Source organism: Roseinatronobacter bogoriensis DSM 18756, from assembly GCF_004366635.1.
Lineage (GTDB): Bacteria > Pseudomonadota > Alphaproteobacteria > Rhodobacterales > Rhodobacteraceae > Roseinatronobacter > Roseinatronobacter bogoriensis.
Genome location: NZ_SORN01000011.1, coordinates 1 through 55944 on the forward strand (window position 1 = coordinate 1; position 55944 = coordinate 55944).

Annotated in this window: 58 protein-coding genes and 1 riboswitch (1 of these 59 only partly in view); of the genes, 24 read left to right on the forward strand and 34 right to left on the reverse strand. The window is 60.6% G+C overall.

The window, feature by feature from the left end; all coding sequences use genetic code 11:
• Positions 1 to 103 precede the first annotated feature (103 nt).
• From rfbC to EV660_RS16605, 5 genes are all read left to right on the forward strand, one after another.
• Entirely contained in the window at positions 104 to 658 is a 555-nt protein-coding gene (gene rfbC, locus EV660_RS16585; RefSeq protein ID WP_071480190.1) for a dTDP-4-dehydrorhamnose 3,5-epimerase, read from the forward strand.
• A 3-nt stretch (positions 659 to 661) separates the two neighbouring features.
• Entirely contained in the window at positions 662 to 1705 is a 1044-nt protein-coding gene (rfbB, locus tag EV660_RS16590; RefSeq protein ID WP_071480189.1) for a dTDP-glucose 4,6-dehydratase, read from the forward strand.
• Entirely contained in the window at positions 1702 to 2550 is an 849-nt protein-coding gene (gene rfbD / locus EV660_RS16595) for a dTDP-4-dehydrorhamnose reductase (protein ID WP_071480188.1), read from the forward strand. The genes rfbB and rfbD overlap by 4 nt, the downstream gene beginning before the upstream one ends.
• The gene (gene rfbA, locus EV660_RS16600) at positions 2547 to 3425 is read left to right on the forward strand and encodes a glucose-1-phosphate thymidylyltransferase RfbA (RefSeq protein WP_071480187.1); all 879 of its coding nucleotides are present in this window, start codon (positions 2547 to 2549) and stop codon (positions 3423 to 3425) included. The genes rfbD and rfbA overlap by 4 nt, the downstream gene beginning before the upstream one ends.
• A gap of 323 nt (positions 3426 to 3748) precedes the next feature.
• Positions 3749 to 4024 carry a hypothetical protein gene (locus EV660_RS16605; protein WP_134047599.1) on the forward strand — a complete coding sequence of 92 codons (276 nt, stop codon included), beginning with the start codon at positions 3749 to 3751 and terminating at the stop codon, positions 4022 to 4024.
• 465 nt (positions 4025 to 4489) lie between these two features.
• On the opposite strand, the gene EV660_RS16610 is transcribed toward EV660_RS16605, so the two are convergent.
• Entirely contained in the window at positions 4490 to 5416 is a 927-nt protein-coding gene (locus EV660_RS16610; RefSeq protein WP_084634786.1) for a helix-turn-helix transcriptional regulator, read from the reverse strand.
• A gap of 86 nt (positions 5417 to 5502) precedes the next feature.
• On the opposite strand from EV660_RS16610, the gene EV660_RS16615 reads away from it, so the two are divergent.
• The 3 genes from EV660_RS16615 to EV660_RS16625 are packed head-to-tail and all read left to right on the forward strand — an operon-like array spanning position 5503 to position 7768.
• Positions 5503 to 6198, forward strand: coding sequence for an ABC transporter permease (locus tag EV660_RS16615; protein WP_071480185.1), 696 nt, complete (start codon positions 5503 to 5505; stop codon positions 6196 to 6198).
• Complete coding sequence (locus EV660_RS16620; protein WP_071481979.1) at positions 6195 to 6926, forward strand: ATP-binding cassette domain-containing protein; 732 nt, start codon at positions 6195 to 6197, stop codon at positions 6924 to 6926. The genes EV660_RS16615 and EV660_RS16620 overlap by 4 nt, the downstream gene beginning before the upstream one ends.
• Positions 6927 to 6949: 23 nt before the next feature.
• Entirely contained in the window at positions 6950 to 7768 is an 819-nt protein-coding gene (locus EV660_RS16625; RefSeq protein WP_071481978.1) for an ABC transporter substrate-binding protein, read from the forward strand.
• A 176-nt stretch (positions 7769 to 7944) separates the two neighbouring features.
• On the opposite strand, the gene tolA is transcribed toward EV660_RS16625, so the two are convergent.
• The 14 genes from tolA to EV660_RS16695 all read right to left on the reverse strand — a co-directional run bounded on the left by tolA (position 7945) and on the right by EV660_RS16695 (position 18935).
• Entirely contained in the window at positions 7945 to 8763 is an 819-nt protein-coding gene (gene tolA, locus EV660_RS16630) for a cell envelope integrity protein TolA (protein WP_071480183.1), read from the reverse strand.
• A complete protein-coding gene (locus EV660_RS16635) occupies positions 8760 to 9149 on the reverse strand; it encodes an ExbD/TolR family protein (protein ID WP_071480182.1) in 390 nt (129 codons plus the stop codon). Before EV660_RS16635 ends, tolA begins: the two co-directional genes overlap by 4 nt.
• Positions 9150 to 9153: 4 nt before the next feature.
• Positions 9154 to 9540: an ExbD/TolR family protein gene (locus tag EV660_RS16640; RefSeq protein WP_071480181.1), complete on the reverse strand. Its 387-nt coding sequence runs from the start codon at positions 9538 to 9540 to the stop codon at positions 9154 to 9156.
• Entirely contained in the window at positions 9537 to 10166 is a 630-nt protein-coding gene (locus tag EV660_RS16645) for a MotA/TolQ/ExbB proton channel family protein (RefSeq protein WP_071480180.1), read from the reverse strand. Before EV660_RS16645 ends, EV660_RS16640 begins: the two co-directional genes overlap by 4 nt.
• A gap of 4 nt (positions 10167 to 10170) precedes the next feature.
• Positions 10171 to 10869, reverse strand: a complete 699-nt coding sequence (locus EV660_RS16650) for an adenosylcobinamide amidohydrolase (protein ID WP_071480179.1) — start codon at positions 10867 to 10869, stop codon at positions 10171 to 10173.
• Positions 10866 to 11624: an ABC transporter ATP-binding protein gene (locus EV660_RS16655; protein ID WP_071480178.1), complete on the reverse strand. Its 759-nt coding sequence runs from the start codon at positions 11622 to 11624 to the stop codon at positions 10866 to 10868. Before EV660_RS16655 ends, EV660_RS16650 begins: the two co-directional genes overlap by 4 nt.
• Positions 11621 to 12610 (reverse strand): FecCD family ABC transporter permease, encoded by a 990-nt coding sequence (locus EV660_RS16660; protein WP_071480177.1) that lies wholly within the window; start codon positions 12608 to 12610, stop codon positions 11621 to 11623. Before EV660_RS16660 ends, EV660_RS16655 begins: the two co-directional genes overlap by 4 nt.
• Before the next feature lie 4 nt (positions 12611 to 12614).
• Positions 12615 to 13382, reverse strand: a complete 768-nt coding sequence (locus tag EV660_RS16665; RefSeq protein WP_232727384.1) for an ABC transporter substrate-binding protein — start codon at positions 13380 to 13382, stop codon at positions 12615 to 12617.
• Positions 13383 to 13419: 37 nt separating this feature from the next.
• Positions 13420 to 15345, reverse strand: coding sequence for a TonB-dependent receptor plug domain-containing protein (locus EV660_RS16670; protein WP_071480175.1), 1926 nt, complete (start codon positions 15343 to 15345; stop codon positions 13420 to 13422).
• Between the two features lie 131 nt (positions 15346 to 15476).
• Positions 15477 to 15687: riboswitch (cobalamin riboswitch) on the reverse strand.
• 403 nt (positions 15688 to 16090) lie between these two features.
• Entirely contained in the window at positions 16091 to 17092 is a 1002-nt protein-coding gene (locus EV660_RS16675; RefSeq protein WP_084634782.1) for a TonB family protein, read from the reverse strand.
• Positions 17089 to 17475 (reverse strand): ExbD/TolR family protein, encoded by a 387-nt coding sequence (locus EV660_RS16680; protein ID WP_311638491.1) that lies wholly within the window; start codon positions 17473 to 17475, stop codon positions 17089 to 17091. The genes EV660_RS16675 and EV660_RS16680 overlap by 4 nt, the downstream gene beginning before the upstream one ends.
• The gene (locus EV660_RS16685; protein ID WP_071481975.1) at positions 17472 to 17813 is read right to left on the reverse strand and encodes a biopolymer transporter ExbD; all 342 of its coding nucleotides are present in this window, start codon (positions 17811 to 17813) and stop codon (positions 17472 to 17474) included. Before EV660_RS16685 ends, EV660_RS16680 begins: the two co-directional genes overlap by 4 nt.
• 37 nt (positions 17814 to 17850) lie before the next feature.
• A complete protein-coding gene (locus EV660_RS16690) occupies positions 17851 to 18522 on the reverse strand; it encodes a MotA/TolQ/ExbB proton channel family protein (RefSeq protein ID WP_071480174.1) in 672 nt (223 codons plus the stop codon).
• The gene (locus EV660_RS16695) at positions 18519 to 18935 is read right to left on the reverse strand and encodes a hypothetical protein (protein WP_071480173.1); all 417 of its coding nucleotides are present in this window, start codon (positions 18933 to 18935) and stop codon (positions 18519 to 18521) included. Before EV660_RS16695 ends, EV660_RS16690 begins: the two co-directional genes overlap by 4 nt.
• Before the next feature lie 167 nt (positions 18936 to 19102).
• Between EV660_RS16695 and EV660_RS16700 the strand changes: the two genes are divergently transcribed.
• The 5 genes from EV660_RS16700 to EV660_RS16720 all read left to right on the forward strand — a co-directional run bounded on the left by EV660_RS16700 (position 19103) and on the right by EV660_RS16720 (position 25044).
• Positions 19103 to 20137, forward strand: a complete 1035-nt coding sequence (locus tag EV660_RS16700) for a hemin-degrading factor (protein ID WP_071480172.1) — start codon at positions 19103 to 19105, stop codon at positions 20135 to 20137.
• A 3-nt stretch (positions 20138 to 20140) separates the two neighbouring features.
• Positions 20141 to 20980, forward strand: coding sequence for a heme/hemin ABC transporter substrate-binding protein (locus EV660_RS16705; protein WP_071480171.1), 840 nt, complete (start codon positions 20141 to 20143; stop codon positions 20978 to 20980).
• 4 nt (positions 20981 to 20984) lie between these two features.
• A complete protein-coding gene (locus EV660_RS16710) occupies positions 20985 to 22079 on the forward strand; it encodes a FecCD family ABC transporter permease (RefSeq protein ID WP_071480170.1) in 1095 nt (364 codons plus the stop codon).
• A 6-nt stretch (positions 22080 to 22085) separates the two neighbouring features.
• Positions 22086 to 22874, forward strand: coding sequence for a heme ABC transporter ATP-binding protein (locus tag EV660_RS16715; protein WP_071480169.1), 789 nt, complete (start codon positions 22086 to 22088; stop codon positions 22872 to 22874).
• A gap of 133 nt (positions 22875 to 23007) precedes the next feature.
• Positions 23008 to 25044, forward strand: coding sequence for a TonB-dependent receptor domain-containing protein (locus EV660_RS16720; protein ID WP_168800677.1), 2037 nt, complete (start codon positions 23008 to 23010; stop codon positions 25042 to 25044).
• Between the two features lie 73 nt (positions 25045 to 25117).
• Here EV660_RS16720 and hmuQ read toward each other — a convergent pair whose 3' ends face one another.
• The 3 genes from hmuQ to EV660_RS16735 form a co-directional block, all read right to left on the reverse strand.
• Positions 25118 to 25450 carry a heme-degrading protein HmuQ gene (hmuQ, locus tag EV660_RS16725; protein ID WP_375781722.1) on the reverse strand — a complete coding sequence of 111 codons (333 nt, stop codon included), beginning with the start codon at positions 25448 to 25450 and terminating at the stop codon, positions 25118 to 25120.
• Between the two features lie 249 nt (positions 25451 to 25699).
• A complete protein-coding gene (locus EV660_RS16730; RefSeq protein ID WP_100319121.1) occupies positions 25700 to 26284 on the reverse strand; it encodes a hypothetical protein in 585 nt (194 codons plus the stop codon).
• Positions 26271 to 26519, reverse strand: a complete 249-nt coding sequence (locus EV660_RS16735) for a hypothetical protein (RefSeq protein WP_071480166.1) — start codon at positions 26517 to 26519, stop codon at positions 26271 to 26273. The genes EV660_RS16730 and EV660_RS16735 overlap by 14 nt, the downstream gene beginning before the upstream one ends.
• 201 nt (positions 26520 to 26720) lie before the next feature.
• Between EV660_RS16735 and EV660_RS16740 the strand changes: the two genes are divergently transcribed.
• A complete protein-coding gene (locus EV660_RS16740) occupies positions 26721 to 27701 on the forward strand; it encodes a hypothetical protein (protein ID WP_071480165.1) in 981 nt (326 codons plus the stop codon).
• Positions 27702 to 28126: 425 nt separating this feature from the next.
• Here the strand turns inward: EV660_RS16740 and EV660_RS16745 are convergent, their stop codons facing one another.
• From EV660_RS16745 to EV660_RS16755, 3 genes are all read right to left on the reverse strand, one after another.
• A complete protein-coding gene (locus EV660_RS16745; RefSeq protein ID WP_232727383.1) occupies positions 28127 to 28345 on the reverse strand; it encodes an MbnP family protein in 219 nt (72 codons plus the stop codon).
• Entirely contained in the window at positions 28285 to 28581 is a 297-nt protein-coding gene (locus EV660_RS16750) for a hypothetical protein (RefSeq protein WP_071480164.1), read from the reverse strand. The genes EV660_RS16745 and EV660_RS16750 overlap by 61 nt, the downstream gene beginning before the upstream one ends.
• Positions 28582 to 28668: 87 nt before the next feature.
• Positions 28669 to 28923, reverse strand: coding sequence for a hypothetical protein (locus tag EV660_RS16755; RefSeq protein ID WP_071480163.1), 255 nt, complete (start codon positions 28921 to 28923; stop codon positions 28669 to 28671).
• 529 nt (positions 28924 to 29452) lie between these two features.
• Here EV660_RS16755 and EV660_RS16760 point away from each other — a divergent pair.
• Positions 29453 to 30400: a glycosyltransferase gene (locus EV660_RS16760; RefSeq protein WP_071480162.1), complete on the forward strand. Its 948-nt coding sequence runs from the start codon at positions 29453 to 29455 to the stop codon at positions 30398 to 30400.
• Between the two features lie 91 nt (positions 30401 to 30491).
• On the opposite strand, the gene EV660_RS18715 is transcribed toward EV660_RS16760, so the two are convergent.
• Together EV660_RS18715 and EV660_RS16765 are read right to left on the reverse strand one after the other, a co-directional pair.
• A complete protein-coding gene (locus EV660_RS18715) occupies positions 30492 to 30638 on the reverse strand; it encodes a hypothetical protein (RefSeq protein WP_168800308.1) in 147 nt (48 codons plus the stop codon).
• 226 nt (positions 30639 to 30864) lie between these two features.
• On the reverse strand, positions 30865 to 31224 hold the full coding sequence (locus EV660_RS16765; protein ID WP_071480161.1) for an ABC transporter permease: 360 nt from the start codon (positions 31222 to 31224) through the stop codon (positions 30865 to 30867).
• Positions 31225 to 31350: 126 nt separating this feature from the next.
• Here EV660_RS16765 and EV660_RS16770 point away from each other — a divergent pair, with 126 nt between their 5' ends.
• Genes EV660_RS16770 through EV660_RS19035 form a run of 3 tightly spaced genes read left to right on the forward strand, consistent with a single transcriptional unit; the run spans position 31351 to position 33403 of the window.
• Positions 31351 to 32565: a KpsE/RkpR family capsule polysaccharide export protein gene (locus EV660_RS16770; RefSeq protein ID WP_071480160.1), complete on the forward strand. Its 1215-nt coding sequence runs from the start codon at positions 31351 to 31353 to the stop codon at positions 32563 to 32565.
• A gap of 19 nt (positions 32566 to 32584) precedes the next feature.
• Entirely contained in the window at positions 32585 to 33238 is a 654-nt protein-coding gene (locus tag EV660_RS16775) for an ABC transporter ATP-binding protein (RefSeq protein WP_071480159.1), read from the forward strand.
• 33 nt (positions 33239 to 33271) lie between these two features.
• Positions 33272 to 33403 carry a hypothetical protein gene (locus EV660_RS19035; RefSeq protein WP_260162169.1) on the forward strand — a complete coding sequence of 44 codons (132 nt, stop codon included), beginning with the start codon at positions 33272 to 33274 and terminating at the stop codon, positions 33401 to 33403.
• 185 nt (positions 33404 to 33588) lie between these two features.
• Here the strand turns inward: EV660_RS19035 and EV660_RS16780 are convergent, their stop codons facing one another.
• The 3 genes from EV660_RS16780 to EV660_RS16790 all read right to left on the reverse strand — a co-directional run bounded on the left by EV660_RS16780 (position 33589) and on the right by EV660_RS16790 (position 36120).
• Positions 33589 to 34308: a glycosyltransferase family protein gene (locus EV660_RS16780; RefSeq protein WP_134013952.1), complete on the reverse strand. Its 720-nt coding sequence runs from the start codon at positions 34306 to 34308 to the stop codon at positions 33589 to 33591.
• Positions 34309 to 34591: 283 nt separating this feature from the next.
• Positions 34592 to 35809: a chromate efflux transporter gene (gene chrA / locus EV660_RS16785; RefSeq protein WP_071480157.1), complete on the reverse strand. Its 1218-nt coding sequence runs from the start codon at positions 35807 to 35809 to the stop codon at positions 34592 to 34594.
• Positions 35806 to 36120, reverse strand: coding sequence for a PadR family transcriptional regulator (locus tag EV660_RS16790; RefSeq protein WP_232727382.1), 315 nt, complete (start codon positions 36118 to 36120; stop codon positions 35806 to 35808). The genes chrA and EV660_RS16790 overlap by 4 nt, the downstream gene beginning before the upstream one ends.
• 86 nt (positions 36121 to 36206) lie before the next feature.
• Between EV660_RS16790 and EV660_RS16795 the strand changes: the two genes are divergently transcribed.
• From EV660_RS16795 to EV660_RS16805, 3 genes are all read left to right on the forward strand, one after another.
• On the forward strand, positions 36207 to 36989 hold the full coding sequence (locus EV660_RS16795) for a sulfurtransferase (RefSeq protein ID WP_071480156.1): 783 nt from the start codon (positions 36207 to 36209) through the stop codon (positions 36987 to 36989).
• A 70-nt stretch (positions 36990 to 37059) separates the two neighbouring features.
• The gene (locus EV660_RS16800; protein WP_071480155.1) at positions 37060 to 39228 is read left to right on the forward strand and encodes a NosR/NirI family protein; all 2169 of its coding nucleotides are present in this window, start codon (positions 37060 to 37062) and stop codon (positions 39226 to 39228) included.
• A complete protein-coding gene (locus EV660_RS16805; protein ID WP_071480154.1) occupies positions 39228 to 40139 on the forward strand; it encodes an FAD:protein FMN transferase in 912 nt (303 codons plus the stop codon). Before EV660_RS16800 ends, EV660_RS16805 begins: the two co-directional genes overlap by 1 nt.
• A 94-nt stretch (positions 40140 to 40233) precedes the next feature.
• On the opposite strand, the gene EV660_RS16810 is transcribed toward EV660_RS16805, so the two are convergent.
• The 7 genes from EV660_RS16810 to EV660_RS16840 form a co-directional block, all read right to left on the reverse strand.
• Positions 40234 to 41265, reverse strand: a complete 1032-nt coding sequence (locus EV660_RS16810; RefSeq protein ID WP_198510665.1) for a cytochrome-c peroxidase — start codon at positions 41263 to 41265, stop codon at positions 40234 to 40236.
• Between the two features lie 350 nt (positions 41266 to 41615).
• The gene (locus EV660_RS16815) at positions 41616 to 43778 is read right to left on the reverse strand and encodes a TRAP transporter permease (protein WP_071480152.1); all 2163 of its coding nucleotides are present in this window, start codon (positions 43776 to 43778) and stop codon (positions 41616 to 41618) included.
• A gap of 141 nt (positions 43779 to 43919) precedes the next feature.
• On the reverse strand, positions 43920 to 44951 hold the full coding sequence (locus EV660_RS16820) for a TAXI family TRAP transporter solute-binding subunit (RefSeq protein ID WP_084634777.1): 1032 nt from the start codon (positions 44949 to 44951) through the stop codon (positions 43920 to 43922).
• Positions 44952 to 45529: 578 nt separating this feature from the next.
• Positions 45530 to 46309: an IclR family transcriptional regulator gene (locus EV660_RS16825; protein ID WP_071480150.1), complete on the reverse strand. Its 780-nt coding sequence runs from the start codon at positions 46307 to 46309 to the stop codon at positions 45530 to 45532.
• Between the two features lie 35 nt (positions 46310 to 46344).
• Positions 46345 to 47703 (reverse strand): TRAP transporter large permease, encoded by a 1359-nt coding sequence (locus EV660_RS16830; protein WP_071480149.1) that lies wholly within the window; start codon positions 47701 to 47703, stop codon positions 46345 to 46347.
• 10 nt (positions 47704 to 47713) lie between these two features.
• Positions 47714 to 48382: a TRAP transporter small permease gene (locus EV660_RS16835; protein ID WP_071480148.1), complete on the reverse strand. Its 669-nt coding sequence runs from the start codon at positions 48380 to 48382 to the stop codon at positions 47714 to 47716.
• 149 nt (positions 48383 to 48531) lie between these two features.
• Positions 48532 to 49761 carry a TRAP transporter substrate-binding protein gene (locus EV660_RS16840; RefSeq protein WP_071480147.1) on the reverse strand — a complete coding sequence of 410 codons (1230 nt, stop codon included), beginning with the start codon at positions 49759 to 49761 and terminating at the stop codon, positions 48532 to 48534.
• Positions 49762 to 49894: 133 nt separating this feature from the next.
• On the opposite strand from EV660_RS16840, the gene EV660_RS16845 reads away from it, so the two are divergent.
• Complete coding sequence (locus tag EV660_RS16845) at positions 49895 to 51523, forward strand: GMC family oxidoreductase (RefSeq protein ID WP_071480146.1); 1629 nt, start codon at positions 49895 to 49897, stop codon at positions 51521 to 51523.
• A gap of 23 nt (positions 51524 to 51546) precedes the next feature.
• Here the strand turns inward: EV660_RS16845 and EV660_RS16850 are convergent, their stop codons facing one another.
• The gene (locus tag EV660_RS16850) at positions 51547 to 52938 is read right to left on the reverse strand and encodes an aminotransferase family protein (RefSeq protein WP_071481972.1); all 1392 of its coding nucleotides are present in this window, start codon (positions 52936 to 52938) and stop codon (positions 51547 to 51549) included.
• Between the two features lie 136 nt (positions 52939 to 53074).
• On the opposite strand from EV660_RS16850, the gene pdxR reads away from it, so the two are divergent.
• A complete protein-coding gene (gene pdxR, locus EV660_RS16855; RefSeq protein WP_071480145.1) occupies positions 53075 to 54547 on the forward strand; it encodes a MocR-like pyridoxine biosynthesis transcription factor PdxR in 1473 nt (490 codons plus the stop codon).
• A gap of 129 nt (positions 54548 to 54676) precedes the next feature.
• On the forward strand, positions 54677 to 55944 hold the 5' portion of the coding sequence (gene xsc, locus EV660_RS16860) for a sulfoacetaldehyde acetyltransferase (protein ID WP_071480144.1). Its footprint extends 508 nt past the window's final position; 1268 of the gene's 1776 nt are visible here — the first part of the coding sequence; its start codon is at positions 54677 to 54679; its stop codon lies beyond the right edge, outside the window.

The following is a 55944-nucleotide window of genomic DNA, read 5'->3' on the forward strand; positions in this document are numbered from 1 at the left end:
AAGGTCGGGTCAGGCAACTTGAAAGGGTTCTTGTCATCGCTTTCCTTAGGTTATACGGTTTCCGCTACGGAACCATTTTTATGAAAGTTTTCCTAAATCAAGAATGCGTATTCAAACTTTTGAAATATCCGGGCCTGTCTTGGTCAACCCTCGTCGCTTTGGAGATACACGCGGTTGGTTCAGCGAAACTTGGAATAAGCAGGCCCTTGCGAGCGCGGGGCTGAACTGGCCCGATTTCGTTCAGGACAATCACAGCTTCTCAGCCCCACGTCACACATTGCGGGGTTTGCACTACCAACGCCCGCCGCACGCGCAGGACAAGTTGGTGCGCTGTTCGCGCGGCGTAATTCTGGATGTAGCGGTAGATGCGCGCAAAGGCTCGCCGACATATGGCCAGCACGTCGCTGTGGAGTTATCGGCCGAGACAGGCGCGCAGCTTTATGTGCCCAAAGGGTTCCTGCATGCTTTCCTGACCCTGACCGAGGATTGCGAAGTACAGTATAAATGCACTGATATCTATGCACCTGATTGCGATGGCGGGCTGGCATGGAATTCATGCGGCATTGATTGGGGCACGGATGCCCCCGTCTTGTCTGACAAGGATGCACAAGCCCCTTCATTTGCAGATTTCGAGACACCGTTTCAGTTTGAAGGATAGTGCATGAAACTTCTGGTGACAGGCGGGGCCGGGTTTATCGGCTCGGCAGTGGTGCGGCTGGCTGTGGCGCGCGGGCATAGCGTGGTCAATCTGGATGCGCTGACCTATGCGGCCTGTCTGGAGAATGTGGCCTCTGTGGCCGATCACCCGCTATACGCCTTCGAGCAGGCCGATATCCGTGATCGCGCAGCCCTGACGCGCATCTTTGACAGGCATCAACCTGACGCGGTGATGCATCTGGCCGCCGAAAGCCATGTTGATCGCTCCATCGACGGGCCTGGGGATTTCATCTCGACCAATGTGGCCGGCACCTATGAGCTGCTCGAAGCCGCACGCGCCTATTGGCAGGCCAAGGGCCGCCCAGAGAGTTTCCGCTTTCATCATATCAGCACCGATGAGGTATTCGGTTCGCTGGGCGCAACAGGGCAGTTCACGGAAGAAACGCCTTATGATCCGCGCTCACCCTATTCGGCCAGCAAGGCAGCCAGTGACCATCTGGTTCAAGCCTGGCACCACACTTATGGCCTGCCAGTGGTGATGACGAATTGTTCCAACAATTACGGGCCATACCACTTTCCTGAAAAGCTGATCCCGGTAGTGATCCTGAACGCGCTGGCCGGAAAACCGCTGCCAATCTATGGCGATGGGTCCAATGTGCGCGACTGGCTTTATGTCGAAGATCACGCGGATGCGCTGCTTTTGGTGCTGGAAAAAGGCACGCTTGGGCGCAGCTACAATATCGGCGGCGAGAATGAGCGCAGCAATCTGGATCTGGTGCGCACGCTTTGCGCCATTCTGGATGATCTGCGCCCCAAGGATCAGGGCAGCTATGCCGATCAGATCACGTTCGTGACCGACCGACCGGGCCATGATGCACGCTATGCGATCGACCCGACCCGCATCCGTGACGAGTTGGGCTGGCGTCCGTCGGTCACTGTTGAAGAAGGCTTGCGGCGCACAGTCGAATGGTATCTGGCCAATGAGGGCTGGTGGCGCGCGTTGCAATCGCGTGACGGCGTTGGTGAAAGATTGGGGGTGCGCGCGTGATTTTGGTGTTCGGCCAAAGCGGTCAGGTCGCGCAGGAATTGGCACGGCTTAGCCCCGATGCAATGTTCCTTGGCCGCGATCAGGCCGACTTGTCAGACCCTGATGCCTGTATGGACGCGATCCGCGCCCATGCACCCCGCGCGGTGATCAATGCGGCCGCTTATACAGCGGTAGACAAGGCCGAAGACGAAGAAGCACTTGCCACCACGATCAACGGCACAGCCCCTGCGAGTATGGCGCAAGCCTGCACGGAACTGGGCGTTCCTTTGGTTCATATCTCGACCGATTATGTATTTGACGGGTCTGGCGAACAGCCCTTTACCCCTGACCAGCCGACTGCTCCGCTTGGGGCCTATGGTCGCTCGAAGCTGGCGGGGGAAATGGGAGTGCGGGCCGCGGGCGGTGCGCATGCGATCTTGCGTACATCCTGGGTGTTTTCCGCACATGGCAATAATTTTGTCAAAACCATGCTGCGGCTTGGGACCGACCGCGATACCTTGCGCGTGGTGGCCGACCAGATTGGCGGGCCAACCTCGGCCCGGGCGATTGCGCACGCCTGCCTGACGATAGCCGAAAAATTGCAGGAACATCCTGACCTTTCAGGGATCTATCATTTTTCGGGGGCACCTGCGACCAGCTGGGCAGGGTTCGCCCGCGCGATCATGGCCATAGCGGGGCTTGATTGCCAGATTGAAGATATTCCAAGCACTGAGTTTCCAACACCTGCGCAACGACCGCTGAATTCACGAATGGATTGCGCGACATTGGCGCGGTTCGGACTGGCGCAGCCAGACTGGCATGCCGATTTGAGAGACGTCATTGCGGAATTGAAAGGCAAAGCATGACACAGCGCAAAGGCATTATTCTGGCAGGCGGGTCAGGCACGCGGCTTTGGCCGATCACGATGGGGGTCAGCAAGCAGCTTTTGCCAGTCTATGACAAGCCGATGATCTATTATCCACTTTCTGCGCTGATGCTGGCAGGTATACGTGAGATTGCAATCATCACCACGCCCGAAGATCAAGTGCAGTTCCAGCGTCTTATGGGCGATGGCAGCCAATGGGGCCTGAGCTTTACCTGGATCATCCAGCCAAAGCCCGAGGGGCTGGCACAGGCTTATGTACTGGCGGAAGATTTCCTTGCGGGCAGCCCGTCATTGATGGTTCTGGGCGATAATATCTTCTTCGGCCATGGCCTGCCCCAGATGCTCGCACGCGCCGATGCGAAACCCAATGGAGGCACAGTCTTTGGCTACCGCGTGGCAGATCCGGAACGCTACGGTGTGGTGGATTTTGACAATCAAGGCAATGTGCGCGCGATCATCGAAAAGCCTGTCGTTGCACCATCGCATTACGCTGTCACGGGACTGTATTGCCTGGACGCCACAGCCCCCCAGAAAGCGCGCGAGATCAGCCCCTCTGCGCGGGGAGAGTTGGAGATCGTCAGCCTGTTAGAGATGTATCTGGCCGAGGGCACGCTTTCAGTGGAAACAATGGGCCGCGGTTATGCCTGGCTAGATACAGGTACGCATGAAAGCTTGCTAGACGCTGGCAACTTCGTACGCACGCTTGAGTTGCGACAGGGCTTGCTGATTGGTTCCCCGGACGAGATCGCGTTCAAAACAGGTTGGATCACAGCGGCACAGTTAACAGCCCGCGCTAAACAGTTCGGCAAGAACGCTTATGGGCACAGTCTCGCGGCCCTTTATAAAACCCCATGACAGCGGTGCGCGGGGCGGTCTGTGCTGTGTTGTTAGAAATGACAAAGCTGGCGCAGCCGAGATCGGACAATGCCTGACGACTGAGGCAGAAAGAGCTATCATGCACCAGCCAAGTGTTGCGCCAGAACAACCCTGCTTATACCGGAAACTCTGATCAAGAGCGGAAGACACCTGTTTTTCTAGGCTCAGGACCCATTGATTTCAATCTTGCGGCGTGATCCACGCTCTGTAAGGACACCGATCAATGAGCAATCTTTTCTTGCTGACTGAGTGAAGCGGATCAGAAAACAGTCCGGGGGGCTGATCGCCACCTGCTACAACAGATGCTGATTGCTGCTCCCCGCCGGTTGCAGGTCACAGGGCGCATTCTCGTTGCCCATGACTGGTGCGCCGATCAGTTTATCACAGGCGCCGGGGACAGAGTGTTGAAGCTGCCCGATGCGCATATGCTGTATCGCCAGCATGACCGCAACCTGATCGGCGCCAATGACACGCTGCGCGCCCAGATGCGACGGCTCTCGCGGGAGGCAAAGGGGGGGGGGCAACGGTCCTGGTTAAGCACCAATCTGGCGGTCTGCGCGATTGCGCCGATCTGCTGACCCCAAAGGCGCGGGTCGCGTTCAATGACTGCGCCAGACCGCACGAAGCCCGCAATCCCGCAATAAGGCAACGTGCCCTTTTCCGGTTGTGCCCGTTCTGGCAAGCGCATCGTGGCACATTGGCTCTTTGGGTGGCCGGGATCATGGGGGTTATGACAGTATCGAAGCGCGTGACGCGCCGCATGACAGACTGTGAGCAGACACTCAGCTTTGCCACGCAGAATTGACCCCGGCATTATTACCGAGATCTAATCCACCCGGTTATATTGTTTCGCGTATCATGTGGGCATCAATTCTGTTGCCATCTTTCGCTTCTTTTTCTCCGTCTCGGAACTGTCCCGGAAGGCACCGGCCCGATTGTCACCGCCTGCCACAGGGCGGGTCTGGGCTTGTGCAGGCAGGCAAAGGCAAAGGGCGGCAAGTGAAGCAAGGGCAATCGGATCATACGCGGTCTTCTGCTATGCCTCAGCCGTTCCAGAGAACGCAGCCGAGGTCGGTGAGATCATACCCCCCCAGATGCGCGGCGCGGCGGGTGAAGCTGTCAGAGCGGGCGAAGGTCAGCAAGGTCTGGACGGGCTGTTCAAAATAGTCGCGCCGGGTCATGGCCAGATCGAAGCTTTCATCAGTCACAAGCGGGATGAAGCCGAGATGACCCGCGACAGCTTGCAGGCCAAGGCCGCAATCCGCCTCACCGGTCTCGATCAATGTGGCGAGGTCGGCATGGGTTTCTGCCGGACGGTCGACTGTGGTCAGATCGACAAGGCTCAGCCCCTCGCGCGCGAGCAGCGCCTCGAACAGCCGGGTCGAGCCGGCGCCTCCCGCGCGCGTGGCAAAGCGCAGGCCGCGCTGCGCTGCGTCCTTCAGATCGGCAATGCCCTGCGGATTGCCTGCCGCCGTGATCAGCCCCTGCGTCCGGCGCGCCCAGTGGATCAGGACATGGCTGGTGCCGGGCAGATGCGAGCGCACTGCGGTGCGGTTCCAGTCGCCCGTCTTGGGGTCAAGCAAGTGGCACCCGGCCAGCACCGCGCGCCCGGCGGCCAGATCCTCCAGCCCCTGCACCGACCCGCGCGCCAGCACGGCCAGCCCGCTGCCCGACTGGCGCAGCGCCCATTCCAGAAGCGGATCATTCGAGCCTGCATAGATCGGCGGGGCGGGCGCGATGCCTGCCTCGGGCAGTTCGGTCTGCGCTTCCAGCCAGGCATCGACCAGTCTGCGCGGGAACAACAGTTTGCCCGTGGCGCGGCTGAACGGGATCGTCTGGCGCGCAACCATCTCATAGATCGTGCGCTCCTTGACGCGCAGGTAATCGGCGACCTCTCCCGTGGTCATCAGGGGCGAGTTGACAGCCGATTCAGCGGCATCAGAAGTCAATTCCGTCTGAGATTGCTGCATTTTTATGCATTCCTATGCGAGATTTACATGTTTGAATTCTACTTTGTTTTCTGATTTTTTTCTATAGCTTTATGTAAGGATTCTCGATGGACGGACCATTCGTAATCGCCTTCCGCCTGATCGCCAGCGGCGATCCCGCCCTGATGCAGATCATCGGGCTGTCATTGCGCGTCACGCTCACCGCCGTTCTGATCGCCTGTGCGGTTGGCCTGCCCCTGGGCGCGGCACTGGCGCTCGCGCGGTTTGCGGGGCGCGGGGCGGTGATCGTAGTGTTCAACGCATTGATGGGCTTGCCGCCCGTGGTCGCAGGGCTGATCGTCTACCTGATGCTGTCGCGTTCGGGGCCATTCGGATCGCTCGCGCTCTTGTTCACACCCACGGCCATGATCATCGCGCAGACGCTGCTGATCCTGCCCATCGTCATCTCGCTGACCCGGTCCGTGGTTGAGGATCTTTGGGCCGAGTATCGTGAACAGCTTTTGTCGCTCGGTGCGGGCCGCCTGCGCGCGGTGCCGACGCTTCTCTGGGACGGGCGCGTCTCGCTGCTGACCGGTGTGCTGGCAGGTTTTGGCCGTGCCAGTGCCGAGGTGGGCGCTGTCCTGATCGTGGGCGGCAATATCGCAGGCCACACCCGCACCATGACCACCGCGATCACGCTGGAAACCGCGCGCGGCCAGTTGGGTCTGGCTGTGGCGCTGGGGATCATCCTGCTGACGCTGACCCTGACGCTGAACGCCGCTGCATGGGGCGCGGGACAATGGGCGCGGGGGCGGCTGGGATGAAACCCGTGCGCGATTCCCCGGCCTCGATCCTGCCGCTCGCGCTCGATGGCATGGGCTATGCAGTCGCGGGCAAGCCGCTGCTGTCGGATATCACCCTGCGGATAGAAACCGGGCGGCGGCTGATCGTGATGGGGGCGAATGGCGCAGGCAAAAGCCTGTTCCTGCGCCTATGCCACGGGCTGATCGACCCTACAACGGGCCGCCGCCTCTGGGCCAGTGGCGAAGGCCGGGCCGAAGCGCAGGCAATGGTGTTCCAGCGCCCGGTCCTGCTGCGCCGCTCGGTCGCGGCCAATCTCGACTATCCGCTGGCGCTGGAAGGTCTGCCCCGCGCCGTGCGCCGCGAGACTGTCGCCCGCACGCTCGACCGTTTCGGGCTGAACGCCCTGGCCGAACGCCCTGCACGCCTGCTGTCGGGCGGCGAGCAACAGCGCCTTGCGCTGGCCCGCGCCTGGGCGATGCGCCCGCAAGTGCTGTTTCTCGACGAGCCATCCTCCGCGCTCGACCCATCGGCCACGAAAATCATCGAAGAGATGGTCGCGCAATTCTCCAGCGAAGGCATCACCATCGTGATGACCACCCATAATCTGGGGCAAGCCCGGCGTCTGGGCGAACAAGTGGCCTTCCTCCATCGCGGCAGGCTGATCGAACACCGACCCGCCGCCGAGTTCTTCGCGGGGCCCCAAACCCCCGAAGCCCGCGCATTCCTCGCGGGCGATCTGATCTGGTAATGACAACAGGGAGTGACCAAACCATGATCCACACGCGCCGTATTATCCCCTCCGCCGCATCCGGGCTTGCGCTGATTGCAGCTTTACCCGCGAGTGCGCAGGAGTTTATCACGGTGGCCTCGACCACCTCGACCGAAAATTCGGGCCTGTTCGGGCATATCCTGCCAATGTTTCAGGAAGAAACCGGCATTGAAGTGCGCGTCGTCTCGCAGGGCACGGGCCAGGCGCTGGAGACAGGTCGGCGCGGCGATGCCGATGTAGTCTGCGTCCATGCCCGCGCGCAGGAAGAGGCCTTCGTGTCCGATGGCTACGGCGTGCAGCGCTTCAACGTGATGTATAATGATTTCGTCATCGTCGGCCCGAATGATGATCCGGCAGGGTTGCGGGATGCTTCGGACGCCGCGAGCGCCATGGCCGCCATTGCCGGTGCAGAAGCCTCTTTCGCCTCGCGTGGCGATGACAGCGGCACGCATGTGGCCGAAATGAACCTCTGGACCGCCGCCGGGGTGGAACCTTCGGGCACCTGGTATCTGTCCACCGGTTCGGGCATGGGGGCAACGCTGAACACCGCCGCACAAGTGCCCGCATATGCGCTGACCGATCGCGGCACATGGCTGAGCTTCGAGAACCGTGGCGATCTGGAGATTGTCTTTGAGGGTGATGAAGTGCTGTTCAACACCTATGGCATCATTCTTGTGAACCCCGAACGCCACAGCCATGTGAAGGCCGAACAAGGGCAGGCTTTCATCGACTGGATCATCTCGGACGACGGGCAGGCCGCGATTTCCAGCTTCACTGTGGGTGGTGAACAGCTCTTCTTCCCCAGCGCGGCCAGCCAATGATGTGGGCTACAGCCATCGCGCAGGACGTGATGCTGTTTTCGTGCGGCTGGCAGATGCAGGCTTGAGCGCGCGCGTGTGGCGACAGGCAATGCCAAGCGTTGGCGTGTGTTTGCAACGTTTCGGAACATTGGGTCAGAACAAATCTGAAACGCGCGATACAATTGCTTCGGGCACCTCTATCGATAGCTGAGCGGCAGGTTGAAATGATGAGTGCCATTCACACCCTCTGGGGCGCGCGGGAACCGCGCGCGTTGCACAGCCTGAAGGGCCACGCGATCCAGCGCGGCATTGCCGGAACCCTGTGCGAGGCTGACACTCAAAAGCTGCCCATCAGCGCGCAGTTGCAGATGCAGAAGCACCGTTCCGGTCGCCCGGCTTCCGGGGCTGCGTTGCTGGCGCTGGATGGCCGAGCGGATTTGGCCGCCCCATTCAGCAAGCAGGCTGGCGCTGTTTGTACTGCCGCTCTGCGCCTGCGCCTGACCTGCACCGCGTTGTCCCTGATTGCCTTGTCCGGCTGCTTGCTGTCCGCGCGGGGCCGCTGCCTGAGGTGCTTGCCGCGTCTGGGCAGCATGTGCGCGGTCGGGCCTTTGGCGGGGGCGCGTGGTGGGGCTGCCTTCAGGCCTGGCAAAAAGCGGGGGAACATCACGCGCGACCTCTGGAATAGTCGGGGGCGCAGAGGGGCTTTCGCGTGGCGAGGACAGGTGCGGTAATTGCTGCTCTGACGGCGTGGCGGCTGGCAATTCAGGTGGCGGATCGCCCAGTTGTGGCGCAGTCATCGGCGGCGTGGGCTCGGACAGGGTCACAGGCCGCTCCCATGCGCGCACCATCGCCGTCAGTTCCGCATTTGCGGCCCCAAGGGGGGCGGGTATGCTGACCTCATTGCTGCCCCCATCCCCGCCTGACGCGACCCCATCAGGCGCTGTTGCTGCGAATACGGCCAGATGAGCCATCAGCGCGACCGAGGAGAAACCCAGAAATTCCAGCGCGGGCTTCATGGCGCGCCTGCAACGGCAACAAGTGTCACATCTTCCAGCCCCGCAGCGCCCAGATCCTGCAACACGCGGGCAAAGAGGGCAGCAGGCATGGCCGCATCGGCGCGCAGGATCAGCGGGCCGGGATCGGCAGACAGGAGGGACAGCGCCTCGGCCCCTGTTACGCCTTGGGCATAAAGCACGCCTTGCGCATCCAGCCATGCCACCCTTTCGCCAGCGGCAAGCGGCTGGTCGGCATGTTGCGCCATCGGTGGGGTGATCGTAACCGGATCAGGTGGGGCGATCTGTGCGCTCATCAGGAAAAAGATCAGCAGTAGAAAGACCACATTGATCATGGGAACCACACTTTCGCGGATCGGCTTGCGGGGAGGAAGGGGCGCAAAATTCATCACCTTACGGCTCCATCACTACAAGCTGCGCGATCCCTGCGTCCTGCAAGGTTTCACTGATACGTGTCAGATCCTGCACGCTGGCCCCTTCGCGCGGGCGCAGGATGACGATGGCATCCGCTTCTGGCATAAGTGGACGAAGTGCATCCGGGACAGCTTCCAGCCCAGTCTCCACCCCGTTCAACCAGACGCTGCGGGCGTCGAATTCGACCAGCCGCGGCGGGCCTTCATAGGGGGCAGTCCCACCCATAGCAGGCGCGAGGGCCAAGCCTATATCCTGTCCGAACCGCGCGGCCAGCATGAAGAAGACGAGCAGTAGAAAGACCACATCAATCATCGGGGTCAGGCTTGGGCGGCGCGCAGGCCGTGGGGCAGCGAAATGAAACATCATCCCCCCCTCGGCGTTATAAAGATGCGCGTTGCAAGGTCTTCCATATCAGCCTGCACCCGATCGCAGATGCTTTCGAACCAACTAAGCGCCATGGCCGCTGGAATGGCTACAGCCATACCCGCTGCGGTCGTCAGAAGGGCCTGCCATATACCGCCTGCCAGTGCCGCAGGATCAGCGCGGTTGCCTGCAGCCTGAAGTGCCTGAAACGCCTCGATCATGCCCAGAACCGTGCCAAGCAGCCCGATCAGCGGGGCAATCGTGGCAATCAGTTCCAGCGCGCGCAAGCCGCGCCGGGCCTGCATCAGCGCCATCTTGCCCACGCGCTGGGTTTCCTCGCGGGCGGCAGTGTCCGGCATCGCGGCGTCATGCCGGGTTTCCATGGCGCGGCGCGTGACGCGGGCGCGCAGCCCGTTGCGTGCGGCCAGCCGCGCTTGTGCGGCTGCGGGTTGCCCCGCGATCCAATCCGCGACAGCATGTTCAGAGGGACCGCGCGACCATGCCCCCAGCCGCACCAGATCCCAGAACTTCCACAGGATCAAGGCAGTGGTCAGCACCGACAGGGCGGCAATGACCCAAAGCGCTGGCCCGCCGCGCGTTAGAAAATCCAGAATGGCTGTCATATCCATATCTCTACCCTCCGCTCAGCCGTCCGATACTGGCCTGCCAGTCGCGTGCGCCATCACTAACAGATTGCAGGACCGCCTCGCCTACTGCATGCCCAAGCGCCGTATGCAGCCCGGCATAGGCAACCTCACCCTCGGGTGCGGCGACGGCAATGCAATCCGTTCCTGTCCCTGTCGCGTGCCCTGAGCTATCCGGCAGCCAATGCTCCGCCTCCAGAATGGCGGTGGTGCGGGCCTCTGTCGCTATGCTCAGCGCCTCCAGAAGCCCAATTTGCGACAGGGGCATATCTATGCACAACGCGATGTTGATCGTCCCATAGCCCGGTGCGCGCAACGCTTCGGCCAGATCCCTGTTCCAGTCACGGTCAGATCGGTCAACACGGTGTCCGACGCGTTCAGCATTTGACAAGCCGACAGTGGCGACTGCCTGCACGTGAACCCCTTCGACCTGTGCTTGCGCAATGTGGTGGTGGGTCACATCGCGCGAGGTCAGCATACACACGGTATCGAGCGCGTGGCGCGCGCGTAGTTCTTTCGTCAACCATTCGGTGACATCCAGATCAGGCGGCAAGTCGGAATTGCGCACCTGCCGCCACAGAATATGGCGCGCGCGGGTATATCCTGCGCCATGGGGGGCCCAGCTCAAAACCTGCATGACCTGCCCAAGATCAAACTCCAGCCAGGGTTGCTGCAAACTGACCCTCATGACACCAGCCCCAAAGGCTGCACGATCACGCCATCCTCGGTCTGCGCGATATGCGCGCGGATATGAAAGACTTCGGCCAGCAGGTCAGGTGTCAGGACGGACAGGGGCGGACCATCTGCGACAATGCCACCACGCCAGAGCACCACAAGCCGCGTGCAGAATCGCGCCGCAAGCCCAAGATCATGTATCGAGGCGATGATCGCACGCCCCCGGTCCGCCTCACGCGCGAGTGTCTGCATCAAGGTGATCTGATGCGCCGGATCCAGCCCTGCCGCAGGTTCATCGACCATCAGAACAGGTGTCGCCTGTGCCAATGCGCGCGCAATCAACACCCGCGCCTGTTCCCCGCCAGAAAGTTGGGTGGCAATGCGGGTGCGGAACCCCTCCAGCCCCATGCGGGCAATGGCGCTGTCAATCGCCGCTTTGTCCGCGTCCCCCGGTGTCCCGCCCGGTGCCAGATGTGGCAGGCGCCCCAGCGCGATCAGGTTTTCGACAGTGACGGGCCAGGCAATCTCTCGTGTTTGCGGCAGCCATGCGACAGTTTTTGCGCGTAATGACAGCGGCATGGCAGATATCGAGGACTGCCCGCGATGCGCCATCAGGCCAAGTGCGGCGCGCATCAAGGTCGTCTTGCCTGCACCATTCGGGCCAAGCAACCCCACACATTCCCCCGGCCCCACCGACAACGAAATGTCGCGCAGCACATCACAGGGGCCGTGCGCCACGCTGAAATCTGTCAACACCAACCCGCTCATAACTGTCCCTGTCTGCGTGTCTTGTAGATCAGATGCAGGAACAAAGGCGCGCCGACAATGGCGGTCAGCACACCCAGTTTCAGATCACGCGTGGGCAGGATGACCCGCACTGCAATATCTGCCATCAGCACCAGCACGGCCCCGCCCAGCGCCGAGGCAGGCAACAGCGCCGAGGGGCGCGCGCCCACAAGCGGGCGCAAGAGATGCGGCACCACCAGCCCGACAAAACCGATCGCCCCGGCCACGGCGGTTGCGGCACCAACCATGGAAGCCACGCCCATCACAAGTGCCAAACGCAAACGCCCCAGATGAACGCCCATGCTGGCAGCCGTATCCTCGCCCAATGTCAGCGCATCGAACTTGCGACCCTGCGCCAGCAACACCACGGCCCCAAGCGCAATGAAAGGGGCAGACAGCCAGACATGCGTCATCGAACGGTCTTGCAGCGATCCCATCATCCAGAACACGATTTCGGACGCCGCAAAAGGGTTGGGCGACAGGTTCAGCACCAGCGAGGTCAGCGCCCCCGCCAGCGCCGAGACAGCGATACCCGCAAGGATCAGTGTGATCGACCCGCCGCGCGGTCCTGCCAGCGCCAGAATCACAAGCACTGCAATCACGGCCCCGCCCAAGGCCGCAAACGGCAGCGCCAGAACATGCGCTGCGGCAAGCCCTGTCTGGAGCGCCAGCACCGCGCCCAGGGCCGCTGAACCCGATACCCCGATCAGGCCCGGTTCGGCCAGCGGATTGCGCAGATAGCCCTGCATCGCCGCCCCTGCCAACCCCAGCGCCGCGCCGACCAGCATCGCAAGGATCGCGCGCGGCAAGCGGATTTCGCGCATCACCAATGTCTCGGCCAAAGCATCACCCCAGACCAGCGCTGAAAGCGCCTGCACCGGCGCCAGCCCCGCCGGGCCGATTAGTAAGGATGCGGCGAAAAGAACCGCGACCAATGCCCCCAAGCCGACCCAAAGCGCGCGCGACATTTTTCTAGCCCCCCTCATGCAAGGCCGCGAGCCGCGCAATGGCGCGCAGTACCGCAGGTGTGCCGCAGACCCATTCGGCATCGGCCAGCGCATGGCTTGCGTGCCGGGTGCGCAGCGCTTCCATTGCCGGATGGCGCAGCACCTCCTCCGAGCGCGAGGCCCCCGGATAGGACTGGCCCGAAATTACAAGATCAGGCATCAGCATAATCAGCCGCTCCATCGCCAGCGTGCCGCCACCTGACAGACCGGCCTCTGCGGCGATATTGGTGAAGCCCGCGGCGGTCAGGATTTCATGCGCCAGCGAATTTTCGCCCGAGGTGTAATTATTCGCGTAATGCAGCGCTGCACGCGGAACATGGTCGCGCAAGACACGCAGCGCCGCCAGATCCGCTTCGAATTGCGCGATCACAGCTTCTGCGGCCGCCTCACGACCCAGCAGGCGACCTACTTCGCGAAGGTTCTCGGGGATGGCGTCCAGCGTGTTGACGATGGGCAGTTGCGCGACCTCAACCCCCAGGCGGCGCAGCAACCCGACTGTATAGGGCGAGGTGAACGCGCCGGCCAGCACAAGATCAGGAGCGAGCCGAAAGACTTCCTCACCCTGCCCGTGATTGATCGGATACTCCAGCGCTTGTTCCAGCATGACCGACACATTCGGATCATGCGAAATCCGCGAGATCGAGATGAGCTGGCCGGGGGCTGCCAGCATCATTGCCAGTTGATCGGTGCACAGATTGATCGAGACCACCCTTTCAGGTGGTCCCGCAGCCACGGCCCCTGCCCAGAGGACAAGGGCTGTGGCCAGGGCATTAGAAGCGCGACGCAACGCCAATGTAAAAGGCCCGGCCGGAGGTCTTGTAACCCGGATTTACTTGGTAATTGCGGTCGAACAGGTTGTCGACGCGCAGATAGAGGTCAGTGGCATCTGTCACACGATATCTGACTGCTGCATTGGCCACTGTGTAATCTTCCCAAACCGTCTCTCTTTCCGTAGGTCTGCCCGCAACATGCTGCAGGGAAAGCGTATAGCGCCAATCATCTTGGATCTGACCGTTGACGGCCAGATTGGCGGTATGGCGCGCGACCCCGGATATCCGGCTCTCATCAGGATTGCGCGCATTGGTATAGGTGTAATTCGCTGACAGGGAAAGCAGCTCCGTCACAGGCACATCAGCCGACAGCTCCACACCGCGCCGCCGCGATGTGCCAGAGAAATTGTTTAGCGTGTTAAGGGTGTCTCCAAAACAACTGAAGTCTCCATTTTCTGGATCAGTAAGCTCACAACCATCATAACCGATACGGTTTTGGGTGTTCAGCCAGAACACGGTCGCCGAGAGCGCAAGGCCCGAGGCCGCCCGATAATCGGCACCAATCTCGGCACTGTTGCTGCGCTCGGGCGTCAGCTCAGGATTGCCGATAAATTCAGAATCTGGATAATCGCCGAAGAGTTCGTCAAGCGCTGGCGCGCGAAAGCCACGCGCCACAGCGCCACGCAGCGTAACCGCGTCCGAAGCCTGATAGGCCATGCTCAGCCGCCCTGTCACGAAATTGCCGAAACTTGAATGCCGGTCGATCCTTGCATTTGCTGAAATATCAAGCGCATCGGTTGGCGACCACAAAACCTGCCCATAAGCGCCCAGCGTAGACGTGGCGCGCCCGTCGGGGATGGAGTCGGATTTCGCAGTCTCGCGCGAGAAATCCGTGCCCCAGCCCAAGGCCAGATCAGGGCTGAGTTGCGTGAGCCCGGTATAGTCCAGACTGTATCTGCGCCCGTCAAAACGGTTGACCCTTTCGCCAAGTTGGGTGACCGTACGTTGGATATCGAACACCCCCGCGCCAAGCGTGTGCTCAACATCTCCAAGATCGAATGCCCCTGTGACGCGTAGCCCGCCTTGCTGCCAGCGGGCCGCGGCATCGCCATCGGAAAGGAAAGTAAATGTATTCAGGTCGAAGGGATCATATTCACTTCGAGAATGCTGGAAAAAGCCCGACCACCCCAATGTAAACACATCATTCACCTGATATTTCCCAGAAAAGGACAGTCTCGTGGCCTCATACCCATCCGGCGCAGCGTCTGGTGAGAATGCCTCTGTGCCTCTGATCCCCTCGTATGCGGTGAACCCGCGCGTTCTGAAATGCGAGAACGACAGGGCTGCTTCGAGCCGGTCGTCGCGATAGGTCAAGCCATATCCCGCAGCGCGCGTGTTGAAGCTGCCCCCTTCAATGAAAGCGCTTTGCCGCAGCCCGTCTTCCTGAGCGCGGCGCGTAGAGATATTGATCACCCCCGCAACGGCGGACCCGCCATACAGTGCGGATTGCGATCCGCGCAGCAATTCCAACCGATCGACATCTTGCAGCGAAATCTGCCCGAGGTCAGTGCTGACAGATGTGCCGGTCGGATCATCTATCCTGATCCCGTCGACATAGACCGCTACATATTGGCCACCCGCACCACGCAGTCGAATACTGGCAGGCGCGCCGACCCCACCGGCAGTAACAATGCTCACACCGGGCAAGGTGGCGAGAAGATCGCTCAGACGGCTTGTGCCGCTTTGTTCAATCTGGTCTCGGTCCAGCACGGTGACGGACGCGCCCGCGCGCCGAATTTCGGTTTCCGTCAGATTCGCCGAAAACGTGATCTCTTCCAGATTGATGATCTGCTGCGCTGTGGCGGGAAGAGCCAATACGCCCACCAGCGCGGTCGAGGCGCATAGCCTCAGAATTGTGTCTTGCATCTGCAACACCCTTTTGCGGCCATCTACAGGCCGGGATCAGAAGTCTTGTCTGACGGATGCAAACGCACCGCAGACGGCGAGGGATGTCACCGCTACGGACGAACCGTTACCCGCAACGCCACCCGCGCCGGGATAGGGTGAACGCCTTGGCAGGTCTCCTGACTTGCGGGTCATTGCTCTGCCGGGCCTTCCCATGACGTAAGTCACAGTGGCATATGCCGACATCGCTCGCCGCCTACAGTTGCGGGGGCAGTCAAGGATTTGCTGCCCTTTTACAGGCGGCGCACCTCGTTCCCTATTACCAGATGCAAACGCATCCAGACCAAAGCACCACCCTGCTAACCAGATGAAACAGATTCTGCAATACGGCAAATCTTCAGGGTTTATTCGCAAGACATGCTCCTTGTCATATACGCTCTCAGAACGCCTGCTGCGACAGATCGGAGTGGGGGCGCCGTAATTCGGCGGGATTGTTCGTTGCATGTGACAACATGCCATAGCCACCTTTCGGGGGATGCCGATGAGAGTGCATGCTGGGCTTTGTTCTAAGCATCTGTTCTGGGCGCGGCGAAATGCTCGGGTCGCCCGTGCGTCGCAGTTGGAAAACGACATGCAAGCGGCAGGCTGGGCGATTTGGAAAGGACCGCTTCTCATCACAAGTGATCCGTCAGGTGCAAACTGACCATCCGGATCAATAGGGTCTTTACGCAACAGAATGGACGGATCAAGATATGCTCGATCCGTCTCACCGCCCGACGAATTCGAAACTGAATTGACGTTGTGCGCCTGTCGGTGGCGGCGGGAATGGTGCCGCGCGGCGGATGTGGTCAAGTGCGGCTTGATCCAGCCCGGAATGCCCGGAAGTGCGCGCGACAGAGGCTGATGCAAGGTTACCATTATTCCCGACGGTGAAGACGACGAGCACCTGCCCGCGCGCCGGGCTGCGGGCCTGACGCGTGCGCTGGATACGGCGCAAGACCTCGCCGGGATAGTTGGATGCAGCCGCGTTGCCCTGCGCGCTGGCTTGCGCGCGTGCCGGGGCCTGACTGGTGGACTGTCCATCGCTGCCTTGCTGACTGCCGCGCGCGGCAGTCTGTGCCGCATTGCCCTGCGGGGCGCGGGCTTGCCGCGTCGGTTGCGGCGGGGCTGCACGATCCGGTCGCGCGGGCGGGGTACGGCTGGTGGCGGGGGCCAGCTCGGACGGGCTTGTGTCCGGGCTGATGGTCTGTGACGGAGCTGCCGCGATGATCTCGGGCGGCGCTGTCCGGGCCGTTGGTTCCGAGGCTGTTCTCGGGGCGCGTTCCGGGGGGCTGCTGGTCTCCGGCGACTCTGGCATTGCAGGCAGAAGGGCCGCGCTTTGATCCGGGGCCATGGGCGCGACCAGCGCCGCTTGTTCCGGCTGCGGGGGGTGGGGTGTCAGCGCTTGTGCTGGTGGGACAGGAGGGGTTGTCGCGGCCTGCTCCATATCCAGCGGCTCTGCCTCTGACGGGGACAGCACGCCTTCGGCGAAATCCGCGAAGCTGGTGCCAAGCGCTGCGGGGGCATCTTCGCCGCCGCCTGCGATCAACGCTGCCTCGCGCGGGGCGAGGGCCGCCATCGCGCCCAGATGCAACAGCACGGACGCGCCCGCCGCCAGCGCAAGGGTTTTCACGCGCGGCGCAAGGTCCAGCCGCCGCAGGTCGCGCGGGCTGACCAGCGGGCAGCCATTGCGTTGCGGACAGGCGCGCAAAAGCGCAGTTGCGGTCATTCCAGCCCCCTTTCGGTCACGATCACCAGCTCCGCCACACCCGCCGCGCGCAGGGCTTGCGCCAGCGCGACGAGTTCGCCCGCAGGCGCGTCGCGGTCGGGCAACAGGCGCAGGCGCGGGGCATCCCCGAAGCGCGCCAGCGCGTCCTCGCGCGAAAGCCCGGCGCCCGCATGGCGCAGGCCGCCATCGGCCAGCATCACCAGCGCGTCCGAGGGCGGTTCGGTCGTGATCCCGGCCAACGAGACCAGCGCCACATCGGTCTCCGGGCGCGGCGCGAGGCTGCCTGCGATCAGAAAGAAGATCAGCATCAGGAAGACGATATTGATCAGCGCAATCGTCGGCTCGCCGCGCGGGCGGGGGGCTTGGGTCAGCGCGCGCATCATGGGGCAGGCCCCAGCACGGCCAGCCGCCAGCCGCGTAAGCCTTGCAGCAGATGCAGGACTTCGGCGAAAGCCTGCGCGCTAACATCTTCGCCCAGTGCAAGCAACACCAGCCCTTCGCCCCGTGCAGCAAGGCTCGCGCGCAGCTCATCCGCCGTGGTGGGCACCGCATCCAGCCGCAACCCGTCCTCGCGCAGTTGCACGAAGGCGGGCGGTGTTTCCGGCGCGCTGGCGGCCCCGCCCATCGCCAGATCGAGCGGCAATTCGCCCTGCCGCGCGAAGGTCGAGGACAGCATGAAGAACAGCAAAAGAAGGAAGATCACATCGATGAGCGAGGTCATCGACAGCCGCCTGCGCCTGATGGAAAGCGCCAGTCGCTCAGGCATGAGCCAGCGTCGCGCCCGTGCGCGCCTCCATCGGGCAGGTATCCTGCGCCAGCCCCCGGCAGAGCGCCACATCGACGATCTGCATCGCCAGCCGGGCCTCTCGCGCGACGCGGGATTCGAACCATGTCAGCACCAGTGCAGCAGGCATGGCGACCCCCAGTCCAACCGCAGTTGTCAGAAGTGCGACCCAGATGCCGCCCGCCAGCGCCGAAGGGTCAACATTCGCGCCGGCCTCTTGCAGGGCCTGAAAGGCCGTGATCATGCCCAGGACCGTGCCGAACAGCCCCAGAAGCGGGGCCACCTGCGCGATGGAATCGAGCAGGCGAAAGCCTGATTGCAGCCGCGCGATGGCCTCTTCCGCCAGCCCCGTCAGCCGCGCGCGCAGGGCATCTGTGTCGCCGGTGGCATTCAGTGCCAGCACGGCCAGCGGGGCCAGATGGCTGCGCGCCTGCCCGACCTGGCGCAGCGCCGCTTGCGTCGCGCCGCGATCGGCCTGATCGAGCGCTGCGATCAACCCGCCATGATCGCCCACGCCTGCGCGCTGGAATTGCCAGAGTTTGACCAGCACCAGCGCCAGCGCGAGCACGGACATGGCCAGCAAGATAGCGACGACTGGGCCGCCCAGCGCAAGAAAATCCCGCACGGCATCTAGAAGATCGGTCATTTCAGTACCTCGATATCGGTTGCGCTGCCCACCTCCAGCGCGGCCGTGCAGGCGCGGGCCTCAAGGGGCGTGCATGGACCCATCGCGTTGAACAAGACACGCCCGATATCGGCGCAGTCCAGCCCCGCCAGATTGAAACTGCGCACGCGCATGCCATTTGCAGGGAGCGACTGGAAATCCAGCAGGCTCAAGCGCAGCACGCGCGACTCGGGGCTCAGAAGCACGACTTCGGCCTGCAGGCTTTCGAATTCCGTCGAAAACCCGTTTTCCAGCACAAAGACCAACTGGCATTGATCCGCGCCCGGATTGGCCTGATCCAGCCGGATCGAAAGCGTCTCGGACAATGCAGGCGACAGGCCCAATCCAAGACAAAATGCAAACACGCGCATGAAGAAGCTGCCTTTCAGGTTCATATTTTTGGGAAAGGCTGGCGCATTGGCTGGCAGGGCAGAATTTCTGCTTGCAGTTGCGTTAACATTGTCTTAGTAAATCTGTCAAGAATGAAGCGCGACCCGCTTCACGCGCCATCCAGCCAAAGCCAGATACGCGCCTGACCCTCAACAGTTTCAGGAGCCCACTGATGTCTCTGGATACCCTCGTCCCCCTGTCCCCCGCTGATCTGCGCAATGCCCGCGCCGAAAACCCCAAGACCCGCGCCCGTGATCTGGCCGAGAGCCTTGGCGTGACCGAGGCCGCGCTGATCGCCGCCCATGTCGATGGCGCGCAGGTTTTGCGCATTGATGCCGGGCTGGACCGGCTGTTCCCCGCGATACAGACCTTGGGCGAGGTGATGGCGCTGACACGCAATGCATCCTGCGTGCATGAGCGCACAGGCACATACGAGGACTACCACTCAGGCAACCATGCCGCGATGGTGCTGGGGGCGGAGATTGATCTGCGCATGTTCCCCAAACATTGGGTGCATGGTTTCGCGCTTGTGGACGGCCCGCGCCCCTCGGTGCAGGTCTTCGATGCGGCGGGCGATGCAGTCCATAAGGTGTTTCTGACCGATGCCTCGGATCGTGCTGCGTTTGAAACCCTCGTCCGCGATCTGCGCCTGCTTGAGCAATCCGACACGATCACATTGACGCCCCGCGCGCCTGTCGAGGCCGCGAAACTGCGCGCCGACAATGCCGAGGCGCTGCGCCGCGAATGGGGCGAGATGACCGACACGCATCAGTTCCTGCGCATGGTCTCGAAGCTGAAGATGAACCGGCTGGGCGCATACCGTGTGGCGGGCGCGCCCTGGGCGTTCGAGTTACCGGCCGATACCGTCACGAAACTCCTGCATGCCAGCGCCGATCAGCAAATCCCGCTAATGATTTTTGTAGGCAATCAGGGCTGCATCCAGATCCATGGCGGCCCTGTCACGCGCATTGCACCGATGGGCCCATGGATCAATGTGCTGGACCCACGTTTCAACCTGCATCTGCGCGCCGACCATATTGCCGAAGTCTGGCATGTGGTCAAACCGATCCGCGACGGCATGGCCCATTCGATCGAGGCCTTCGATGCGCAAGGCGCGCTGATCGTGCAGATTTTCGGCAAACGTGACCCCGACACATCGGCTTTCCGCGCCCTGATTGAGCGCCTTCCCCGCAAGGCAGGAGCGTAAGCCATGCTGCGTGCAACACTTGCGCTCGCGCTGCTCGCATCCCCGCTCGCTGCGCAGGACCGCGTTGTCGTTGTGGGCGGGGGCCTGGCCGAAATCATCTATGCGCTGGGGCAGGAACACCGCCTTGTCGGACGCGACACGACGGCCAGTTTCCCGCCTGAAGTCGAGGAGTTGCCCGATGTCGGCTATATGCGCGCGCTTTCGCCCGAGGGGCTTCTGGCGCTCGACCCTGATCTGATCCTTGCATCAGAGGGGGCGGGGCCTGCGGAAACCGTGCAGATCATGCAGGCGGCGTCCGTGCCCTTCGTGCAGATCACGGATGATCCGAGCCCTGCGGCTGTGCTGGAGCGGGTGATGACCATCGCAGGGCATCTTGACGCAGGCGCACAGGGCGAAGCGCTTGTCGCGCAGCTGGAGGGCGAATTCGCAGCTCTTCGCACCGAGGCCGAGGCAGTAAGCGCCCCCAAACGCGTGATGTTCGTCCTCTCGGCGCAGGGCGGGCGGATCAATGCGGCCGGACGCGACACAGGGGCTAGCACCATGATCGAACTGGCGGGCGGCGCCAATGCCTTTGACGATTTCGCGGGCTATCGGCTGCTGAGTGACGAGGCGATCACCGCTGCCGCGCCCGATGTGATTCTGATGATGGATCGCGGCGGGGATCATGCAATCTCGGACGCGGAAATTCTGGCGCATCCGGCGCTGGGGCTAACCCCTGCGGCGGAAACCGGGGCGGTTATCCGCATGAATGGGATTTACCTTCTGGGGTTTGGCCCGCGTACAGCGCAAGCCGCGCAAGATTTGCACCGCGCGCTTTACCCTGATCAGCACAAAGGGGGCTGAGGTTATGGTGGCCTTGCCCTGGGGGCGCAGCGCGGGACGGGGCGCGACGGCTGACCGCGTGACAGGCGACCGCTCAGGCCGCGCCCGCCTGACTATTCTCGCGCTGGTGGTTTTCGTGATGCTGGCGGCCATCGCCTCGCTTGGCACGGGCGCTGCAGGCGTGTCGCTGGGTGATGTGCTGGTGAAATGGTTATCGGGTGAGGTGCTGAGTGTGCGCGACCGCGTTGTGCTTTTTGACATCCGCCTGCCGCGCTTGCTGACCGGGATGCTGGTCGGCGCGTCGCTCGCAGTCTCGGGCGCGGTGATGCAGGGGTTGTTTCGCAACCCGCTGGCCGATCCGGGCATCGTCGGCGTCGGTGCGGGTGCGGGCCTTGGCGCGGTCCTTGCAATCGTGCTGGGCGCGTTCCTGCCGCCTGCGATTCTGGCGGTCGCGGGGATGCATCTGGTCCCTCTGGCTGCATTCTTCGGCGGCTGGGCGACAACGCTGATCCTCTATCGCGTGTCAACCCGTGCGGGGCGCACATCGGTGGCGACGATGCTGCTTGCAGGCATTGCGCTGGGGGCGTTGTCGGGCGCGCTGACGGGGATTCTGGTCTATATCGCGGACGATCAGCAATTGCGCGATCTGACCTTCTGGGGGTTGGGCTCTCTGGCCGGGGCAAGCTGGGCGAAACTGGCCGCTGCGGCCCCCATCATGGTGCTGGCGCTGCTAGTCGCGCCGATGCTTGCGCGGGCGCTCAATGGTCTGGCCCTGGGCGAAGGCGCTGCTGCGCATCTGGGCATTGCCGTGCAGCGGATGAAGAATCTGGCTATTCTGACGGTCGCAGCCGCCACCGGCGCGGCAGTGGCTGTGTCGGGGGGGATCGGGTTTATTGGCATTGTCGTGCCGCATCTGTTGCGGCTGGTCATGGGGCCGGATCATCGCTTTCTGCTGCCTGCGGCGGCGCTGCTGGGCGCGGGGCTTCTGCTGCTCGCCGACATCATCTCGCGGCTGATCATCGCCCCTGCGGAATTGCCCATCGGGATCGTGACGGCTGTGCTGGGCGGGCCGGTCTTTCTGTGGATTTTGCTGCGCCGTCGCGGCATCGTGGATATGTGAGGATTGATGCTGGAGGCATGCGATATTTCCGTCACCTTGGGGCGCAAACAGGTGCTGCATGGGGCGGGGCTAAAGGCAGAACCCGGTGCGATGACAGTCATCGTCGGGCCGAACGGGTCAGGCAAGACCACGCTTTTGCGCGCGATCACCGGCGATCTGGCCTGTCGTGGGTCGGTGACACTGGACAGGCAGGATATGCACGCCCTGCCCCCCCATGCGCTGGCCGAACGCCGCGCGGTTCTGCCGCAAGCAAGTGTGCTCGCCTTTCCCTTCACGGTGCTTGAGGTGGTGCGGCTTGGCCTGACCGGGCGCATCGCGCTGCGGCCCGATGCAGCACAACTGCCGACCCGCGCGCTGGAGCGCGTGGGGCTGGCGGGCTATGGCGGGCGGTTCTTCCAGGAGCTTTCGGGCGGCGAACAGGCCCGCGCGCAGCTTGCCCGCGTGTTGTTGCAGGTCTGGGAGCCGGTGCAGGACGGCACGCCCCGCTGGCTGTTTCTGGATGAGCCGGTCGCGGCGCTCGATATCGGTCATCAGTTGCAGGTCATGCAACTGGCGCGGCGTTTCGCGCAGGACGGCGGCGGAGTTATCGCCGTCATGCATGATCTGAACCTGACAGCGATGTTTGCCGACCGTGTGGTGCTGATGCTGGACGGGCGCGTGTTGGCGCAGGGCACGGTGCAGGAGGTGCTGACCGACCAGAACCTGTCGCGCGCCTATGGCTGCCGGTTGCGCGTCTCCAGCCCGCCCGCGCAAGGCGCGACCTATATTCTGCCACAGGCGGCAGAAATGGCCTGATGTATACTTGACTCTTTTACTACGCTTTAGTAGCGCAGTCACCATTACGCCAGCGGTATCGCCAGCCAGAGACCACTCAAAGGGGATACCGATGACACGACCGAACAGGCGCCGCGCGCGCCTTCTTGCCGCTATGTCTACAACTGCGCTCCTGCTGGCGCCCTTACCCACATTCGCGCAACCAGCCGAAAACCTGCAGGCCACGTCTTTTCTTGGCCGGATTGTCCTAGGCTTTGGCCGTGCACGGGTTGCGATTGACACGCCGCAGGCGGTCAGCACACTGGAGCAGGAAGATATCGACCGCGAACAGGCCGCCAAGCCCGGCGATCTGTTGCGCACCGTTCCCGGCGCTACAGCCTTTGGTGGCGACCGCATGACGGGACAGAGCTTCAACATTCGCGGGATCGGCTCGGCGGATGCGTCGGATCAGAACCGGGTGATTGTCTCGGTCGATGGGGTGCAGAAATTTTCGCAGCAATACCGGATGGGCCAGTTCTTCGGCGAGCCGGAACTTTATCGCCGCGTCGAGGTGCTGCGTGGCCCGGCATCGTCGGCACTTTACGGATCGGGCGCACTTGGCGGGGTCGTGGCGTTCGAGACCAAGGACGCCGCCGACTTCCTGCACGACGGCAGCAATACGGCCCTGCGCCTGAAAGCGGGTGGCAATACCAATGGCGCGGGCGCGCTCGGATCGGTCATTCTGGCGCAGCGTTTTGGCGAGGGGTTCGAAATCCTCGCCGCGCTAAGCCACCGTAAGGAAGGAGATTACCGTTCAGGGGACGGCACGCGGGTCACAGGGTCGGGCATGTCTTCGACCTCGGGTCTGGTGAAAGGCACATTCCGCTTTGGCGAGGGCCGCGAACAGACCCTCAGTTTCTCGCTGACGCGCTGGCACAGCGACGAGGATGACGCCAATTACTCTGCCGACATCGGTGCGGATGTCTTTGGACTGATCGACCGCAAGGTGCGCGATGAGACGGCGCAGATCACCTGGGCCAATCCGGCCGGTGCTAACCCGCTACTGGACGCAAAGGTGCAACTGACCTTCTCGCGCACGCGGGTCGAGCAGAAAAACGCAACAGCGCCCATCCCGGACTCGCTGTTTCAGGACTCTGTCTATGGTTACCGTACCTTGGGCTTGCGCGCGCAAAACCGCGCACTGATTCAAGGCGATGGCTGGGAAAACTACCTGACACTGGGCATCGAGGGATCACGACAGGAACGCACCCACCAGACCGCAGTGAGCGGCCCGCGCCTGACCCATCCGGAAGGCACGGATCGCCGTATCGGCGCATTCCTGCAAAACGAATTCATCTGGGATGACCGCCTGACAGCCGTTCTGGGTCTGCGCGCAGACCGTGTGTCGCTTACCCCTTCTTCAGAAGTAACCGCGCTGACAGGTGCTGCCGCGCGTAGCAATACGGTGCGAGCAGCCTCTCTGGCGCTGCACTACAGGCTGAATGAAAACTGGGCCGTGTTCGGATCGCTCGCGCAGACTGAACGTGCCCCATCGCTGGACGAGCTTTTCAATCAAGGCTTCCAAGGTGGTCTGATCTCGCCAGATCTGCGCGCTGAACGCGCCCGCACGGTCGAGGCCGGGGTGTCGTATAGTGATCGAGATCTGTTCACTTCAGGGGACAGCCTGGACCTGAAACTCACGGCCTTCTCTAACCGGATCACTGACAAGATTGAGCGCTCGCTCGGCGCGGGTGTGCCGTCTTATGTCAATGTCGCGCGTGCACATATTCGCGGGATCGAGCTGGAAGGCGGATATGATGCAGAGCAGGCCTTCGGCAAAATCGCCTATTCGCGCATCCTCGGGACGGATACCTCAAGCGGCGACCGGCTGAACTCGACCCCGGCGGATGAACTGGTGCTGGAGCTTGGCGGACGGGCATTCGATCAGACGCTGGATTATGGCTGGCGCGGGACATTCGTGCGCAATGCCACACGCGCCAATGGCGATGATTTCCCCGGTTACGGTGTCAATGACCTGTTCCTGACCTGGCGACCGGATCAGGGCGCGATGGCGGGGCTGGAGGTGCAGCTTGCCGTCAACAACGTTCTGGACAAGCAATATCGCAACATCCTGAACGGCGGACTTGCCAATAACGAACCCCGTCGGGGGCGCGATGTCCGGTTGACTGTGGGCAGGCAGTTCAACTGGTAAACTTCCCTCCAAGGGAGGCAGGACAGCAGGCAGGAAAATGGCAGCGCGGGAGTGCTTCCCGCGCTACCTTTCTTTATGCGGCGACTTTTGCGCCAAGGTGCTGGATGGCTGTGAAGCCCTCGAATTGCGGCGCGCCTGCATGCAGCTTGTGGGTGCCGCCTGCACGGGCATGGGCGGCGCGGAACGCGTCGCTGCGCGTCCATGCAAGGAAGTGCTCTTCAGACGCCCAGACCGTATGCGAGGCATAGAGCCGCATCCCCTCCGCCTCAGGGCCTTTGAGCATGTGAAATTCGACAAAGCCCTGCATCTGGTCCAGATGGGACTCGCGGCCAAGCCATAGGGCTTCGAAAGCCTCGGCATTCTCCAGCGGTACGGTAAAGCGGTTCATGGCGATGAACATCGGCATGGTCTCCTTGTTATGTGGGACAAAGCACCGCGCAGGCCATGCCATTGCAGCAGATCTGCGCCAGTGATGCCGGGCTGTGCACAAGGCGCTCGCTGGGTAGCTTTGTATCCCAACTTCGCCTGCAAAGGTAAAGTGTTTTTCTGATCTGGGCCGTCTGCCGTTCGGAACTGCGCCGCTGATGCGTGCTGATGTCAACACTACCGACAACCGGCAGCACCTGCAGATCACGGCCATGACGGGTCCGATGTTTCAGACCGGCTTACTCGCGAATTCTGGGGCATGCTGGCGCAGATAGTGCTCAACGGACGCGATCAGCTTCTCGCCCTGCGCGCCTTCGCATAGCATCTGCCCAACTGTTTGCGCCCGGCCTGTGCGGCGCTGCCGCAAGGCTTGCACAAGCTCCATCATCTGCCGCTCTTCCGGGGTCAGCCAGACCCGGCAGCACGCGCAGCCCTCGGAATTGAACCGGAAGGCCGTGCTTCGACTTGAGCGCAGGGTCTGCACCAAGGTCACAATGTCGTAGCAGAGCGGCCCAGCCGCGCGGGGCCCAACATGGGCGGTGGCGCAGCGTAGCGCCAACAACCAGCCATGTGTCTCAGGCGCGGCGAAGGTCTGGAAATGAAACCGCATCAGCGCGAGCGTCAGGCGGCCAAACGGGTCAAGATTCAGGCTGTCCAGATGCACCTCGTCGGGTTGGCCTTCGCGGGTCGCGCCGCCGTGATGGTGCGGCACCCCGCGCGCGTCAGGCCAGTGCGGTGCTGCACTGCCCTGCACGCCGCGCCGCTTGGCATTCTTATGTCGCAATGACGGACGCTGCGGGTTAACGCCGGACATTTGCGCGGCCTTCGGTTGTGCCTTTGGGCGCGCCGATCCGCGGCCAATCTTTGGGAACGGATTGCACAGGCCCGTCCGACCGTATCCTTTGGTCAAGACCAACCGCACCAACCGGAACCGAGTGACGATCCAGCAGCATTTCCAGAAGCTGCGGCTCCAACCCACAACCATGGGCGGCAGCACTCTCATGTGCAGATAGAAGATTGATCAGAAAAGCATGGGACGGCTCTCGCATCGGCAACTCCGGGACAAAGGGTGGTTGCCGGGCCGTCTGGGTTGAATGCAACGCAGCTTGACTGGGTGACTTAAACCTGACAAAATTACTTGGAAATGTAAACCCTACATTTGAACAAGGGGCGACACGGCTTTTCAGAGCAGCCTCACAAACCGCCAGCTTCGTGCCAGCCAAGTCATTTGCAACGCACGGAGCAAACATATGCGGAACTCAACTCTTCTCGTCGCCACGCTTGGCCTGTCGCTGATGGGCCTGTCCACCCCCGCCGCCGCTGACGGTCTAGAGGCGTGGCAATTGTCGTATGGCGGCTTTGTCACAGCCTCTGACGTGCGGCCGCATAACGGCCTGCCGCAGGATCGCGGCGATATGCTGGCGGCACTCAATGCCGACAGCCCCGACTGGGCCGAAGCGCTGAGCGTCTATACTTGGGGGCGGCATTTCCCTTGGCGCGACATGACCCATTCACTGGGCCGCTTCGCCGACAATTACAACGGCGCAATGCCTGCCGTCGTGCCGCTTTCGGTCGCGCATTGGGATGATCCCAGCTTTGCGGTGGGGCCGGTCTACTCGGCACTGGCTGGGACCGGCCCGTTCTACCAGCTTGCCGATGAGGCGCGCATCGCCTTTGTCGAGACCGCGACACTGGCCACGATCATCAACTGGACGCGGTTCGAACTGGCGATGTCAGAGCGCAAGGCATTGGCAGCAGAGCCGAACTGGGCGCTCACCAATGGCAGCCCCAAGAATTGGAACGAGATATTTGCTTTCCACTGGGGGCCAGAGGGGCAGCATTCGGTCCATGCAGCACTCGAGGCCATCCCTGAGGGCGCGCAGGTGAATGCCGCGCTCTACATGGCGCTGGCCGAGGGACAACCGCATCTGCTGGAAGAACGCTGGGCCGAAGACGAGGCGGCTGTGGTCGACCGGCTTTTGCATGAAGGATCGTTGCGCCTGTTCCATGCGGCGTTGCAAGACGCAGAGGGAGCCAGTGACGACGCGGAGCGTCTGGTCGCCGTCATGCAGGCGCGCGGGCTGTGGCTGGCTGCGGCGGAAGCGGTGCTGACATTGGCCCCCGGTGAAGCGCAAGGCATCGAGGCCGCGCTCGCAGGAGCAGGCGATCCCGATCTGCTACCTTTCGCAGTCGAAGCGGTCGAGGATAACTTGATCCTGCTGTCAAACTGAACACAAGGCCGGTGTTCCTCACATCCGGCGATCAGGAACCGATCCAGCCTGTATTCTGATGCATGTCGGCCCCTGCGCAGGTTCTGGCAGACTCGCAGGCGGCCTTAACGCGGACAGGCATGGCCAGAAGTTGATTGAGAAGACGCTGCGCGCAGAAGTTAGTTCGTCGCATCCCCGAAAGCCATGCCGCCGGTTGCGACCTGTCCGGTGGGGCTGTCGGGGTTGCGGGCATGGGGCGGGGGTCAGGGCGATGAAATTCTGCCATACTGCACGCGCGCGCAGGTCATCGCGGCGGGGCGCGGTGGGTGCGCGGGGCCAGATACTCGATCCAGGGGTAGTCGTCGGCATTGACGGGCGCATCCGCGAACAGGCCGGACGCGGCATTGCCTGCGTAGAATTTCAAGGCGCGATCGGTCAGTACCGCGTCAGGCGTAGGCGCCCTGCCAGTTCCAGAACATCGCTGTCAGGTTCAGGGGCGACGCGGCCAGCGTCGGGTCGCCGTGGTTCAAGTCGAACGGCACGCCGATATCGAAGTCCAGACCAGTATACTCCCCCGCGGGGACTGTGCCGCGCAAGCTGTTATTCATGTCGGGCGTGCCGTTGACGCAGGTGCCAGTTGCATCCTCGAAATCCAGCTGCGCCACATCGGCGACCTGCCAAACCCCGTCCTGATCCAGCGCGATGGGGCCTCGGTCCCGTCTGTGCCGATCAGCCGTGCATTGGTGACGAAGACGCGGAAACCGGCGACCTCGACGGTCGAGGCGGTCACACCGATGCCGTCATAGGCCTGCGCGCAGGTGAAGGGGGTGCCGGCCATCTCGGCGGCGCAATTGATGGTGACGGGTTGGTCGGCCAGCGCCGGCGTGGCGAGTGCGGTCACAGCCGCCAGTGCAAGGAAACGTATGTTTTATCTTTCGTGAATGATGTGGGTGTCACCGGCAGCGCTTGCGCCACCGGGTTTCAGCGATCAGACAAGAAATAGCGGCGGGCCGCGTGCAGGCGGTGTGCGTGGGCTGTGCGCGTGCACCAGCAAATGGCCTGCCGCGGGCACGTCCAGCATTGCGATGCGCAGGGCAACGCCTGCGCCAGGGGCATCTGCTCCCAGAGCCATGATCTTTGCCAGGGTGCAGACAGGGCAATCCTCGGCCATGCCCTGCGGGCCGTCTTGCGTGACGCAAGGATCATCCAGTTCGCCGCCGATCTGAACATAGGCCGCCAGCATCGGATTGGCAGGTAAGCAGGAGCATGCTGATGACCAAAGCCAAGAACCATCAGCGCCAGCACAAGAAGCGCAGCACTCAGGCGGTTGGAAAAGGTAATTAACATACTCATGTTATCTTGCTTCCTGCCAGTCTTAGTTTCAGCTATCATCACGCGGTACGCCCCTGCAGGTGAAAAATGGGATGAGGCATTGATGGAGTGGATGGCGCCCGCTTCCGGCATGACGATGTCCATGTTGGGTGCTGAGAACACCACCAACAAATGAAGCCGTCCATGGCAAAAAACTCCATGCTCCGGATCGATCTGGCGGAGTATGTTTTCAGGCAGCACGGCGTTGACGCCGATGGCCGAGTTGCCTTGCGCCGTCAGCTACGGTTGATGCAGCCGGGCCAACTGAAGGGTAAGGACAATCGAGTTACCAATGGCCGAAGCCCAAAAACCGCAGGCTGATAATCTGCAGGGCCGGCTTATGCCAACATATCCAGCATTCGTGATTGACTGCATTTTTGCTGCCTGCCATAGCATGACCCATGTCTGACCCTGCCCCCAGCATTGTTGCGCGCCGAGATAGTGGCCCGAAAGTGCATATTCTTCTGTGTACTTACAATGGTGCAGCTTGGTTGGAGGCGCAGTTGGAAAGCCTTGTTGCCCAGACACATCGCGACTGGCTGCTATGGGTCAGTGATGATAACTCCAGCGATGATACGCGCGCCATTCTGGCGCGTTTCGCCGCGCGCTATCCGGGCCGGGTGGCCGCCGTGCTGGACGGGCCACGCAAGGGCGGTGCGGCCAATTTCCTCTCGCTTTTGTGCCATGCGGATATACCAGAGGGCTATGTCGCGCTCTGCGATCAGGATGATGTCTGGATGCCGCACAAGCTGGCACATGCCCTGGCCCAACTGCGCCCCTGGGCAGGCACGCCTTGCGCATGGGCAGGGCGCTATATGTTCACGGATCAGTATCTGAACCCTTTGGGCTTGTCTCCGCACTGGGCGCGCGGGCCTTCATTGGAAAACGCACTGGTCCAGAATATCATGTCGGGGCATACGTTGACGCTGAACCCCGAGGCCCTGGCGCTGGTGCGGCGCGCAGGTCCGATGCCGGTCGCGCATCATGATTGGTGGATCTATCTGCTGCTGATGGCTTGCAATGGACATGCGTTGATCGATACTGAGGTTGTGCTTCAGTATCGACAGCATCGCGACAACACAATAGGACGGCGGGCGGGCCTTCGCGCCCGTGCCGGGCGCGCGATAGCCATGGTGAATGGGACGCTGAATAGCTGGATAATGGGCAACCTTGCGGCGCTTGCGGCCGCGGATGCGCCCTTATCGCCACAAGCCCGCCACCTTGTGGATGGTTCGAGGCAAAGATCGGCGAAAATAGCGAGCGCGGCTTTGGGAAACTTTTCGACGCATCGTCAACACCGAGCAGAAACCTTGGCGTTTGCTTTTGCAAAATGCCTGCGCCGTCTTTAGAATAGCGTGTCATTCTTGCCATTCGCGCACCCTGTCGCGCTTAGCGATAGGCTTTCGGGCCGTGTGCTCGGCTTTCAAACCCCTAGCGGATTTACACCACTTCTTGATCGGTGACCTCCTTCAGAAGGCGCGCGGCTGGAATAACCACATCACCAGATGCCCCCTCAAGTACCCATGGTCCGTCCTGAACCGATGCTGCCGTATCGCCAAGCCGGGCAATGACGCTGACATGCAGCACAACGGCCTGAGATGTAATCGGCGCGATGAAAGGGGTTCCGCTCTCTCGCCATTCTTCGCCGCCCGCTTGGACTGCACTCAGGTTTTAGGGCGTCCCGTCGATCGAGAAAATGTCGCCTGCAACTTGGATGGTGATCCCGGGCAGGTCCTGTTGTGGGGTCAATGTCAGGTGCATTTTTCTGTTCCTTAAAACCAGCGGCCAATGGCGAGCAGCTGGGTGGATGCGGTCATTCGCGCGCCATGACAGCGTCTATCCATGCGACACGCGGATAGCGGAGCAAGGGTCTGGAAAATGTCAGGGCATTTCCGACCTGCCCGCACAAAACCATGAAAGCGTGCAAGATCATGAGCCCTGTGGCCTTGAAAAGCAGAAAACTGGTTCCCAAAGCGGGCGGCCTAGCCAGAAGAGAAAAAGCCAGGCTAAGAATGACAATCAAGCCCAGCGGCTCTGGGATCGCCCAGAGGTAGCCGCCCGGCGTGCGCCCATAACGCGTGGACATTTCACGCAGCACCAGCGCCGCAACAGCGCGAAGGCTGGCTTGCACAGCCGAGGGCGCCCTGCCCGCAGCAAGCGCATTTTCTGGCATCAAGACCACCGTCCACTAAAGCAGATCCGATGAATCGCTGCTTGGGTTTCCCCTGCTCTTTTGGTATGCGAATTTGCAGGCCAGTTCCACAGCCGCTTAGCGTAATCACCAAAGGTATGATAGTTCATGGCTGACATTGCAAAGCCTGCCCCCGAGAAACCGAAGACATCGCCTCCGGGAGATGGCCGCACTGGCGCGCCCGTTTCGGTCCGCCCGACAGCTCGTCGTGCATGGCTTAAGTCACGACATAGAGGGCTGATCCTGAGTCTGCTCTTGGTTGTTGGCCTGCCGGTGATGATGACAACGGCTTATCTGGTAGTGTTTGCCAAGGATCAGTATGCGTCAAAAGTGGGTTTTACGATCCGACAGGAAGAAACCAGCACCGCCAGCGAATTGATGGGTGGGCTTAGCTCGATCCTTGGGGCAAGCGCACAGGGCCATGCCGATTTGCTGTTCGAGTTTGTCCAGAGCCAGGAAATTGTTGAACAGATCATGGACGAATTTGACCTTGTCGCCAATTACAGCGCAAACTGGCCGTTGGATCCGATTTTCTCGCTGTGGCCCACAGCCACGATTGAAGATGTCGTCTGGTTCTGGGGGCGGATGGTTCGGGTGACATTTGACAGGTCTTCAGGGATGATGCTGGTTCAGGTACGTGCCCATGATCCTGAGACAGCGCAGATGCTGGCCCAGCTTATCGTGCGCAAGAGTGAGGAAATGATCAACCGGCTGAATGCCACCGCACGCATTGATGCGATGCGCAACGCGGAAGCCGATCTTGAGGCTGCATTGGCGCGGTTGCGTGCAGCGCGCGAAGCCTTGGCCGAATTCCGGGCGCGCACTCAGATTGTTGATCCGCAAGCCGATATTCAGGCCCGCATGGGCGTGATGAGCAACTTTCAGCAGCAGCTTGCCGAAACCCTGGTTGAGTATGACCTGCTGTCTCAAACGGCAGATGCAAATGACCCCCGCGTGCGTCAACTCGCGCGACGTATAGATGCCATCCGTAACCGCATCCGCGACGAGCGGCAGAATTTCACCCAGCTTGATGTGACCATAGACGACACGGATTATCCGCGATTGATCGCCCAGTTTGAGAGCTTGCAAGTCGATCAGGCTTTTGCCGAGGCGACCTATCAAGCCGCGCTGACCGCGATGGATTCTGCGCGCTCCAATGCCTCGCGCCAGAACCTGTTTCTGGCCAATTTCATTCAACCCACCCGCGCAGAGCGCGCGCAATATCCGCAGACAACACTTCTGATCGGGCTGAGTTTCTTCTTTTCATTGATGGCGTGGTCCGTGATGGCACTGGTCTATTACAGCCTGCGCGATCGCGGGTGACCAGCACCGCGGAGGGCGCGTGATAGAATTTCGTGACATCACCAAAGGGTTCTGGGTGCGCGGCGAATATCGCCCTGTGATCCGCGCGCTGAACCTGACCCTTCCAACTGGCCGTTCGTTGGCCCTGCTGGGGCGCAATGGTGCAGGAAAGTCAACGCTCCTGAACATGGTCTCAGGCACGATGCGCCCCGACACGGGCGACATTATCAGCGATGGCAGTATCTCCTTCACAGTCGGTTATGCTGGGAGTTTTCATGGCGATATGACCGGCGCGCAGAACACCCGCTTTCTGGCGCGGGTTTACGGTGTGGATACGGATGAGTTATGTGATTTCGTGGAAGACTTCGCAGAAATTGGTTCGCATTTCCATATGCCTGTGCGCACCTATTCCTCAGGCATGAAATCGCGCCTCGCCTTTGGTGTGTCGATGGGGATCAGATTTGACACCTATCTGATTGACGAAGCCACGGCGACTGGGGATGCCCGTTTCCGGCACAAAAGCAAAGAAGTGTTCCGCGCGCGCATGGCTGAGGCCAGCGCTGTCATGGTCAGCCATTCGATGGGCGACATCCGCGCCTTTTGCGATGCTGGACTGGTCCTGAATGACGGGCAGATCGAAGTCTTTGAGGATGTCGAAGACGCGATCAAACGGCATCAGGAATTGCTGGCGTGATCGAGGGAGCAGCAATTCCGTCGCTGACACGATATGACCGATTTGGCAACTGATCTGACCGGCCCGCACCGCCGCAGCATAAGCTTCAAGCAGTGCTTCCAGATCGGATCGTCGCGGCCCGGCACCGCGCCCGGGGACGTGGTCGGGCAGGATGCAGTCGCATGAAATGGCCAAACTTCGCAACGCGCGAAACCCCGCCATGGCCAATGTGATGATCGACCAACGCCTGCGCCGCCGCCTCCCCCCAAGGCAGGGCGGCACTGCGAATCGCCTCAGTCTTGATCCGGTTCGAGTCGAGCCCCCCCCGTCGCAGTCGAAGACAAGGGTGGCATAGTCTATGGGCCTGGGGATCATGTCAGTGCCAGCCCGCGCAAGAATAGCTGTTCGGCGACAACGAAATCTGCTTTCCAAGTGATGTCCTGTGCAGTCAGTTTGTCCAGCGGGAAGAGGTAAGGGTTATCGCCTATGCGATCATTCAATCGGGAATAGATTTCGATGGGGGCAAAGAACACGGCGCTGTTAATTTCATGCGCCGGTGTCAATGTCTGGGTCCGGGACCATTTCTCGACCTGGCGGTCATGGTTCAGCGGGCCTTTTTCATTCCACAGGAAAGCGTGAAGTAATGTCGTGGTCATGAGTGAATCATGACCCTGTGTCAGGGCCTGTCGATAGCAGGCGATGACGTTGGCATAAGTTTCTGCAGTGACAAAGGGTGAGGTGACGTGAGTCCACAGGATATGCCCCGCGGGAATCAGGTCGTGGGCATGGCCAACAAGCGCATCGGTACTGGTGGCGCTGCTGGACAGGTGTTCGGCGCGGCGATGAAGCACCAGATGCGCAGCGCCCAGATTACGCGCATAGGCGCTGGAACAGGCAGATGCCGCGGCCAGACACATTCCGGACGTGGCGCTTTGCATCACCAGGCATATCCCGCGCAGTATATAGCGCAAAAGCTGCACCTGGCTGGAGCGCACAAGACACACCTCTCGCACGCCCCTGCCGGTGTGAAACAGGCCCTGACCTTTCTCCAAACGCTGCAACCGGGCACCGGAGAAAAGGGGTTCAAGCAAGATTGACATGATCACTCTCAAATGACGCCGACCTGTCGCATGCGCTACGGCGGAAAGACCCAGACCAAGGGTTTCGCCGATGAAACGGATCACATTGACGAAAGCGCTGCTCTGACCAGTTGCCCTATCGGCACAGGATCATGTGGCGCAGGCGCAATAGCTGTGACGACGGCGCAAGGTCGGTGTCGCCATTGCCGTTGCCGCGCGCCGCATTGTTACAAATCGGGATGGCGTTTGGGGGTGCGCCGGGACACTATTTGTCTAGTGGGCGACCTGCCGTTGCTCAGGCGGACAGGGCGAGAGCAGCCCCCCCGGCGGCCGCCACGACAACGACGACCCAAGGCGGCGCCTTCCATGCCATCAGCGCCACGAAGCAGACCAGCGCAAGGGTAAAATCGCGCATGTCGCCGATGGCGCTGGTGAAGACGGGCGAGTATAGCGCCGCGCCGAGTATCCCCACAACAGCCGCATTCGCGCCCTGCATCAGCGATTGCGCCCGCGCCATGGCGCGGAACCTGTCCCAGAAGGGCATCACGCCGACCAGCAACAAGAAACCCGGCAGGAAGATCGCCCCCAGCGCCAATGTGGCGCCCGCAATGCCATTCGGCGCTGGCCCCAGTACGCCCCCCAGATAGGCCGCGAAGGTAAACAGCGGCCCCGGCACTGCCTGCGCCGCGCCATACCCCGCCAAAAACTGGTCCGGTGTTACCCAGCCGGTCTGTACAACCTCGGCCTCCAGCAGTGGCAGCACCACATGCCCGCCCCCAAAAACCAGCGCGCCTGCGCGGTAGAAGCTGTCGATCACTGCCAGCGACTGGCTCTGACCCGCAAGCAGCGGCAGGAGCAGAAGCGCAGCAAAGAAAGTGGCCAGCGCGCCTATTGCCACCCCGCGCGATACGGGCATCATGACATGCCCGCTGACAGGCGTGCCAGCACCGCGCCCGAGCGCAAGGCCAGCCAGCCCGCCCAGCACGATCGCCCCCACCATTCCGAAGGCACCGGGCACAAAGGCCAGCGCCGCCACAGCCCCTACGGCAATGGCCGCGCGTTCGCGGTCAGGGCACAGGTTTTTCGCCATGCCCCAGACGGCTTGGGCAATGATCGCCACGGCCACGATCTTCAGCCCATTCAACGCCCCGGTTCCCACTGGCCCGGCAATGCTGGCCGCGCTGAGTGCAAAGACCAGAAGGATCAGGGCCGATGGCAGCGTAAAGGCGACAAAAGCCGCAAGCGCCCCCAGCCAGCCCGCGCGCATCATCCCCAGCGCAAACCCGACCTGAGACGAGGCCGGACCGGGCAGAAACTGGCACAATGCGACCAGATCAGCATAGGCGCGGTCATCCAGCCAGCGCCGCCGTATAACCAGTTCGTCGCGGAAGTAACCCAGATGCGCGATTGGCCCCCCGAAACTGGTCAGGCCCAGCTTGAAGAAGGTCGCAAAGACCTCGCCCGCTGTGCCTTGCGCGGCTTCGGTTTTGCCCGCATCTATTTTGTTTGTCATTCTGTCCCCGCCTCGCCCTTGAGTTCGCGCAATCGCACCCGAGCCACAGCCAACCCGTCACGCCCTTTTTGCGTAATCGTGTAAAATTTCCGCGACGTGCGCCCCGCGCGTTCGGTCTGGCTGGTCAGGTATCCGTCCCGTTCCATATTTGCCAACATCGGATAGAGCGTGCCGGGCGACAGCCGGTAGCCGTGCCGCGCCAGTTCATCAATCATCCACTGGCCATAGATCGGGTGTTCTGCGGCATGGTGCAGGATATGCAAGCGGACCAACCCCGACAACAGATCATGATGCTCCATGCGCTCGACCATGTTACACCTATGCTTTCCGATATCGACATTCGATAAATCATGCTTTACGCAGGGCGTCAACCTTGCCGCTCTCATTGGTCAGACATATGCACATTCATCCGCCACACTCCCCTGTCATTTCCGTTACAGATCTGGACCAGCTTGGCGCTGTCAGAATGCTGTATGTGGCTGACGGAGATGAAGCCCCGCATGGGCTGACCCGTGTGCCCGTTGCAGACTGGATCGCGCATGCCAAGCAAACCCCCTCAGGGCTGGATGATCTGGCTTTCTGGCATGACCAGATCACGCGCTTGGGGATCGGGCCGGATGCGCTGACAGTCATTGCAGATAACGGTAGCATGCTGGAGGCCGCGCGCGTCTGGTTCATCTTGCAGTATTTCGGTCTGCCAGTGGTGGTACTTAATGGTGGGCTGCCCGCCCTGAACGAATTGCCCCAACAGGCCGCGCTCTATGCTGGCCCTATCACCCTGACGCCCGGTTCTGGCGCTGTTGCGCTGATGGACCGTGACGGCCTGAAAGGGGCCCTGCCTGAGATTCAGGTTTTTGATGCGCGCACGGCAGCGGAGTTCAGCGGGTTTGACCTGAAAGGCAATGCGCGCGGTGGGCACCTGCCAGGGGCATCGCTTCTGTCACATAGTGACCTGCTTGGGGAAGCGGGCCTAAAGCCTGTGCCGCAACTCGTAGCCCTGATGGACCAGGCCGGGATCACCGACGGCAAGCCCATCGTGACCCATTGTAACGGAGGTGGGCGCGCGGCGCTGGCAGCCCTTGCGGCAGTGATGGCGGGCAAACGTGATGTGCGGGTCTATTATCTCAGCTTCGCGGATTGGGCAGCGGATGAAAGCTGCCCTGTCAACGTGCCGGAATAAGTCCCCTGTTTCCAAGGCGCGTTTGACTTTGATCAAGGCTGCGGAGTTCTTGGCCTGCCAATGAGGCGAGATGATGCGTTCTCTCAACGGCCTGCAATCTCTCTTCGCCAGCGCGCTTATGCTGGTGCTGTGGCTTGTACCCGCAATTACCAGCGCGCAAACTCCGCATTTGCAGCAGTTTATGTCAGAAATAGCCCCCCATTCGATTGTCGAGACTGCGACGGATTACGGTGCAATCCGCGATGATCTGCCGGTGGCCCCCATCCTTGGGCCGGATGGGCCTATGGGTTGGGTGTTCATCACCTCGGATTTCGTCGGCACAACGGGCTATGGTGGTAAGCCGATCCATGTGATGGTCGCACTCGATGACGCGGCGCGCATCATCGGGGCGAGGTTGGTCGAGCATTCCGAGCCGATTGTCATAATCGGCATCCCGGAATCGCGGATACACGCGGTCATGCAGGGGATCGTCGGGCTGGATGTTGCGGAACTGTCGCAGCAAGAGCGTCGTGCACCGCAATTGGAGATCGTCTCGGGCGTCACCGTCACCGTGATGGTGATTGACGATTCCATCCAGCGATCTGCCCTGCACGTGGCGCGCAGGTTGGGTCTGGGCGGGCTGTCGGTCGAGGGCGCGCAGACTGGCCCGCGCTTCGCCCTGAACCCCGATGCCCGCGCAGCAGAGGATTGGCCCACGCTGTCAGCGGATGGAACAGTCCAGCGGCTGACACTGGATGTCGGGCAAGTCAATGCGGCCTTTGGCGCCCATCCCGACCCGCGCGCCGCTGAGCGCCCTCTGACCGACCCACCAGACACATTGTTCATTGACCTGTTCGCAGCACAGATCAGCCATGACAGCCTTGGCGCGCGGCTTCTGCCCCCGGAGGCGCAAGCGCAGCTTCAGGAGTGGCTGACCGAGGGCGCGCATCCGCTCTGGCTGGGTGCGCGCGGGATGCAGTCGTTCAAGGGCACAAATTACCGGCGCGGCGGTGTGTTTGACCGTATCGTGCTGGTGCAGGGGGAAAACTCGATCCGCTTCCGCGAAGAAGATCATCTGCCGCTTGATGCCCTTGATCTGCCCGGCGCACCACATCTGAAGGAGATTGACCTGTTTCGCATTCCGGCCGATGCAGGTTTTGCCCCCACAGCGCCGTGGCGGCTGCAACTGGTGGCGCAGCGCAATGTGTCGGGTGTGGATCGCGCCTTCACCTTTTTCGAGCTGCCCTATCAGCTTGCCCCGCATTTCCTGCGCGAATTGCCCCGCCCTGCCCCGCAAGGCAGCCTGTCTGATGCCGAGGCAGAGCGCGCCGCGCAGATGGCCCTGATCGAACGGATCTGGCAAGATCGACAGGTGGAGATTGCAGGCCTTGCCGCCATGCTACTCGTGCTGACAGGGGTGTTCTTCTTTCAGGGGCTGTTGACGCGCTCGGCGCGGGCAACCTACTGGTTCCGCATCGGTTTTTTGTCGCTGACGCTGTTTTTCCTTGGCTGGTATGCCAATGCGCAGCTTTCTGTCGTCAATATACTGGCGCTGACGCAATCGCTGATGAGCGGGTTTTCATGGCAGGCCTTCCTGCTTGACCCCTTGACCTTCATCCTGTGGTTCTCGGTCGCGGCGGCGCTGATATTCTGGGGGCGCGGGGCCTATTGTGGCTGGCTGTGCCCCTTTGGCGCACTTCAGGAATTGACCAACCAGATTGCGCGGCGGTTGCGCGTGCCGCAACTGACCTTGCCTTGGGGGCTGCATGAACGCCTCTGGCCGGTCAAATACATGATCTTTCTGGCACTTTTCGGGGCTTCTCTGGCCTCGCTCAGCTGGGGCGAAACCCTGGCAGAGGTTGAGCCGTTCAAAACCGCCATCGTGCTGAAATTCGACCGCGCCTGGCCCTTTGTGACCTTCGCGCTGGTGCTATTGGGCATCGGGCTGTTTATCGAGCGCTTTTACTGTCGCTATCTCTGTCCACTTGGGGCTGCACTCGCGATTCCCGCGCGCATCCGCATGTTTGATTGGCTAAAGCGCTATAAAGAGTGCGGCAGCCCGTGCCAGACCTGCCGCAACGACTGCTTTGTGCAGGCCATTCACCCGACAGGTGAGATCAACCCGAATGAATGCCTGAACTGCCTGAATTGTCAGGTACTCTACCAGTCGCAAAGCAAATGCCCTGTGGTGATCCGGCAGATCAAGCGCCGCGCGGTGGTGTCGGCAAGTGGTAAATCTGATGCGAAAGGAGAGGTTTGATGCTGCACAGCCGTCGTCGTTTCCTGACCATTGCCGCCGCCGCCTCAGTCGCCGGTCTACCTGCCCGCGCCGCATCTGTCACCCGCTGGCAGGGGGTGGCGCTTGGGGCCAATGCCTCGATCCACCTTGCGCACCCGGAGGCTGACCGGATCATCGCCAAGGCCCTGGCCGAGATCGCGCGGCTGGAACAGGTATTCAGCCTGCACCGCCCCGATTCAGCCCTTGTAAAGCTGAACGCGGCGGGCCATCTGGCGGCCCCACCGTTCGAATTGCTGGACTGTCTTGGGATTTGCGCCGCTGTGCATACTGCCAGCGGTGGTGCATTTGACGCGACGGTGCAGCCCCTCTGGGCACTTCATGCGCGCAGCTATGCGAAGGGCCACGCGCCGCGCGAGGCCGAGATCATGGCGACCTTGCCGCTGGTCGGATGGGACGCTGTGCAGATCAGCGCCGCGGAAATCAACTTTACCCGCCCCGGCATGGCCTTGACGCTGAACGGTGTCGCGCAGGGCGTGATTGCAGATCGTGTGGCTGATCTGCTGGCGCGCGAGGGCTTGAGCGATATTCTGGTGAACGCGGGCGAATTCCGCGCCCTTGGCGGTCATCCCAATGGCGGCTCCTGGCCGATCCGGCTGGATGATACAGGCAAGACGCCCGTACCTTTGCGCAACCGCGCGCTGGCCAGTTCCGGCCCGCTGGGCACTGTCTTTGATGAGGCGGGCCGTGCGGGGCATATTCTGGACCCGCGCACAGGCCACCCCAGCGCCACGAAATGGAAGCTGATCAGCGTAACAGACCCGCGCGCGGGGCTGGCCGATGCGCTGTCCACCGCCGCTTGCCTTTTGTCGCGGACTGAGGTTGACAGGATGATGGCAGTGTTTCCGACAGCCGAACTTGTGGGGCTGTCATAGCGCAAGCTGGCAAATACAACGCCGCCCACGCATTCCCGAACCAAAAGAAAACCCCGGCAAACTGTGCCGGGGTTTCATGTTTTTTGCCGTTCACTTAACCGGGAACAACGCCCTCGGGCAGTTCGAACGGAATGCCTTCTGGTGGCTCGAAATTCACCGGAATCTCGCCGGTCAGCGCGTCAAGGAAGGCGGTGATGTCGTCCAGCGTCTCGTCATCCAGCCGCTGTCCAAGCTGAATCCGGGCCATGATGTCATTGGCGCGACGCAGTTCCGCCACGGACCCATCGTGGAAATACGGATAAGTCTTCGCGATATTGCGCAGCAGCGGCACGCGGAAGAAGAAGCGGTCGGCCTCATCACCTGTTGCACGCATCAGACCAGAGTTAATATCGACCGACCCGGTATGATCCCAATAATTTTCGGTAACGCCGAAGGGCTGCAGCATCTCTCCGCCAAAGAGCGGCCCAGCATGACAGCCTGCGCAGCCGACATCGATATAAGATTGCAGCCCGGCAAGTTGCTGCGGGGTCATCGCGTCATCATCACCGGCGAGCCATGCGTCATAGGGCGCAGGGGTCCGCAATGTGAACTCATAGACCTCAATCGCCTTGCCGTAATTTTCAACGCTCATTGGCTCTTCGTCATCGGGGAAGGCGGATGCGAACCATTCAGCATAGCCATGCTCATCGAGCACAGGCAGGATGTCTTCACGTGTCGCGAAGCCCATAGAACCGGTGATCGAGCCCATCGCCTGAGCTTGTCCAGACTCGCGATCTGCAAGCCAGCGCAGGCCCGGCGTTTCCATTGAATGGAACACAGTCTGTGATTGTAAGGTGCGCCCGCCACGCGCGTTGATCGAGGCTACACGCGAATCCGACCCCCAGTTTTCTGCGAAATGGCAGCTTGCGCAGGCCACGTCACCGCTGATCGACAAACGCATGTCCCAGAACAGCGCCTGGCCAAGCTGGGCTTGCGGGTCTTCGATCTCTTCAGGTTCGGTGGCACGAACAGTCCCGAACAGCGCACGCGCGGTTTCGCGAAGCTCCTCGACATCGGATGCAGCAGCTGGCCCGACGGCAGGCAGCATCAGGGCTGCGACCGCGGCGGCTGTCAGTAGGCGTGGCATGGGGCTAAACCTTCTCTTTGTCATTCACGTTTACGCTATCACGGCGCGGTGAAGAGAGGGATTGATCTGAGTTAGTTTGCTGCGCTTTAAATTTTTAAAGTGTTGAATTTTTTACTTTTCGTCACACGCACAGGGCATTTGATTCAAGGTACTATCCTGCCTCACGCTCATTCGCGTTACGATCCAGACCAAACTTCTGGGCGGCTACATGGATACCGCACTTGCTTAATGGTAACATCTGCACCCGCAGGCCGAGGCGCCGGATGCCCGTATGCAGTCCTCAATTCGCACCCGCGCGATACAGCTTCCCCGAAGCGACGCGCACCGAAAGCTGCCACAGCGGCGTGGTTTTACGACCGATCCACCTGAAGTGAAGCGCGTACTGGTTTGCTGGCGTTACGGATGTTAAACACCAAAAGCCCCAAAAAGACCGCGAAGGCTGTCCACTGGAACATCGGATCAAGCTCGGGCCAGATCAGCGCCCCACACAATCCGGCCAGCAGGATGCGCTGCATCACCCCAACCGCGTTTTCCATGTGCCCCTCGAAGGCTGCCGCAATACAGTAAAGTGCTGCCAATGTAAGGACTGTGACTTGTAGTTTTTCGAATAGCGACCCAGTCAGAAGTGGCGTGAAGGCAAACATCAGCGGTACGATATACAGGGCCTTGGCCATTTTCCATGCCGTGACGCCGGTCGCCATAGGGCGGCTTCCTGCGATCGCGGCGGCAGCAAAAGCCGTCAGGCAGACCGGCGGCGTGACAGAACTGTCCTGACTGAGCCAGTAGATGATCATATGCGCAGTCAGAAGTGCCGCGATGACCAGATCGCGGCTGAGTATGCTTTCGACAATGGTCCGCCGCATCTCCAGCGGTGCTGCTTCAAAAACTATCTCGGCCTGACTGCGGGCCATGGGCAGACCGATGTCAGCGGCATATTGCGGCGCACCCATTGCGAGGATGGCCTGCATATTTTCGGGGACAGCCCCAGCAGCGATGGCATTGATAACCTCGATCCGGGTAATCATATCTGCAAGCGCAGGCGCAGATAGTGTGGCGACGACGATATATGCCGCCGTCACAGGCAGACCCATTCCCAGCACAAGTGAGGCCAGCGCGATCAAGGCAATAGCGATCAGGACGGAATTATTCGCCCACGCGCTGATCATCAGTGAAAAGGTATTACCAACACCGCTGATGGTTACAGCGGCGATAACCACGCCGATGGCAACAAGCAAAACGGCGGTCAGCACCATGTTACGTGTGCCCAGCGCCAGACTTTCCAGTACTGCCATGGGACCCATGGGGCGAGGTGTGATCCATGAGAAGGCGACTACGGATAAAATCGCGAAGCCAGCCGCATAGGACGGGGTGAAACCCCAGATCATAAGGCCCACAAGCACGCCGAGCGGGCCGAAAAAGGCGATTCCGTTCTCACGCAAGACCTGCCCAAGCGACTTCTCGGGGCCCGGGTCCGGCGCAAGCTCAAGCCGTTTCGCAGTAATTCGTACATAGAACGCGATGGACAAAAAATAAATCAGCGCGGGCAATACCGATACCGCTGCGATTGTTAAATAGGACACGCCAGTGAAGCTTGCCATGACAAAGGCACCAGCACCCATAATGGGTGGCATGATCTGCCCGCCTGTAGAGCTTGCCGCCTCCGTTGCTGCGGCTGTGCGAGCAGGCAGGCCCGAGCGTTTCATCAATGGAATTGTGATCGATCCGGTCGAAACGGTATTCGCCACAGCCGAGCCGGATATAGTGCCCATCAGCCCGGACCCGATGATAGCAACAAAGCCCGGCCCCCCGATCATGCGCCTTGCGATCACCTTTGCGAAATCCACGATGAATTCACCCGCGCCGGAGCGCAACAGGAACGCGCCGAACAGGATAAACATGAATACAAAACTGGCCGATATGCGCGCAACCGAGCCGAACATCCCGTCATCGGTGTAGAAAATACGAAACAGCATAGTATCGGTGCGCAAACCGCTAAAGGTCAGCATGCCCGGCACATAAGCGCCCCAGTAGGTTATATAAGTGAAGCTCGCCAATATCAGGATCGGGATTACCCATCCCGTGGTCCGCCGCGTAAACTCGACGGCCAGCGCCAGAGCAATCATTGTGAACACCCAGTCATGCCATACCATGCGCATGCCACGGTCGTAGAATGCCTGTTCTGCCAGCAGAAGATAGGCCACGAGCGAGATGGACAAGGCGGCAAGTGCCAGATCAATCCCAAGAACCACTCGCTGAGCAGCCCGGCTGCGCGCCTGCCATGCAGGATAAAGCAGCGCACACAGCACTCCGAACCCAGCAAAATGGATCACCGAGGTCATCAACTCTGGCCAGGTCGCGAAGGTGTTGAACCAGATATGCAGCAGCGCCAGACCGACACCGATCCAGAAGGCAGCGCGTCCATAAAGGCTGTCGGGGCTGCGCAATCCGGCCATGCCGGGTGCCACAACGTCAGTGGGGGCGTCGGCGGGCCGCTGCGGCTGGTCGCTGGGCATAATACTCTCCGAAATTCGCGGCAAATAATGGTTTGGTCCGGCACCCCTGTCAGGGCAACCGTATTGGCGATCTGGCCCGACCTAGCGCCGGGCCGTGGGGGCCGAAACATCAAACGTGAGTTTCTGTTTCGGCCCGCAGTCTCAATCTACCGGTTGCAGATTTTCGGGGATTTCCAGCCCGGCTTCCTCGAAATAGCGCGCTGCGCCTGCATGCAATGGCAAGGGTAAGCCAGCCAGCGCGTTGTCCAGGGACATGTCGCAGGTGGCAATATGCACATTACACAAGAAACCCAGATTCTCGTAAATCGCCTTGGTGAACAGGTACACATCCTCTTCCGGGACATCGGCATTGACCGACAGGAAGTTGGGCTGGGCGATCGTGTCCACAGGTTCCGGCTGGTTGGGGTAGGTTTCGGCCGGAATGGTGATCGGGAAATACATGTTCAGCCCGCCATCAAAGGCCGCTGCCTGATCTTCCGTGAAGGACAGAAGTGTTACGCCGTCACCCATCTGGGCCTTCGCTTGTGTCACACTGCCCACGCCAAAGCCCGAATTAACGATCATTCCATGTATATTTCCGTTGATCATGGATTCAACCGAAGGGGCAAATCCCTGATAGACAGTATCCATGTCCTCATCGACATTGATGCCGAAATTGCCAAGGTAGAACCTGGCAGAATGTTCAGTGCCTGAATTGCGTGCCCCAATGGAAAAACGCCCGTCGAATTCGCGCAGATCGTCAACCGTGCCGGTTTCGGCCCGGTCAGATGTAACAAGTATATGCTTCACACTGGGCCAGAGCAGCGCGATTGAACGCAGATTTTCTTGTGGTCCCTCAGATTCAAGAATTCCTGAACCTTCGCGGGCCCATTGACCGAAAATGGCCAGATAAATGCCGAACTGAGCCTGATCGTCGCGCATCAGCCCAACATTCTCGCCCGAACCGGCTGAACTGATTGCAGAAATATCGATGCCATGCGCCGCCTGAAGTTGCATTTTCGCAAGCGTGGCCAGCGCGACCCCGACTGGATAGAAAGTGCCACCGGTTCCCGCTGTCGTCAGGATATAGCTTCGTTCCTCTGCAGCAGCTGGAGAGGCTGCCCCAAGAGCGGCGCTTAGCGCGAAAACCGAAACGACGCTGGCTGTCGTGCGTTGAAATCGCTTCATGGTCATGTTCAATCCCCTGTTGATGTGCGCGATATTGATCTATGCGCATTTTCTGAATAACGATGCCGGTGTCCCTGTCCCTCTCTAAGATCAAGACATTTGAAGCTCACCCTCAGGTGTGGCAGCGCGTGACACAGGAACCTTTGCAGCACCAAAGTTTGCTGCGAACCCGATGAATCCAGACAAGTCGCCGCGGCCTTTGGAGTCAATCTTCGCGTTGATCTGGTATTATTAATTTGCACGAACTGGACTTACGCCTTCAGTGCTTCGGCGGCTTGCGCCCATGAAGTAAAACCGGCTGCGTAAAAAATAGGCTTTGGAGAGTTTCAAATGGGTCCGGTTGGCGTGCCGCTTCTGCGCGTTGGGCATAATGCACATACATCTTGCCGGTCACCCTGCCGCAAAGCGCCTGCCCCCTTATCTGGCAATAATGTGGTTGAACGGTTCAGGGGGAATAGCACAAGCTTGAAGTTCTATTGATCAGGCGCAATACGCCGCAGACCCTTGCATCCAGTCGACAACGACTTGCCAATACCGTCAGCCCGGATAATGGGCTGTTGCGCCTGAATGCCCCCCACGGGTTATTACAAAAGCTCTGACAGTTCTTTCGCCGCCTGCTTCAAGCGTGGCAACAACGCATAGCCCTTTTCCAGTGAAATGCGCTGTGTCGGGCCTTGAAAGGCGATTGTGGCTGGCATCCGCCCGTATTTGTCATGGATGGGCATGGCAAAGGCGATAGCCCCGTCAAGAAACTCCTCGTTATCGACAGCAAAACCTTGCGCACGCACCTTGGCAATCTCGGCGCGCAAGGCATCGCGGTCAGTGATTGTATATTGGGCCTTGGCCTCCAGTTCGACATTGCGCAAATAGCTTTCCAGCCGCAATTCACTGAGGGTGGACAGGTATAATTTGCCCGAAGCGGTGCAATAAAGGGGTACATGGGTGCCGACCGAGAATTGCACCCGCAGCGGCCATTCCGTCTCCACCCGGTCCAGATAGACCATCGCCTCGCGGTCCGGGATGGCAACATTGCATGTCTCGCCGGTGTCTTTCGCCAATGCGCGAAGAACCGCTAGCCGGGAGGTGCGCACCCGCATGGTCGACAGCGTGGCAACAGCAAATTGCCGCGTGCGGGGGCCAACTGAATAAGATCGTCCATCTGGTTCGCGTTGCAGATAGCCCTCTTCTTCAAGGGTCTGGAACAGCCGGTGCACGGTGGCCTTGGGCAAGTCCGTTACGGGGCCAAGATCCGCTGGGGTAACAGGCCCGCCAATGCGCACGATTTCTTCCATGATCGTCAGCATACGCAAGGTTGTCGGAATGCGGCCTGTATGTTTGCCGCCTTGGCTGTCTGTCTTTTGCATCGTCGTTCATGCCCATAAGTGTCCCTGCCCCTGCCTCAGGTCAGCGCCAGTGACAGCCACGGAACGAAGGCGACCAGCACCCAAACTGCGATGAGAGCAATCAGATAGGGGACGATATACTTCAGCAAGCGCATATATGGCACCCCAGTTACACCACTTGCGACATAAAGGTTCAGCCCGTAGGGCGGTGTAATGAACCCGATAGAGCCGCCGATAAGGAAAATAACCGCGAAATGCACCGGATCGACGCCCACACTCACGGCGATTGGCGCAAGGATCGGGGCCATGATAATGGTGTTGGGCAAGCTTTCCAGCACCATTCCCGCAATGAAAACAAAGGCCATTGCCATCAGCAGGACAGCATAATATCCACCGATGCCGGTCATGAAACTCTCGATTGCATCTTTTGCACCTAGCAACGACAGGATTTGTTGCATAACGACAGAAATGCCGATCAACGGGGCCAACATGCCAGCAATCCGCGCGGAATTCAGCACGACAGCGGGTAGGTCGCGCAGGCGGAACCCCTCGACAAGCACCATCTCTACCCAGCCCGGCACACGGGTCAGGTCCTCATCCTCTGACTGGCCGCGATTGAGCAGCCGGTATAACGGCCTCGAGATCAGCGCCACGATGATGCAAAATCCGACCGTCACACCTGCCGCCTCGGTCGGGGAGAACTTGCCGGTATAGATGCCCCATAGCACCAGACCAATAGCGAAAAAGCCAAGCCATGCACCGAAGGCAGTTTTCAGCATACGGTCGAACTGAAAGCGGATCAGATGCCCCCAGCCATTTACACGGCACACGATCCAGCAGGTGACCTGCATCCCCACCACCATCAGCGCACCGGGGATGATACCGGCCAAAAACAACTCTGAAATCGACAGATTCATAAGGAACCCATAGACAATGAAGATGATCGAGGGCGGGATGATAATGCCCACAGTGCCCCCCGCCGCTGCGGTCGCCGCTGCGAAGCGTTCATCAAAACCGTTTTTGACCATGCGCGGATGCATCATTGCACCAATTGTTGCCGTTGTCGCGGAATTGGACCCCGAGATTGCCGCGAACAACCCGCATGCCCCAATACTGGCCATACCAAGCCCGCCGCGTAGCCAGCCAAGGCAGGCATAGGCAAAAGACGACAGCCGGTGCGCGATGCCAGAGCGGTTGATCAGATCGCCTGTCAGAATAAAGAGCGGCATCGCCAGAAGTGCAAAAGATGTCGTGAATACCGCCGAGAAGGCGTAGCCGATATTGTCGAGTGTCAGATCGACAACAAAGCTCATGGCGACGACCCACAGGCCGATCACAAGAAAAATTGGCACCCCAAGCATGAAAAAGCCCGATGCGATCAGTGAAAATATCAGTGTAAGCGTTCCGTCTGTCATGGATGACGTCCTATTCGCGGGCAAGTTCGTTGGTCAGGCCGAATTCGCGGCCCGCACGGTAATTGCGGATATCCTGAAGCAAGTTTTCCAATACACGCGCATACAACAGCAACCAGGCCGCCGGGACACATATGTAGAACCACCACCGCATCACATTGTCGGTGCCCAGAAGCATCTGGAAATTCGCAGCCGAATTCGCGGTAAGGCGCAGGGTGGCGACCATGACGATCACGGCCATGACATACCACAGCACTGCATCAAGACAGGATAGCGCAAGTCGCCCCTTGGGGGGCATCATCGCGCGGAATTCGCCAAAGGACAGATGCGTGCGCAGCTTGACGTTATAGGCGCAGCCGATCCATGTAAGCAGCAAAAACAAATAGGGCGGCAGCGTCGTTGACCACGGGGCCTGTACATTAAAGACAAACCGGCGGATCACTTCGACAAAGATGATCGCGGCGATGGTCAGATAAATGCAGAACATCGCGGTTGGTTCAAGATAACGGTCAAGGATCTTAATCTTGCGCAAGGCCATCATGACCAGAAACGCCGCAGGCAGCAGCGCCATGGCAACGATCCAGTAAAGTGCCGGGTTTCGAATTGCGCGCGATATGGCCCAGGACTGGCCCGATAGGACCGCCTCCCAGATTGCCATGAACCCTGTCAATAATTCCTGCATATTTGGACGGTCCCGTACTGGCGAGAGAAGGATCAGCCATCAGGCAAGGCGCTGTCCAAGCAAGCCCCGCGTGTTGATGGTCTGAAAAGGCAGCAAGACAAAGCCTCGCGCCCGGGCATATCTGCCCGGGCGCAGCCTGAAGGGTCAGATCAACCGCGCCACCAGCGGCGTGGCTCGACATTCTCGGCCAGCATATCGGCGGGGATTTCACGCGCGATGCGGTGTATTTCGGTATAGGTGTCAATGCCACCTGCCCAGTTATTGATCCGCTCGCGCCACTGTTCCCAAGGTCCGGGCACAAATTCAGGCGAACACATTTCTTCGGCCTCGCGCCGGGCATCGGCGGTCAGGAAGGCATTGCGTACGCCATGCTCGGCAAAGATTGTTCCGGGCATTTGCGGGTCCGAGAAACCGACAGTATTTATCAATGCAGCCTCATTGGCATATTGCGCTGCAATCTGTGCCAGATAGGAAGACTCCATCACAGCATCCTGCAAATGGCCATCCAGCTTGTCGAAACTGTCAGCAGACATTGCTGTATGCTCGGTCCCGCAGAAGAAACGCAGGTCAACGCTTTGCGACACGACGGGCGACATATTGGCATAAGCCACCGCCGATGCCCAAGTTTCGGCGCCGTCAATCAACCCCTGACGCAAACCATCCAGTGTTTCTTCCCACGCGATCGGAGTCGGGTTGAGGTTCATCAACTCCATCGCGATGCGCCCAAGCTGGGTGCCGGTCACGCGGTTTCGTGTGCCCGCCAGCTCGGTGATGCTGGTGACTGTCGGTTTGTCGCGGAACGAATTTCCAAGCTGGATTCCCCGCAATTCACAATGTGTGAACAGGAATTTCAGACCGTGCATCCGCTCCAACGGTTCTCGCAAAAGGCGATTGCTTTCAGGGCTGTAGAAGAAATGATATTGCGCAGCACGGCTGGGAAACATGTAGGCGTAATCCAGCACATTCAGATAGGGTGCACCTCCCGCCGAATTCTGGGTTGAGGCAGAAAAAAGATCAACGATGCCTTCTTGCGTCTTGGAAACACAATCAAGCTGGCCGCATATCTGGTTGTCACCGATAAATTCAATCCGCAACTCACCATCCGTGCGCTCCTCAATGTCGCGGATAAACTCCAGAATTCCGGTCCGCTCAATCATAAGGTTGCGCACATTGAACCCGGCTGCACCGTGGCGAAGTGTAAAACGCGCTTCGTTGGCAAAGCGCTTGTCGTAGGTTGATTCTGCTGCCTTGGCCAATTGCGGCAGCGTCACCACGCCGGTCAGCCCCCCCAGAGCAAGCATGGTCGAACTCATACCGAAGCGTTGCGTGATGCGTAGAAAATCGCGGCGTGAAATGCCGGATAGGTCACGTTTAGTCATGGTCTCCTCCCTGATCTGACTAATCGATGAAAGTTAGCTTACTCCATTTTTGAGACTTGAGGTTTCAAAAAAGCACCCATATGTTTCTGAGTCAAGCGTTTTGACGCGCGGGCCGATTCTTGGGAGGGGTCAAATGTTCGACCACGAGGCGGATGTCGTCATTGTCGGGGCAGGGTCAGCGGGCTGTGTTCTGGCCAACCGGTTAAGTGCCAATCCAAGCCTGCGCGTTTTACTGATTGAGGCGGGCGGGCGCGACCTGAACCCATGGATACATGTGCCTGTCGGGTATTTCCGCACGATGGGCGATCCCGCGCTCGACTGGTGCTACATGACCGAACCCGACCCGGGCCTGAACGGACGCCGCTTGCCCTGGCCGCGCGGCAAAGTGCTTGGGGGGTCATCATCGCTAAACGGTTTGCTTTATGTCCGGGGACAGCCACAGGACTATGACCGCTGGCAGCAGATGGGCAATCAAGGTTGGGGGTGGGATCAGGTCTTGCCCTATTTTCGCCGCGCCGAGGATCAGGAACGCGGTGAAGATGAATTCCACGGGGTGGGCGGCCCGCTTTCGGTCAGCAATGCGCGATTGTCACGCCCTATCTGCGATGCATGGGTCGCGGCCGCACAAAGCGCAGGTTATCCGTTTAACCCCGACTATAATGGGGCGACCCAAGAAGGGGTCGGATATTTCCAACTGACCGCGCGCAACGGGCGGCGGTGCAGCGCTGCCGTGGCCTACCTGAATTCAGTGCGCAAACGTCCCAATCTGCGAATCATCACCCGCGCAATGACAACGCGCATTCTTTTTGAAGGACGGCGGGCAATTGGCGTGGCGTGGCGTGGAACGGATGGGGGCGAGTGGTGCGCGCAAGCGCGGGCGCGCGTCGTGCTGTCGGCAGGGGCGATTGGCACACCACAAATCCTTATGCTTTCTGGCATCGGCCCGGCAGAGCATTTGCGGCAGATGGGCATCGCACCATTGGTCGATGCACCGGGGGTCGGCCGGAACTTGCAGGATCATCTTCAGGCGCGGCTGGTGTTTCGCACCAGGCAACCAACCTTGAATGACGAAGTGCGCAACCCCATGGACAAGCTGCGTATTGGCTTGCGCTATATCCTGTCGCGCAAGGGGCCAATGGCGATGGCGGCGTCGCTTGCTACAGGGTTTTTGCGCACGTCACCCGATCTGGAAACACCCGACATCCAGTTTCATATCCAGCCCTGGTCCGCAGATAGCCCCAGTGAGGGGGTGCACCCGTTTTCTGCCTTCACGGCTTCTGTCTGTCAGTTGCGCCCCGAAAGTCGTGGGCATCTGGAATTGCGCGGCCCGGACCCCGCGCAACCCCCGATTATTCACCCGAATTATCTGGCGACGACAACGGATTGCCATACGATTGTCGAAGGTGTGCGCATCGCGCGGCGTATTGCTGCCCATGCGCCCCTGCGCGAGGCGATTTCGGAAGAATACCGCCCCGGCAAGGCGGTCCGCGACACGGATGATGCCGCACTTCTGGACTGGGTGCGCAACAGCGCCACAACGATCTATCACCCGACTGGCACCTGCAAGATGGGCAGCGATGGCGACAGTATGGCCGTACTCGATGCGCGCTTGCATGTGCGCGGTGTCGAAGGTCTAAGCGTTGCAGATTGCTCGATCATGCCAGAGATTGTTTCAGGCAACACCAACGCCCCTGCCATCATGATCGGCGAGAAAGCCAGCGATATGGTGCTGGAAGATTTGCGCGCGCGTGCCCCGGCATGAACAGGGCACGCGCGGCAGATGTGTCAGCCATTGGCCTGCGCGCCGACTTCGGTCAGGGCGCCGTCAATCGCATCAGTGATCGTATCAATATCGTCAGCCGTCGCAATCAGCGCAGGGCTAAGGCACAGCGTGTTGTTGAACCCCGGCAAGGAACGGTTGGTCACGCCGATCATAACCCCGCGGTCCAGCGCTGCCGCCACGACGGCCCGCGCAACACCTTCGGGCACAGGGTCGCGGCTGGCGCGGTCTTGTACCAGTTCAACGCCCCAGAACAGCCCCTTGCCGCGCACATCGCCCACCATCGCGTGCTTTTCCTTCAGCGCCGCCAGATTGTCACCCAGCCGCGCGCCCATCAAACGGACATTCTCCAACAAACCCTCTTCTTCGATGATGCGCATGTTCTCGATTGCAGCCGCCGGCCCCGCCGTGCAGCCCCCGAAGGTCGAGATATCGCGGAAATAGCCCAGCGGGTCGCTGGCATCGTCCTTGAACATGTCAAACACCGCTTCGGTTGTGACGGTGCAGGAAATCGCCGCATAGCCCGACGCGACGCCCTTTGCCATGGTCACGATATCAGGCTGAATGTCGTAATGCTGATAGCCAAACCAAGTGCCGGTGCGCCCGAGGCCGCAAACAACTTCGTCAATATGCAGCAGGATATCGTATTTGCGGCAAATCTCCTGCACGCGTGGCCAGTAACCTTCGGGGGGGACGATCACGCCACCACCCGCCGTTATCGGTTCCAGCACGATTGCGCCGACAGTGTCCGGCCCTTCGCGCAAGATCACCTCTTCGATCGCATCGGCGGCGCGGCGGCCATAATCTGCGTCACTCCATTGGGCGCGGTATTCCAGGCAATGCGGCACGGTAACGAACCCGTCGGGGAAAGGGCCATATTGCGCCGCACGCTCCGGCTGGCCACCAGAGGCGAGCGTGGCAATGGTTGTGCCGTGATAATCCCTTTCGCGATACAGGATTTTCCATTTCTTGCCGCCATGTCGCCGGTGCGAAATCTGGCGCACCATCTTATAGGCTTTCTCATTCGCCTCGGACCCGGAATTGGAATAGTAGACCCTGCCCATTCCCGGCATCTTGTCGATCAGCATCTGGGCAAAGACCGCGCCGGGGACTGTACCCATCGCACCCGCAAAGAAATTCAGCTTCACCAACTGGTCACGCACTGCATTGGCAATGCTCTCGCGCCCATAGCCGACATTCACAGTCCAGACCCCGCCAGAGACAGCGTCCAGAAACTCGCGACCCGTTGCATCCCAGACGCGCAGGCCGCGCCCTTCGACTATAACGCGCGGATTGGTGGTCTCGTATGGTTTGTGCTGGCTCAGGTGGTGCCAGACATGGGCACGGTCTGCCGCAACAACAGCACCCAGGTCATTGAGAAAGGAAAGATCATTCATCGCCATCTCCGCAGGGTTTGGGGGATATGGGGTTCAGCTATCGGGCTTGTGGCGGATTTTAGATATATCCAGAAAGCCAATCTGATAGTACCAGATTTGCACAGAGGCTGCTGCGGCAGCGGGCAATTCGGGGCAAATGATGATAGCGGTTGAATCCTTTCTTCTTGATCCGTTGCAGGAAGGCACCTTGCAACACCGGATCCGGCAAATGGTGGCAGAGGGTATTCTCTCAGGTCGCCTGCGCGCGGGAGAGCGCATGCCATCCAGCCGTAAACTGGCACTTCATCTGGGCGTCAGCAGGTTGACCGTGACGCTGGCCTATGCAGAGTTGGTGGCGGATGATTACCTTCATGCCGAAGGGCGCTCTGGCTATTTCGTGTCCCGGACTGCGCCGCAACCCGGCAAGACGCAGCCACGCCCGAATACCAAGCCCTCGACTGTTGACTGGGCGCGGATGCTTGGCCACCGTCCACCGTCAGGTGATCTGAACCGTGGCAAGCCTAGAAACTGGCGCGAGTTCAGCTACCCCTTCATCTACGGGCAAGCGGACCCCAGCCTGTTCGACCATGCTAACTGGCGGTTATGCATGATGCAGTCTTTGGGTTTGAAAGACTTTGATCGCATGTCCGATGACCAATTCGAGCAGGATGATCCGGGGCTGCTGGAATATATCGCGCGCCATTCCTTGCCGCGCCGTGGGATACTGGCCCGACCGGATGAAATACTGGTCACATTGGGGGCGCAGAATGCCCTGTGGCTGGCGGCGCAGCTTCTGTTGAACCAGCGCCGCAGCGCCGTGATTGAGGAGCCGGGCTATCCCGGCCTGCGCGATATCCTGACCCAGACGCGCTGCCGGATGGTGCCGGTTGCCATCGGCCCGCGTGGCTTGCAGGCCGCCGATCTGCCACCACACCCTGATGTTGTGTTCTGCACCCCCAGCCACCATTGCCCTACTGGCGCCACCATGCCGCTGGAAGCGCGGCATGACTTGCTGCGCGCCGCGCAGGAACAGGAGTTTCTGATCGTCGAGGATGATTACGAATTTGAAATCGCGCAAGGGCGCGCGCCTCTGCCTGCGCTGAAATCTCTCGATCCTTCGGGCCGGGTCATTCATGTGGGCAGTTTCTCGAAATCACTGTTTCCAGGGTTGCGCTTGGGCTTCATGGTTGGCCCCGCGCCCTTTATCGCCGAGGCGCGCGCCTTGCGCGCCACTGTGCTACGCCATCCGCCGGGGCTGTTGCAGCGCGCCGCCGCGCTCTTTCTGTCGCTGGGGCATTATGATGTCATGCTGCGTCGGCTGTCACGCAGTTTTGCTGCCCGACGAGAGGTGATGCTGGCCGCAATCAGTGCAGAAGGGCTGATGATCGCCAATGCCGTTGAAAACGGCGGCTCCAGCATCTGGATGCGCGCGCCTGATGGGGTCAGCGCCACGGCACTGACAGAAGCGTTAAAGCCGCAAGGTGTCCTGATCGAGCGCGGTTTGCCCTTTTTCGGGGCGACAGATGCGCCCGATAACTTCTATCGCATCGCCTATAGCTCAATCCCATCCGAACGGATTCCGGAAGGGATTACACGCATCGCCCGAACACTCAAAACCCTGCAACCCTGAGGATAGGACTGGTCTTATGTCTTTCACTCAACTGGCCCTAATCAACCGACTGCGTTTCGTGTTCTTTCACCCCAAACTCGCCGCGCATTCCGCGCCCGGGTCAGCCACTGTCAAGCAAGGAGAAACGCCATGCGCATGACAACCGAAGAAGCTTTTATCAAGACACTGCAACTGCACGGCATTGAACATGCTTTTGGTATCATCGGATCTGCGATGATGCCGATCTCGGACCTGTTCAATCAGGCGGGCATTACATTTTGGGATTGTGCGCATGAAGGGTCGGGCGGGATGATGGCCGATGGCTATACCCGCGCGACAGGCAAGATGAGCATGATGATCGCCCAGAACGGCCCCGGTATTACCAATTTCGTCACAGCTGTAAAAACTGCCTATTGGAACCACACACCGCTGTTGTTGGTCACCCCACAGGCTGCGAACAAGACCATTGGGCAGGGCGGGTTTCAGGAAGTCGAGCAGATGAAACTGTTCGAAGACATGGTGGCCTATCAGGAAGAAGTACGTGACCCAAGCCGCGTGGCCGAAGTGCTGAACCGGGTTATCCTTCAAGCCAAGCGTCACTCTGCGCCCGCGCAGATCAATATGCCGCGTGATTTCTGGACGCAGGTGATTGATATTGACCTGCCCGAGATCCTGACATTCGAGCGCCCCTGTGGCGGTGATGAGGCGATGGATAAAGCCGCAAAGCTACTATCCGAGGCGCGCTTTCCTGTCATCCTGAATGGCGCGGGCGTCGTGATCGGCGGCGCAATCGAGGCATCGAAAGCCTTGGCCGAGCGTCTGGATGCACCGGTTTGTGTTGGCTACCAGCATAATGACGCCTTTCCCGGCGGGCATCCGCTCTTTGCCGGACCGCTGGGTTACAATGGATCCAAGGCGGGGATGGAATTGATCGCGCAGGCCGATGTTGTGCTATGCCTTGGCACGCGGCTGAATCCGTTCAGCACGCTTCCCGGTTATGGCATGGAATACTGGCCCAAGGATGCAAAGGTCATTCAGGTTGATATCAACCCCGACCGCATTGGTCTGACCAAGAAAGTGACCGTCGGCATTGTGGGCGATGCCAAAAAGACGGCTGAGGGGATAATGGCACGGCTCAGCGCAACCGCAGGCGATACGGACCGCGAGGCGCGCCGAAACGAGATCGCGCAGCGCAAATCGGCCTGGGCGCAGCAGCTTTCCTCAATGGACCATGAAGAGGATGACCCCGGCACCACATGGAATGAGCGTGCGCGCGCGGCCAAACCTGAATGGATGTCGCCCCGTATGGCATGGCGCGCAATCCAGTCCGCCCTGCCGAAAGAGGCGATCATTTCGTCCGATATCGGGAATAACTGTGCCATCGGCAATGCTTATCCCAGTTTTGACGAGGGGCGCAA

Coding starts and splice junctions, on each gene's coding strand:
- EV660_RS16640 (WP_071480181.1), bottom strand. CDS start 9,540: ATGATGTTTCATTTCGCTGCCCCACGGCCTGCGCGCCGCCCAAGCCTG.
- EV660_RS16740 (WP_071480165.1), top strand. CDS start 26,721: ATGCGGAACTCAACTCTTCTCGTCGCCACGCTTGGCCTGTCGCTGATG.
- EV660_RS16650 (WP_071480179.1), bottom strand. CDS start 10,869: ATGAGGGTCAGTTTGCAGCAACCCTGGCTGGAGTTTGATCTTGGGCAG.
- rfbA (WP_071480187.1), top strand. CDS start 2,547: ATGACACAGCGCAAAGGCATTATTCTGGCAGGCGGGTCAGGCACGCGG.
- EV660_RS16620 (WP_071481979.1), top strand. CDS start 6,195: ATGAAACCCGTGCGCGATTCCCCGGCCTCGATCCTGCCGCTCGCGCTC.
- EV660_RS16610 (WP_084634786.1), bottom strand. CDS start 5,416: ATGCAGCAATCTCAGACGGAATTGACTTCTGATGCCGCTGAATCGGCT.
- EV660_RS16760 (WP_071480162.1), top strand. CDS start 29,453: ATGTCTGACCCTGCCCCCAGCATTGTTGCGCGCCGAGATAGTGGCCCG.
- EV660_RS16850 (WP_071481972.1), bottom strand. CDS start 52,938: ATGAATGATCTTTCCTTTCTCAATGACCTGGGTGCTGTTGTTGCGGCA.
- EV660_RS16680 (WP_311638491.1), bottom strand. CDS start 17,475: ATGATGCGCGCGCTGACCCAAGCCCCCCGCCCGCGCGGCGAGCCGACG.
- EV660_RS16790 (WP_232727382.1), bottom strand. CDS start 36,120: ATGGTCGAGCGCATGGAGCATCATGATCTGTTGTCGGGGTTGGTCCGC.
- EV660_RS16695 (WP_071480173.1), bottom strand. CDS start 18,935: ATGAACCTGAAAGGCAGCTTCTTCATGCGCGTGTTTGCATTTTGTCTT.
- EV660_RS16690 (WP_071480174.1), bottom strand. CDS start 18,522: ATGACCGATCTTCTAGATGCCGTGCGGGATTTTCTTGCGCTGGGCGGC.
- EV660_RS16660 (WP_071480177.1), bottom strand. CDS start 12,610: ATGTCGCGCGCGCTTTGGGTCGGCTTGGGGGCATTGGTCGCGGTTCTT.
- EV660_RS16795 (WP_071480156.1), top strand. CDS start 36,207: ATGCACATTCATCCGCCACACTCCCCTGTCATTTCCGTTACAGATCTG.
- rfbC (WP_071480190.1), top strand. CDS start 104: ATGCGTATTCAAACTTTTGAAATATCCGGGCCTGTCTTGGTCAACCCT.
- EV660_RS16715 (WP_071480169.1), top strand. CDS start 22,086: ATGCTGGAGGCATGCGATATTTCCGTCACCTTGGGGCGCAAACAGGTG.
- chrA (WP_071480157.1), bottom strand. CDS start 35,809: ATGACAAACAAAATAGATGCGGGCAAAACCGAAGCCGCGCAAGGCACA.
- EV660_RS16755 (WP_071480163.1), bottom strand. CDS start 28,923: ATGCTGGCGGCCTATGTTCAGATCGGCGGCGAACTGGATGATCCTTGC.
- rfbB (WP_071480189.1), top strand. CDS start 662: ATGAAACTTCTGGTGACAGGCGGGGCCGGGTTTATCGGCTCGGCAGTG.
- EV660_RS16765 (WP_071480161.1), bottom strand. CDS start 31,224: ATGCCAGAAAATGCGCTTGCTGCGGGCAGGGCGCCCTCGGCTGTGCAA.
- EV660_RS16820 (WP_084634777.1), bottom strand. CDS start 44,951: ATGACCATGAAGCGATTTCAACGCACGACAGCCAGCGTCGTTTCGGTT.
- EV660_RS16605 (WP_134047599.1), top strand. CDS start 3,749: ATGCTGATTGCTGCTCCCCGCCGGTTGCAGGTCACAGGGCGCATTCTC.
- EV660_RS16845 (WP_071480146.1), top strand. CDS start 49,895: ATGTTCGACCACGAGGCGGATGTCGTCATTGTCGGGGCAGGGTCAGCG.
- EV660_RS16735 (WP_071480166.1), bottom strand. CDS start 26,519: ATGCGAGAGCCGTCCCATGCTTTTCTGATCAATCTTCTATCTGCACAT.
- EV660_RS16655 (WP_071480178.1), bottom strand. CDS start 11,624: ATGAGCGGGTTGGTGTTGACAGATTTCAGCGTGGCGCACGGCCCCTGT.
- EV660_RS16825 (WP_071480150.1), bottom strand. CDS start 46,309: ATGCAAAAGACAGACAGCCAAGGCGGCAAACATACAGGCCGCATTCCG.
- EV660_RS16705 (WP_071480171.1), top strand. CDS start 20,141: ATGCTGCGTGCAACACTTGCGCTCGCGCTGCTCGCATCCCCGCTCGCT.
- EV660_RS16625 (WP_071481978.1), top strand. CDS start 6,950: ATGATCCACACGCGCCGTATTATCCCCTCCGCCGCATCCGGGCTTGCG.
- EV660_RS16770 (WP_071480160.1), top strand. CDS start 31,351: ATGGCTGACATTGCAAAGCCTGCCCCCGAGAAACCGAAGACATCGCCT.
- EV660_RS16645 (WP_071480180.1), bottom strand. CDS start 10,166: ATGGATATGACAGCCATTCTGGATTTTCTAACGCGCGGCGGGCCAGCG.
- EV660_RS16685 (WP_071481975.1), bottom strand. CDS start 17,813: ATGACCTCGCTCATCGATGTGATCTTCCTTCTTTTGCTGTTCTTCATG.
- EV660_RS16830 (WP_071480149.1), bottom strand. CDS start 47,703: ATGACAGACGGAACGCTTACACTGATATTTTCACTGATCGCATCGGGC.
- hmuQ (WP_375781722.1), bottom strand. CDS start 25,450: ATGCCGATGTTCATCGCCATGAACCGCTTTACCGTACCGCTGGAGAAT.
- EV660_RS16615 (WP_071480185.1), top strand. CDS start 5,503: ATGGACGGACCATTCGTAATCGCCTTCCGCCTGATCGCCAGCGGCGAT.
- EV660_RS16700 (WP_071480172.1), top strand. CDS start 19,103: ATGTCTCTGGATACCCTCGTCCCCCTGTCCCCCGCTGATCTGCGCAAT.
- EV660_RS16805 (WP_071480154.1), top strand. CDS start 39,228: ATGCTGCACAGCCGTCGTCGTTTCCTGACCATTGCCGCCGCCGCCTCA.
- pdxR (WP_071480145.1), top strand. CDS start 53,075: ATGATGATAGCGGTTGAATCCTTTCTTCTTGATCCGTTGCAGGAAGGC.
- EV660_RS16800 (WP_071480155.1), top strand. CDS start 37,060: ATGATGCGTTCTCTCAACGGCCTGCAATCTCTCTTCGCCAGCGCGCTT.
- EV660_RS16730 (WP_100319121.1), bottom strand. CDS start 26,284: ATGTCCGGCGTTAACCCGCAGCGTCCGTCATTGCGACATAAGAATGCC.
- EV660_RS16720 (WP_168800677.1), top strand. CDS start 23,008: ATGTCTACAACTGCGCTCCTGCTGGCGCCCTTACCCACATTCGCGCAA.
- EV660_RS16835 (WP_071480148.1), bottom strand. CDS start 48,382: ATGCAGGAATTATTGACAGGGTTCATGGCAATCTGGGAGGCGGTCCTA.
- EV660_RS16670 (WP_071480175.1), bottom strand. CDS start 15,345: ATGCAAGACACAATTCTGAGGCTATGCGCCTCGACCGCGCTGGTGGGC.
- EV660_RS16710 (WP_071480170.1), top strand. CDS start 20,985: ATGGTGGCCTTGCCCTGGGGGCGCAGCGCGGGACGGGGCGCGACGGCT.
- EV660_RS16840 (WP_071480147.1), bottom strand. CDS start 49,761: ATGACTAAACGTGACCTATCCGGCATTTCACGCCGCGATTTTCTACGC.
- EV660_RS16635 (WP_071480182.1), bottom strand. CDS start 9,149: ATGAATTTTGCGCCCCTTCCTCCCCGCAAGCCGATCCGCGAAAGTGTG.
- EV660_RS16815 (WP_071480152.1), bottom strand. CDS start 43,778: ATGCCCAGCGACCAGCCGCAGCGGCCCGCCGACGCCCCCACTGACGTT.
- EV660_RS16810 (WP_198510665.1), bottom strand. CDS start 41,265: ATGCCACGCCTACTGACAGCCGCCGCGGTCGCAGCCCTGATGCTGCCT.
- EV660_RS19035 (WP_260162169.1), top strand. CDS start 33,272: ATGACCGATTTGGCAACTGATCTGACCGGCCCGCACCGCCGCAGCATA.
- EV660_RS16675 (WP_084634782.1), bottom strand. CDS start 17,092: ATGACCGCAACTGCGCTTTTGCGCGCCTGTCCGCAACGCAATGGCTGC.
- tolA (WP_071480183.1), bottom strand. CDS start 8,763: ATGAAGCCCGCGCTGGAATTTCTGGGTTTCTCCTCGGTCGCGCTGATG.